Source organism: Haladaptatus marinus, from assembly GCF_051194195.1.
Map to the genome: position 1 here is coordinate 55,695 of NZ_JBLZNK010000001.1, position 57,146 is coordinate 112,840.

Annotated in this window: 54 protein-coding genes and 1 tRNA gene (2 of these 55 cut by a window edge); 30 read left to right on the forward strand and 25 right to left on the reverse strand. The window is 59.2% G+C overall.

The window, feature by feature from the left end; genetic code table 11:
• The 6 genes from rpoB to ACN2TU_RS00330 all read left to right on the forward strand — a co-directional run.
• Positions 1-437 carry the 3' end of a DNA-directed RNA polymerase subunit B gene (gene rpoB, locus ACN2TU_RS00305; RefSeq protein WP_435151554.1) on the forward strand. It extends 1,390 nt beyond the left edge of the window, so 437 of the gene's 1,827 nt are visible here — the last part of the coding sequence; its start codon lies off the left edge, out of view; it ends in the stop codon at positions 435-437.
• A gap of 1 nt (position 438) precedes the next feature.
• Positions 439-3,369, forward strand: a complete 2,931-nt coding sequence (locus ACN2TU_RS00310; RefSeq protein WP_435151557.1) for a DNA-directed RNA polymerase subunit A' — start codon at positions 439-441, stop codon at positions 3,367-3,369.
• Positions 3,362-4,543 carry a DNA-directed RNA polymerase subunit A'' gene (rpoA2, locus tag ACN2TU_RS00315; RefSeq protein ID WP_435151560.1) on the forward strand — a complete coding sequence of 394 codons (1,182 nt, stop codon included), beginning with the start codon at positions 3,362-3,364 and terminating at the stop codon, positions 4,541-4,543. The genes ACN2TU_RS00310 and rpoA2 overlap by 8 nt, the downstream gene beginning before the upstream one ends.
• The gene (locus ACN2TU_RS00320; RefSeq protein ID WP_435151563.1) at positions 4,543-4,980 is read left to right on the forward strand and encodes a NusA-like transcription termination signal-binding factor; all 438 of its coding nucleotides are present in this window, start codon (positions 4,543-4,545) and stop codon (positions 4,978-4,980) included. Before rpoA2 ends, ACN2TU_RS00320 begins: the two co-directional genes overlap by 1 nt.
• A 292-nt stretch (positions 4,981-5,272) precedes the next feature.
• Complete coding sequence (locus tag ACN2TU_RS00325) at positions 5,273-5,701, forward strand: 30S ribosomal protein S12 (RefSeq protein WP_049971655.1); 429 nt, start codon at positions 5,273-5,275, stop codon at positions 5,699-5,701.
• A 3-nt stretch (positions 5,702-5,704) separates the two neighbouring features.
• Positions 5,705-6,322, forward strand: coding sequence for a 30S ribosomal protein S7 (locus ACN2TU_RS00330; protein WP_435151567.1), 618 nt, complete (start codon positions 5,705-5,707; stop codon positions 6,320-6,322).
• A 77-nt stretch (positions 6,323-6,399) separates the two neighbouring features.
• Here ACN2TU_RS00330 and ACN2TU_RS00335 read toward each other — a convergent pair whose 3' ends face one another.
• Both ACN2TU_RS00335 and ACN2TU_RS00340 read right to left on the reverse strand, forming a co-directional pair.
• Entirely contained in the window at positions 6,400-6,819 is a 420-nt protein-coding gene (locus ACN2TU_RS00335; RefSeq protein ID WP_435151570.1) for a GNAT family N-acetyltransferase, read from the reverse strand.
• A gap of 332 nt (positions 6,820-7,151) precedes the next feature.
• Positions 7,152-7,907: a DUF5781 family protein gene (locus ACN2TU_RS00340; RefSeq protein ID WP_435151573.1), complete on the reverse strand. Its 756-nt coding sequence runs from the start codon at positions 7,905-7,907 to the stop codon at positions 7,152-7,154.
• 141 nt (positions 7,908-8,048) lie between these two features.
• Here ACN2TU_RS00340 and ACN2TU_RS00345 point away from each other — a divergent pair, with 141 nt between their 5' ends.
• The 10 genes from ACN2TU_RS00345 to ACN2TU_RS00390 all read left to right on the forward strand — a co-directional run bounded on the left by ACN2TU_RS00345 (position 8,049) and on the right by ACN2TU_RS00390 (position 16,729).
• A complete protein-coding gene (locus ACN2TU_RS00345) occupies positions 8,049-10,235 on the forward strand; it encodes an elongation factor EF-2 (protein WP_435151576.1) in 2,187 nt (728 codons plus the stop codon).
• A 529-nt stretch (positions 10,236-10,764) separates the two neighbouring features.
• On the forward strand, positions 10,765-11,301 hold the full coding sequence (locus tag ACN2TU_RS00350; RefSeq protein WP_435151579.1) for an amino acid-binding protein: 537 nt from the start codon (positions 10,765-10,767) through the stop codon (positions 11,299-11,301).
• A complete protein-coding gene (locus ACN2TU_RS00355; protein ID WP_435151582.1) occupies positions 11,298-12,248 on the forward strand; it encodes a homoserine dehydrogenase in 951 nt (316 codons plus the stop codon). Before ACN2TU_RS00350 ends, ACN2TU_RS00355 begins: the two co-directional genes overlap by 4 nt.
• A gap of 153 nt (positions 12,249-12,401) precedes the next feature.
• The gene (gene tuf / locus ACN2TU_RS00360) at positions 12,402-13,667 is read left to right on the forward strand and encodes a translation elongation factor EF-1 subunit alpha (protein ID WP_435151585.1); all 1,266 of its coding nucleotides are present in this window, start codon (positions 12,402-12,404) and stop codon (positions 13,665-13,667) included.
• 3 nt (positions 13,668-13,670) lie between these two features.
• A complete protein-coding gene (gene rpsJ, locus ACN2TU_RS00365) occupies positions 13,671-13,979 on the forward strand; it encodes a 30S ribosomal protein S10 (protein ID WP_007979652.1) in 309 nt (102 codons plus the stop codon).
• Positions 13,980-14,067: 88 nt separating this feature from the next.
• Positions 14,068-14,682, forward strand: coding sequence for a rhomboid family intramembrane serine protease (locus ACN2TU_RS00370; RefSeq protein WP_435151588.1), 615 nt, complete (start codon positions 14,068-14,070; stop codon positions 14,680-14,682).
• A gap of 5 nt (positions 14,683-14,687) precedes the next feature.
• Positions 14,688-14,759 (forward strand) — tRNA-Ala (locus ACN2TU_RS00375).
• 223 nt (positions 14,760-14,982) lie between these two features.
• Positions 14,983-15,423, forward strand: coding sequence for an ester cyclase (locus ACN2TU_RS00380; protein ID WP_435151590.1), 441 nt, complete (start codon positions 14,983-14,985; stop codon positions 15,421-15,423).
• 415 nt (positions 15,424-15,838) lie between these two features.
• The gene (locus ACN2TU_RS00385; RefSeq protein ID WP_435151593.1) at positions 15,839-16,315 is read left to right on the forward strand and encodes an Lrp/AsnC family transcriptional regulator; all 477 of its coding nucleotides are present in this window, start codon (positions 15,839-15,841) and stop codon (positions 16,313-16,315) included.
• Positions 16,316-16,426: 111 nt separating this feature from the next.
• Positions 16,427-16,729 carry a HalOD1 output domain-containing protein gene (locus tag ACN2TU_RS00390; RefSeq protein ID WP_435151595.1) on the forward strand — a complete coding sequence of 101 codons (303 nt, stop codon included), beginning with the start codon at positions 16,427-16,429 and terminating at the stop codon, positions 16,727-16,729.
• Here the strand turns inward: ACN2TU_RS00390 and ACN2TU_RS00395 are convergent, their stop codons facing one another.
• The 5 genes from ACN2TU_RS00395 to ACN2TU_RS00415 form a co-directional block, all read right to left on the reverse strand.
• Positions 16,730-17,407 carry a uracil-DNA glycosylase gene (locus ACN2TU_RS00395; RefSeq protein ID WP_435151597.1) on the reverse strand — a complete coding sequence of 226 codons (678 nt, stop codon included), beginning with the start codon at positions 17,405-17,407 and terminating at the stop codon, positions 16,730-16,732.
• Positions 17,352-18,635: a ribonuclease catalytic domain-containing protein gene (locus ACN2TU_RS00400; protein WP_435151600.1), complete on the reverse strand. Its 1,284-nt coding sequence runs from the start codon at positions 18,633-18,635 to the stop codon at positions 17,352-17,354. Before ACN2TU_RS00400 ends, ACN2TU_RS00395 begins: the two co-directional genes overlap by 56 nt.
• 42 nt (positions 18,636-18,677) lie before the next feature.
• Positions 18,678-18,980, reverse strand: a complete 303-nt coding sequence (locus ACN2TU_RS00405) for a DUF7562 family protein (RefSeq protein ID WP_435151603.1) — start codon at positions 18,978-18,980, stop codon at positions 18,678-18,680.
• Between the two features lie 44 nt (positions 18,981-19,024).
• On the reverse strand, positions 19,025-19,504 hold the full coding sequence (locus tag ACN2TU_RS00410; protein WP_435151605.1) for an RNA-binding protein: 480 nt from the start codon (positions 19,502-19,504) through the stop codon (positions 19,025-19,027).
• 81 nt (positions 19,505-19,585) lie between these two features.
• On the reverse strand, positions 19,586-20,113 hold the full coding sequence (locus ACN2TU_RS00415; protein ID WP_435151608.1) for a hypothetical protein: 528 nt from the start codon (positions 20,111-20,113) through the stop codon (positions 19,586-19,588).
• Between the two features lie 276 nt (positions 20,114-20,389).
• Here ACN2TU_RS00415 and ACN2TU_RS00420 point away from each other — a divergent pair, with 276 nt between their 5' ends.
• Complete coding sequence (locus ACN2TU_RS00420; RefSeq protein WP_435151611.1) at positions 20,390-20,749, forward strand: cell division protein SepF; 360 nt, start codon at positions 20,390-20,392, stop codon at positions 20,747-20,749.
• On the opposite strand, the gene ACN2TU_RS00425 is transcribed toward ACN2TU_RS00420, so the two are convergent.
• The 3 genes from ACN2TU_RS00425 to ACN2TU_RS00435 are packed head-to-tail and all read right to left on the reverse strand — an operon-like array spanning position 20,746 to position 22,748.
• Positions 20,746-21,138 carry a DUF5611 family protein gene (locus tag ACN2TU_RS00425; RefSeq protein WP_435151614.1) on the reverse strand — a complete coding sequence of 131 codons (393 nt, stop codon included), beginning with the start codon at positions 21,136-21,138 and terminating at the stop codon, positions 20,746-20,748. The two genes, ACN2TU_RS00420 and ACN2TU_RS00425, sit on opposite strands and share 4 nt — an antisense overlap.
• Before the next feature lie 50 nt (positions 21,139-21,188).
• Positions 21,189-22,058: a DUF7093 family protein gene (locus tag ACN2TU_RS00430; RefSeq protein WP_435151617.1), complete on the reverse strand. Its 870-nt coding sequence runs from the start codon at positions 22,056-22,058 to the stop codon at positions 21,189-21,191.
• Positions 22,059-22,109: 51 nt separating this feature from the next.
• Positions 22,110-22,748: an FAD-dependent oxidoreductase gene (locus ACN2TU_RS00435; RefSeq protein WP_435151620.1), complete on the reverse strand. Its 639-nt coding sequence runs from the start codon at positions 22,746-22,748 to the stop codon at positions 22,110-22,112.
• A gap of 91 nt (positions 22,749-22,839) precedes the next feature.
• On the opposite strand from ACN2TU_RS00435, the gene ACN2TU_RS00440 reads away from it, so the two are divergent.
• The 3 genes from ACN2TU_RS00440 (at position 22,840) to ACN2TU_RS00450 (ending at position 27,229) form a co-directional block, all read left to right on the forward strand.
• Positions 22,840-24,597: a 2-oxoacid:acceptor oxidoreductase subunit alpha gene (locus ACN2TU_RS00440; protein ID WP_435151622.1), complete on the forward strand. Its 1,758-nt coding sequence runs from the start codon at positions 22,840-22,842 to the stop codon at positions 24,595-24,597.
• The gene (locus ACN2TU_RS00445; RefSeq protein WP_435151625.1) at positions 24,594-25,457 is read left to right on the forward strand and encodes a 2-oxoacid:ferredoxin oxidoreductase subunit beta; all 864 of its coding nucleotides are present in this window, start codon (positions 24,594-24,596) and stop codon (positions 25,455-25,457) included. The genes ACN2TU_RS00440 and ACN2TU_RS00445 overlap by 4 nt, the downstream gene beginning before the upstream one ends.
• Positions 25,458-25,996: 539 nt before the next feature.
• On the forward strand, positions 25,997-27,229 hold the full coding sequence (locus ACN2TU_RS00450; RefSeq protein WP_435151628.1) for a digeranylgeranylglycerophospholipid reductase: 1,233 nt from the start codon (positions 25,997-25,999) through the stop codon (positions 27,227-27,229).
• A gap of 162 nt (positions 27,230-27,391) precedes the next feature.
• On the opposite strand, the gene ACN2TU_RS00455 is transcribed toward ACN2TU_RS00450, so the two are convergent.
• From ACN2TU_RS00455 to ACN2TU_RS00490, 8 genes are all read right to left on the reverse strand, one after another.
• Positions 27,392-28,141, reverse strand: a complete 750-nt coding sequence (locus ACN2TU_RS00455) for a 4-phosphopantoate--beta-alanine ligase (protein ID WP_435151630.1) — start codon at positions 28,139-28,141, stop codon at positions 27,392-27,394.
• A gap of 300 nt (positions 28,142-28,441) precedes the next feature.
• The gene (locus ACN2TU_RS00460) at positions 28,442-29,275 is read right to left on the reverse strand and encodes a pantoate kinase (protein WP_435151633.1); all 834 of its coding nucleotides are present in this window, start codon (positions 29,273-29,275) and stop codon (positions 28,442-28,444) included.
• A gap of 116 nt (positions 29,276-29,391) precedes the next feature.
• Positions 29,392-30,690 (reverse strand): aspartate--tRNA(Asn) ligase, encoded by a 1,299-nt coding sequence (aspS, locus tag ACN2TU_RS00465; protein ID WP_435151636.1) that lies wholly within the window; start codon positions 30,688-30,690, stop codon positions 29,392-29,394.
• 86 nt (positions 30,691-30,776) lie between these two features.
• The gene (locus ACN2TU_RS00470; RefSeq protein ID WP_435151638.1) at positions 30,777-31,388 is read right to left on the reverse strand and encodes a TetR/AcrR family transcriptional regulator; all 612 of its coding nucleotides are present in this window, start codon (positions 31,386-31,388) and stop codon (positions 30,777-30,779) included.
• A complete protein-coding gene (locus tag ACN2TU_RS00475; RefSeq protein ID WP_435151641.1) occupies positions 31,385-32,176 on the reverse strand; it encodes an ABC transporter permease subunit in 792 nt (263 codons plus the stop codon). Before ACN2TU_RS00475 ends, ACN2TU_RS00470 begins: the two co-directional genes overlap by 4 nt.
• A complete protein-coding gene (locus tag ACN2TU_RS00480) occupies positions 32,169-33,053 on the reverse strand; it encodes an ABC transporter ATP-binding protein (protein WP_435151643.1) in 885 nt (294 codons plus the stop codon). Before ACN2TU_RS00480 ends, ACN2TU_RS00475 begins: the two co-directional genes overlap by 8 nt.
• 179 nt (positions 33,054-33,232) lie before the next feature.
• On the reverse strand, positions 33,233-33,955 hold the full coding sequence (locus ACN2TU_RS00485) for a phosphoglycerol geranylgeranyltransferase (RefSeq protein WP_435151646.1): 723 nt from the start codon (positions 33,953-33,955) through the stop codon (positions 33,233-33,235).
• Between the two features lie 385 nt (positions 33,956-34,340).
• Entirely contained in the window at positions 34,341-36,848 is a 2,508-nt protein-coding gene (locus tag ACN2TU_RS00490) for a DNA topoisomerase I (protein ID WP_435151648.1), read from the reverse strand.
• Positions 36,849-37,062: 214 nt separating this feature from the next.
• Between ACN2TU_RS00490 and ACN2TU_RS00495 the strand changes: the two genes are divergently transcribed.
• From ACN2TU_RS00495 to ACN2TU_RS00505, 3 genes are all read left to right on the forward strand, one after another.
• The gene (locus ACN2TU_RS00495) at positions 37,063-37,386 is read left to right on the forward strand and encodes a sensor histidine kinase (RefSeq protein WP_435151650.1); all 324 of its coding nucleotides are present in this window, start codon (positions 37,063-37,065) and stop codon (positions 37,384-37,386) included.
• Positions 37,387-37,469: 83 nt separating this feature from the next.
• Positions 37,470-38,042, forward strand: a complete 573-nt coding sequence (locus tag ACN2TU_RS00500) for a response regulator (RefSeq protein ID WP_435151652.1) — start codon at positions 37,470-37,472, stop codon at positions 38,040-38,042.
• 140 nt (positions 38,043-38,182) lie between these two features.
• The gene (locus ACN2TU_RS00505) at positions 38,183-39,580 is read left to right on the forward strand and encodes an MATE family efflux transporter (RefSeq protein WP_435151655.1); all 1,398 of its coding nucleotides are present in this window, start codon (positions 38,183-38,185) and stop codon (positions 39,578-39,580) included.
• Between the two features lie 47 nt (positions 39,581-39,627).
• Here ACN2TU_RS00505 and ACN2TU_RS00510 read toward each other — a convergent pair whose 3' ends face one another.
• From ACN2TU_RS00510 to ACN2TU_RS00525, 4 genes are all read right to left on the reverse strand, one after another.
• Positions 39,628-40,338, reverse strand: a complete 711-nt coding sequence (locus ACN2TU_RS00510) for a lytic murein transglycosylase (RefSeq protein ID WP_435151657.1) — start codon at positions 40,336-40,338, stop codon at positions 39,628-39,630.
• Positions 40,339-40,579: 241 nt separating this feature from the next.
• Positions 40,580-42,097, reverse strand: a complete 1,518-nt coding sequence (gene gatB, locus ACN2TU_RS00515) for an Asp-tRNA(Asn)/Glu-tRNA(Gln) amidotransferase subunit GatB (protein ID WP_435151659.1) — start codon at positions 42,095-42,097, stop codon at positions 40,580-40,582.
• A gap of 273 nt (positions 42,098-42,370) precedes the next feature.
• Complete coding sequence (locus tag ACN2TU_RS00520; protein WP_435151662.1) at positions 42,371-42,715, reverse strand: hypothetical protein; 345 nt, start codon at positions 42,713-42,715, stop codon at positions 42,371-42,373.
• A 60-nt stretch (positions 42,716-42,775) separates the two neighbouring features.
• Positions 42,776-43,354 (reverse strand): histidine phosphatase family protein, encoded by a 579-nt coding sequence (locus ACN2TU_RS00525; protein WP_435151664.1) that lies wholly within the window; start codon positions 43,352-43,354, stop codon positions 42,776-42,778.
• A 120-nt stretch (positions 43,355-43,474) separates the two neighbouring features.
• Here ACN2TU_RS00525 and ACN2TU_RS00530 point away from each other — a divergent pair, with 120 nt between their 5' ends.
• From ACN2TU_RS00530 to ACN2TU_RS00540, 3 genes are read left to right on the forward strand one after another with little or no spacing between them, the layout of a single operon-like run.
• Entirely contained in the window at positions 43,475-43,708 is a 234-nt protein-coding gene (locus ACN2TU_RS00530) for a DUF7518 family protein (protein WP_435151667.1), read from the forward strand.
• A gap of 26 nt (positions 43,709-43,734) precedes the next feature.
• Complete coding sequence (gene smc, locus ACN2TU_RS00535; protein ID WP_435151670.1) at positions 43,735-47,313, forward strand: chromosome segregation protein SMC; 3,579 nt, start codon at positions 43,735-43,737, stop codon at positions 47,311-47,313.
• Positions 47,306-48,229 carry a segregation/condensation protein A gene (locus ACN2TU_RS00540; RefSeq protein ID WP_435151672.1) on the forward strand — a complete coding sequence of 308 codons (924 nt, stop codon included), beginning with the start codon at positions 47,306-47,308 and terminating at the stop codon, positions 48,227-48,229. Before smc ends, ACN2TU_RS00540 begins: the two co-directional genes overlap by 8 nt.
• Positions 48,230-48,241: 12 nt before the next feature.
• Here the strand turns inward: ACN2TU_RS00540 and ACN2TU_RS00545 are convergent, their stop codons facing one another.
• From ACN2TU_RS00545 to ACN2TU_RS00555, 3 genes are all read right to left on the reverse strand, one after another.
• Positions 48,242-49,312: a pyridoxal-phosphate-dependent aminotransferase family protein gene (locus ACN2TU_RS00545; protein ID WP_435151675.1), complete on the reverse strand. Its 1,071-nt coding sequence runs from the start codon at positions 49,310-49,312 to the stop codon at positions 48,242-48,244.
• 397 nt (positions 49,313-49,709) lie between these two features.
• Positions 49,710-50,561 carry an S-methyl-5'-thioadenosine phosphorylase gene (mtnP, locus tag ACN2TU_RS00550; RefSeq protein WP_435151678.1) on the reverse strand — a complete coding sequence of 284 codons (852 nt, stop codon included), beginning with the start codon at positions 50,559-50,561 and terminating at the stop codon, positions 49,710-49,712.
• Positions 50,562-50,642: 81 nt separating this feature from the next.
• The gene (locus ACN2TU_RS00555; protein WP_435151682.1) at positions 50,643-51,353 is read right to left on the reverse strand and encodes a phosphoribosyltransferase; all 711 of its coding nucleotides are present in this window, start codon (positions 51,351-51,353) and stop codon (positions 50,643-50,645) included.
• Between the two features lie 158 nt (positions 51,354-51,511).
• Here ACN2TU_RS00555 and ACN2TU_RS00560 point away from each other — a divergent pair, with 158 nt between their 5' ends.
• From ACN2TU_RS00560 to ACN2TU_RS00575, 4 genes are all read left to right on the forward strand, one after another.
• Positions 51,512-52,888 carry a chymotrypsin family serine protease gene (locus ACN2TU_RS00560; RefSeq protein ID WP_435151684.1) on the forward strand — a complete coding sequence of 459 codons (1,377 nt, stop codon included), beginning with the start codon at positions 51,512-51,514 and terminating at the stop codon, positions 52,886-52,888.
• 334 nt (positions 52,889-53,222) lie between these two features.
• Positions 53,223-54,125, forward strand: coding sequence for a PhzF family phenazine biosynthesis protein (locus tag ACN2TU_RS00565; RefSeq protein ID WP_435151687.1), 903 nt, complete (start codon positions 53,223-53,225; stop codon positions 54,123-54,125).
• A gap of 355 nt (positions 54,126-54,480) precedes the next feature.
• The gene (ppsA, locus tag ACN2TU_RS00570; protein WP_435151690.1) at positions 54,481-56,775 is read left to right on the forward strand and encodes a pyruvate, water dikinase; all 2,295 of its coding nucleotides are present in this window, start codon (positions 54,481-54,483) and stop codon (positions 56,773-56,775) included.
• A 135-nt stretch (positions 56,776-56,910) separates the two neighbouring features.
• Positions 56,911-57,146: the beginning of a twin-arginine translocation signal domain-containing protein gene (locus tag ACN2TU_RS00575; protein WP_435151692.1), read on the forward strand. 331 nt of this gene lie beyond the right edge of the window; the window shows 236 of its 567 coding nt (coding positions 1-236); its start codon is at positions 56,911-56,913; the stop codon falls past the right edge of the window.

The window sequence follows — 57,146 nt, forward strand, 5'->3', positions numbered from 1 at the left end:
CAGGCGAGAAGATCGAAGCGGAAATCTTCGTCGGCACCATTCTGTACCACAAACTGTACCACATGGTGTCGAACAAGCTCCACGCCCGGTCGCGCGGACCGGTGCAGGTGCTGACCCGACAACCGACCGAAGGTCGTGCCCGTGAGGGTGGTCTTCGTGTCGGAGAGATGGAGCGTGAGGTGCTCATCGGCCACGGTGCGGCACTGGCGCTCAAGGAACGGCTTCTCGACTCCTCCGACCGCGAATGGATCTACGTCTGCGGTCAGTGTGGAATGAGCGCAGTCGAGAACATCGACCAGAACCGCGTGTACTGTCCGAACTGTGAGGAGGAGACGGACATCCACGAAATCGAGATGAGCTACGCGTTCAAGCTCCTGCTCGACGAGATGAAGGCGCTCGGAATCGCCCCGCGACTCGAACTGGAGGACGCAGTCTAACATGGCAACAAATCAAACTCCCAAGGAAATCGGTTCCATCAGCTTCGGCCTGATGGACCCGGAGGAGTACCGCGAGATGTCGGCGACGAAAATCATTACCGCCGACACGTACGACGACGACGGGTTCCCCATCGACATGGGACTCATGGATCCACGACTGGGCGTCATCGACCCCGGTCTGGAATGTAAGACCTGTGGGCAACACTCCGGGTCGTGTAACGGCCACTTCGGTCACATCGAACTCGCCGCACCGGTCATCCACGTCGGCTTCACGAAACTCATCCGCCGACTGCTTCGTGGTACCTGCCGCGACTGTTCCCGACTCCTCCTGACCGAGGAAGAACAGGAAAAATATCACGGCATGCTCACGCGGACGAAGGAACTCGGGAACGATATCACCGACGTAACGAAGGCCGCGATTCGGGAGGCTCGCAAAAAAGACCGCTGTCCCCACTGTGGCGAAGTCCAATACGACATCAATCACGAGAAACCGACCACCTACTACGAGGTTCAACAGGTTCTCACGAGTGAGTACTCGGAGCGCATCGCCTCGGCGATGCAAGGTCGGAACGAGGAGGGCGAAGAGGACGAGGAGCGCGAACCGGTCGCGCCGCCGGAACTCGCCGAAGAGACGGGCATCGACCTCTCGCGTATCAACCAGATCATTTCGGGCGAGTTCCGCCCGCGAGAGGAAGATCGCAAGGCCATCGAGAAGGCCATCGATATTGACCTCACGACCGAGGACATGAACAAGCTGATGCCCTCGGACATTCGCGACTGGTTCGAGGATATTCCGGACAGCGACATCGAGGCGCTCGGTATCGACTCCGACCGCTCGCGTCCAGAGTGGATGATTCTCACCGTCCTGCCGGTACCGCCGGTCACTGCTCGGCCGTCGATTACGCTGGACAACGGCCAGCGTTCCGAAGACGACCTGACGCACAAACTGGTGGACATCATCCGCATCAACCAGCGGTTCATGGAGAACCGCGAGGCTGGTGCCCCACAGCTGATTATCGAGGACTTGTGGGAACTGCTCCAGTACCACGTCACGACGTTCATGGACAACGAGATTTCGGGCACCCCGCCTGCTCGTCACCGCTCCGGACGTCCGCTCAAAACGCTCAGCCAGCGGCTGAAGGGCAAGGAAGGTCGCTTCCGTGGTTCGCTGTCCGGGAAGCGTGTGAACTTCTCGGCGCGTACCGTCATCTCGCCCGACCCGACGCTCTCGCTGAACGAAGTCGGCGTGCCGCGACGCGTCGCCCGTGAGATGACGCAGACGATGAACGTCACGCCGCGCAACATCGAAGAAGCGCAGCGCTACGTTCGAAACGGACCGGAGGGTCACCCCGGCGCGAACTACGTCAAACGACCCGACGGACGGCGACTGAAGGTCACCGAAAAGAACTGCGAGGAACTGTCGGAGAAGGTGGAACCCGGATGGGAAGTCAACCGCCACCTCGTGGACGGTGACATCGTCATCTTCAACCGACAGCCATCCCTGCACCGGATGTCTATCATGGCTCACGAAGTGGTCGTGATGCCGTACAAGACGTTCCGACTGAACACAGTCGTCTGTCCGCCGTACAACGCGGACTTCGACGGGGACGAGATGAACATGCACGCCCTGCAGAACGAAGAAGCCCGCGCGGAAGCGCGCGTGCTCATGCGCGTGCAGGAACAGATCCTGTCCCCGCGCTTCGGTGAGAACATCATCGGCGCGATTCAAGACCACATTTCCGGAACGTACCTCCTCACGCACGAGAACCCGCACTTCAACGAGACGCAGGCGCTCGACCTGCTCCGTGCGACTCGAATCGACGAACTGCCGGAACCCGACGGCGACGAAGACGACGGCACGCCGTATTGGACCGGCCGGACGTTGTTCTCGGAACTCCTCCCCGACGGATTGGAACTGGAGTTCTCCAGTTCGGCTGGCGACACCGTCGTCATCGAAAACGGCCAACTCGTCAGCGGAACTATCGACGAGGACGCAGTGGGTGCGTTCGGCGGGGAAATCGTAGACACCATCTGTAAAGTGTACGGCGAAACCCGCGCCCGGCACTTCATCAACGAAGTTGCGACGCTGGCGATGCGTGCCATCATGCACTTTGGCTTCTCCATCGGTATCGACGACGAGACGATTCCGACGGCGGCCCAAGAGCAGATCGACGAAGCGATCGACAACGCCTACGAGCGCGTCCAAGACCTCATCACGACGTACGAGAACGGCGAACTCGAATCCCTGCCGGGTCGAACGGTAGACGAGACGCTGGAGATGAAGATTATGCAGACGCTCGGCAAAGCCCGTGACTCCGCCGGTGACATCGCGGAAGACCACTTCACCGACGAGAACCCGGCCGTTATCATGGCCGAATCCGGTGCACGTGGTTCGCTCCTGAACCTGACTCAGATGGCTGGCTGTGTCGGCCAGCAGGCAGTTCGGGGCGAACGCATCAACCGCGGGTACGAAGACCGCACGCTGAGCCACTTCCAGGCGGATGACCTGTCCGCGGACGCCCACGGCTTCGTGGAACACTCCTACACTGGCGGCCTGAGTCCGCTCGAGTTCTTCTTCCACGCGATGGGTGGCCGAGAGGGGCTCGTGGACACGGCAGTCCGTACCTCCAAATCCGGATACCTCCAGCGCCGTCTCATCAACGCGCTGTCCGAACTCGAAACGCAGTACGACGGTACGGTGCGTGACACCAGCGACACCATCGTTCAGTTCGAGTTCGGTGAGGACGGCACCTCGCCGGTTCGGGTGTCCTCGGACGAGGAGAACCCGATCGACGTCGAAAGTATCGCAGACCGAATCATAGACGAGGAGTTCGACAGCGAGAACCGCAAGCTCGAATTCCTCGGCGAGCGGCAACCGCCGACGAACCTCTCGGAACACGCCGACGCACGGCAGGTGGAATCAGATGACTGAAGTTACGGACGACATGGAGGCCATCGTGGAGGATACGGAACTCCCGCGACGCCTCAAAGACGAAGTGTATGAAACCATCGAATCGCGCGACGGTGTCACCGTCGAACAGACTGACGAAATCGCACGCGCGGTCGAAACTCGCTACTTCAACACGCGAGTTGACCCGCTCGACCCCGTCGGAACGGTGAGCGCCCAGTCCATCGGGGAACCGGGAACGCAGATGACGATGAACACGTTCCACTACGCGGGTGTGGCGGAAATCGACGTGACGCAGGGTCTCCCACGACTCATCGAGCTCGTGGACGCCCGAAAGACGCCGGACACGCCGATGATGACGGTGTTCCTGGAAGACGAATACGCCGACAACCGCGAACGCGCTCACGAAGTCGTCTGGCAGATTGAGGCGACCAAAATCTTGGCGCTCGGTGACATCTCGACCAACGTCGCCGACATGATCGTCTCCATCAACCTGAACGAGGACACGCTGGAAGAGCGGATGATAACGCCCGACGAAGTTGCGGGCATCATCGAGGACAGCCTCGGAGTCACGACGAACCAGCAGGGGACGGTCATCGAGTTCGGCCCCGACCAGCCGAGTTATCGCAAACTCCTTCAACTGGTCGAAGAACTCCGCGAAATCGTCTTCAAAGGTATCGAGGACATTACGCGCGTCGTCATCCGAAAGGAGCAGACCGACGACGGTGAAGAGTTCGTTCTCTACACCGAAGGATCGGCGTTCGGTGACGTTATCGAAATCGAGGGTGTCGACGCCTCGCGCACCACGTCGAACAATATCCACGAGATTTACCGCAACCTCGGTGTCGAGGCGGCCCGCGAGGCCATCATCGAGGAGACGATGGACACCCTCGAAGAGCAGGGTCTCGACGACGTGAACGTTCGGCACCTGATGCTCGTTTCGGACATCATGACCAACCGAGGAACCATCGAGTCCATCGGTCGGCACGGTATCTCCGGCAGCAAAGAATCCGTGCTCGCACGTGCGGCGTTCGAGGTGACGGTGAACCACCTGCTCGACGCCGCAATCCACGGCGAAATCGACGACCTGAACGGTGTCATCGAGAACGTCATCGTCGGCAAGCCGATCAAACTCGGCACGGGTGACGTTGACCTCCGAATGGGTTCGGTCAGTCGCGGCGCGGAACCCTCGGACTGATGACAGTCACCCTCTCCGATACGGCACGCCAGTACATCGCCCTCTTCGAGGACGAAACGGGCGCGACCGCCCACGACTGTGTCGTGCTGGGTGACGAAGACGACGACGAGAAACGAGTCATCTTCGTCGTCAAACCGGGCGAGATGGGTCAAGCAATCGGACCGGGCGGGAAGAACGTCCAAAGCGTCGAAGACCAACTCGGCGCGGACGTGGAACTGGTCGAGGACGCGAACACGGCGGCGACGTTCGTCGCGAACGCGCTCGCGCCGGCCGAAGTCCACCACGTCACCATCAGCGAAAACAACGACACAGTGGCCTACGCGGAAGTCGAGCAGGCGGACACCGGTGTCGCCATCGGTACAGGGGGTCGGAATATCGAGACGGCCAAACTGCTCGTCGAGCGTCATTTCGACGTGGACGACATCCAGTTGACCTGAATCGGGTCGATTTCTACGGTTTTTGCGGTCGGTGTGATTTAAGTAGTTCTCATCGTTGATGTGCGACGATGACCACGTATTCGGTGTTGGAAACGCAGTTATTTTGAACCGATGCAGGATACGAGAAGAAATAACCAGCCTCTGCTCACTCTCGAACAAACCCGTTGGCTCGGCTTAGAATCGATGAAACGCGCTCAAATCCCTTTACCGACCCCTTTCGAGCGACCTGCGGGCGTAACGCCGAACGCAAAAGACACGGTTTAAGTAGCTCCATCAAATAGTTCACCACATAATGGCGAACGGTAAGTACGCGGCTCGGAAGCTGAAGAAAGACCGCCAGAATCACCGGTGGTCTGACTCCGATTACGCCCGACGAGAGCGTGGTCTCGGTGAGAAATCCGACCCACTCGAAGGTGCGCCGCAAGGCCGAGGTATCGTGCTGGAGAAAGTGGGCATCGAAGCGAAACAGCCCAACTCTGCGATTCGAAAATGCGTCCGTGTCCAGCTTATCAAGAACGGTAAGCAGGTGACGGCGTTCTGCCCGGGCGACGGTGCGATCTCGTTCATCGACGAACACGACGAGGTCACCATCGCGGGTATCGGCGGTGCGAAAGGTCGTGCGATGGGTGACCTTTCCGGCGTCAACTACAAAGTAGAGAAAGTCAACGGCGTGAGCATGGAAGAACTGGTTCGCGGCAATGCGGAAAAACCGGTGCGATAACTCATGAGCGCAGACGAAGAACAACCAGAACCCGACGAACACGTTGGAACGGAAGGCGAAGGCGCGGCTGCGGAACTGTTCGGTAGGTGGGACGTGACGAACATCGAGTTCGCCGACCCGAGCACGGAACGCTACATCTCGGTCACGCCCGTCGCACACACGATGGGTCGTCACGCTGGAAAGCAGTTCCAGAAGAGCGAGGTCAGCATCGTCGAACGACTCATCAACCGTCTCATGCAGACGGAAGAGAACACGGGCAAGAAACAGCAGACGATGAAAATCGTCCGCGAAGCCTTCGAGATCATCCACGAGCGCACCGAGGAGAACCCGGTGCAGGTGCTCGTACAAGCGGTCGAGAACGCCGCCCCGCGTGAGGAGACTGTCCGCCTGAAGTACGGTGGCATCTCCGTCCCGAAAGCAGTCGACGTTGCGCCACAGCGTCGCGTTGACCAGTCGCTCAAGTTCATCGCGGAAGGCACCTATAGTGCCTCGTTCAAGACTGCGACGGACGCCGAAGAGGCGCTCGCACAGCAGCTCATCGGTGCTGCAGACTACGACGTCCAGACCTACGCTATCAACCAGAAAGAAGAGAAAGAGCGCGTCGCTGCGGCAGCACGGTAACGTTCGTTCATCTCCTTTTGGACTCGGTTTTCTGCTTTATTTTCGCTTTCGAGCGACGGCGTTTTTGAATCGAACCGCTAAAGTTCCTTTTCGAGAACGTATCCCCATTTTTCGTAGTTTTGGCCCTCATAGTATCGATGGACGCCGTCTTTTGTTACGGGCGACGCCAGCGCGACGTGCTCGCAGTCCCGCTCTTCGGCCCACCGCTCTACGAACTCGATAAGTGAGGCTCCGTATCCCTCACTCCTCCGCGGTTCGTCCACGACGAGGTCGTAGAGCCACGCGTTACGAGCATGGTGGAGAACGTGCTTGACGAGCACGCCAGCGACGCCGACCAACTCTTCGTCGGCAAAGCCACCGAACAGATGGTATTCATCGTCCGCCGTCCACTCCAACACGTCCTCGGGTGGGATATCGCTCCACAACTGGCGGAGAATCGGAACGGCGTCGAGGCGTTCGGATTCGGTTTTCAACTCCCGAATTTCCATGTCCTTCATTTCGAGTACGGGGTAAAGGGGTTGGTTGTCTCAGTTTGTTTCTCGCTTGACACTGCTGACTCCACTCAAACTGCGACTGAACTATGTCTCAACTCACATGTTTTGTGGATTTGTTGATGTCTTACTAGCTCCCATCGACGCCAATCAAACCGCCACCGCACCGCAACCGCATCAGCCATAGACTTTCCCAATCGACTCCCTGCACTCGCTTTGCTCGGGTCTTCCGGTGGCATAGCCAACGAGGGCTTTCGAGGACACTACATTACCAGAACCAACTCGCATGACGTCTTTCTAAAGTCCTACCTTTTCGCCGCCGAACTACGCTCTATCGGTTAATCTGCGGCTTGTCCCTCGTTCGCTCCACCAAGAACGTACTCACGCGAGGCGTCCACGAGCGCCTTCCGGTACTCGCTCTTTCCGGGGTCGTCGGCGAGCGAGAGGAACCGATATTTGAATCCCTGCACGTCCACGGTCGGTGCGTCGCGGGAGGCGGTACGGGCGAGGTCGTAGAGTCGGTGGTCACGCGGGACGAGGTCGTGGCGCTCGACCAAGGCGAGGGCGAACGCGGCGTTTACGGCGGTCATCTCGGGGTCGGTGGTCGCGGTCATTCGCCTCCCACGAGGGTGGGTTGGTCGGTCCGCAATCGCCGTGGCAAGTTCGGATTCGAGGTACGCGACGAGTTTGTCGCTCGGGCCGACGCGGAGCGTGATGTCGTCGGCGTAGATATCTTTCATGTGGTTCGCGATCTGGTAGCAGTGCGTGAGTTTCCGGCGCTCGACCGACCGTCCGGCGAACGCGAGAAAGAGCGCTTCTGCGGTCGATTGGGTGTGCGACGGATGCGACTGTTCGTTGCGGGCCATGTGCGAGTATTCGTGGAGTGCGAGTTCACGGGCCATCGCACTGGTCGCGGCCTGTCGCGAGATGTTGAGGACGTGGTACTCTCCGGGATGGGAAGTCCACGTTCGCTCGTCCGGGTCGTCACGAATCCGGACGTGAACCGGCCTGTCGAGGTCGTGCTCCGTTTCGAAGAGGTCGGAGGCGCTGAGAAATGGGGTCGGGGACGTAGAACCGTGTATTCGAATATCCATGCGTGTTGATGACACGCCCTGAGCGAGTATTATTCTTGTGCCGTATGGGACTGTTTGGCAGGGTAATTCGCCATTTCCGGACAGTTTCCGGGCGGGAAAACACTACGCTTTTCAACCTCGTACAGGTAGGGATACCCATATATGGGCAGACGAAAGAAGATCGTCGAACAGTGCGAGCGGCTCATGGACAAACCGGAGCAGATCCGGAACATCGCGATTGCCGCCCACGTCGACCACGGCAAAACGACGCTGACGGACAACCTTCTCGCTGGTGCGGGTATGATCGCCGACAAGGGTGAAGCTACCCAGTTGATGATGGACACGGAGGAGGACGAACAGGAGCGCGGTATCACCATCGACGCGGCCAACGTCTCGATGACCCACGAGTACGAGGGTAACGACCACCTCATTAACCTCATCGACACACCGGGCCACGTCGACTTCGGTGGCGACGTGACTCGTGCGATGCGTGCCGTCGACGGTGCGCTCGTCGTCGTGGACGCCGTCGAGGGCGCAATGCCACAGACGGAGACCGTCGTCCGACAGGCACTCCGTGAGGGCGTTAAGCCGACCCTGTTCATCAACAAGGTGGATCGACTCATCTCGGAACTCCAAGAGGGTCCCGAGGAGATGCAACGCCGCCTGCTCAACGTCATTGACGACGTGAACGAGCTGATTCGCGGCATGACCGACGACATGGACGACGTGGACGATTGGACCGTCTCCGTCGAAGACGGAACCGTCGGGTTCGGGTCGGCACTCTACAAGTGGGGCGTCTCCATGCCGTCGATGCAAGCGACGGGCATGGACTTCGGGGACATCATGGAACTCGAACGCAACGACAATCGCCAAGAGCTTCACGAGAAGACGCCGCTGTCGGACGTCATCCTCGACATGGTCTGTGAACACTTCCCGGACCCCATCGAGGCTCAACCCCGTCGTATCCCGCGTGTCTGGCGTGGTGACGACGACTCGGAACTCGCCGAACAGATGCGGCTCGTGGACCCCGACGGCGAAGTCGTCCTGATGGTCACCGACATCGGTATCGACCCGCACGCTGGCGAAATCTCCGCTGGTCGTGTCTTCTCCGGGACGCTGGAGAAAGGCCAAGACCTCTACATCTCGGGAACCGTCGGAACGAACCGCGTCCAGAGCGTCGGTATCTACATGGGCGGCGAACGCGAGGAAGTGGAGCGCGTCCCTGCCGGGAACATCGCGGCCGTCACCGGTCTGAAGGACGCTATCGCCGGTTCAACGGTTTCCTCCGTCGAGATGACGCCGTTCGAGTCCATCGAACACATCAGCGAACCCGTCATCACGAAGTCCGTCGAGGCAAAGAGCATGGACGACCTGCCGAAACTCATCGAGACGCTTCGACAGGTCTCCAAAGAAGATCCGACCATTCAAATCGACATCAACGAGGACACGGGGGAACACCTCATCAGCGGACAGGGTGAACTCCACCTCGAGGTCATCACCCAGCGTATCGAACGCAACCAGGGTATTCCGGTGACGACTGGTGAGCCTATCGTCGTCTTCCGCGAGAAGGTTCAGGGGGCAACCACCGAAGTCGAAGGTATCTCCCCGAACCGCCACAACCGGTTCTATCTCACGGTCGAACCGCTGTCGGACGAAATTGTAGGGAAGTTGAAATTAGGGGACATCTCGATGGACATGCCCGAGCAGGAGCGCCGTGAAGTGCTCCAAGAGGCGGGCATGGACAAGGATACCAGCCAGAACGTGGAACACATCCACGGGACGAACATCCTCATCGACAACACGAAAGGTATCCAACACCTGAACGAGACGATGGAACTCGTCATCGAGGGCCTCACAGAGGCGCTTGACGACGGTCCACTCGCTGGCGAACCCGTCGAAGGGACGCTCATCAAGCTCAACGACGCTCGCCTCCACGAGGACACCATCCACCGTGGTCCGGCACAGGTCATCCCTGCGGTTCGGCAGGCAGTGCACAACGCACTCATCCACGGTCACGTGAAGCTCCTCGAACCGATTCAGAACGTGCGCATCGACGTGCCGAACGAGCACATGGGTGCTGCGTCCGGCGAGATTCAGGGCCGCCGTGGCCGCGTGGACGACATGTACCAAGAGGGCGACCTCATGGTTGTCGAAGGTATCGCGCCCGTCGACGAGATGATCGGGTTTTCCTCGGACATCCGCAGTGCGACGGAAGGTCGTGCGTCGTGGAACACGGAGAACGCCGGATTCCGCGTCATGGCGGACAACCTCCAACCAGAGACCATCATGGAAATCCGAGAGCGCAAGGGTATGAAGCAGGAACTGCCCCAGGCTATCGATTACTTCTAATCGATAGTTTCTGTTTCGCTAGGCATCTTTATTATCGAATATTCGAGAGCACTTGCTCTACGAGACGCTTCGTCTCTGTCCGTCGTTCACCTTGCGGTCTTCCGGACGGGTATCGAAAATGGCCACACTACGCAGTCGCCGTCGCTCAGGTATCGTTTGAAACTTGGGTCGATGTGACTATCGACGATGGCGATATGTTACCGTTCCCCTCTGTGGACGATTTCCGCATCACACACGGGGCACGTTCGGTCGCGGCTGTCGAAGGCCGTCTGACAGAAGGCGCAGACGTGGTCTTTGGCTATACTGTCATTGCTTGCACCAACCGCATCTGTGAATCGCATCGTCTATCACCAATTCTTCGTACAGGTTCCAGGGGCATTACTACGAGCTCGTTAACACGTGTCATAGGAGGTGACTAATTCGGGTTGCAGTTCGTTTTGCATCCGTTTCATCCCGTTGCAGTCCCCGTATTGGAGAATTTTGTGACCGACTGAAGGTTTATTGTTGCCCACGCCCCAACCCTGCTATCATGGCTAACCACGATGAGCACGTGCAAGCATACACGGTTCGGCTGGAACTCGCCGACGAACCGGGCGAACTGCTCCACGCGCTCGAACCCATCGCGGAACATGGCGGTAATTTGCTCAGCGTCTTTCACGAACGCGGGTCGCTCACACCACGCGGTCACATTCCGGTCGAAGTGGATTTGGAGTGTCCGCCGGATCGATTCGAGACGATCGTCTCCGCACTGCGTACGGCGAGCGTGAACGTCATCCGTGCGGGTGCGGAGCGATACGACGAAGAGATCACCGTTGTCCTCACCGGACATATCATCGACACCGACGTTTCCGATACTCTCTCACGGGTCACGAGCGAGTCGAACACGTCCGTGGTCGATATTTCGCTCTCGGCTCCCGAAGGTACGAGTGATGTATCCAGCGCGCGACTCAGACTCGCCACTGACGCCGCCGAGACGGACAGTGTTCTCGACACGGTGGCGGCCATCGCAGACGAGAAGGAGCTACGCGTTATTGCCCCGTTAACCGATGGGGAGGTTGTCGCATGAAACTCGCAGTGCTTGGTGCGGGTGCTGTCGGTCGCTCCGTCGTGGAACTCGCGGAGGAGTACGGCCACACGGTGACGGCGCTGGCGGATTCCAGTACTGCTGTCGTCGATGAGGATGGAATCGATGTAGACGCCGTCTTGGCCCGGAAATCGGACGATGAAACGGTTGGAACGCTCGCCCCAGACGCCGTGTTCGATGGTGAGTACGACGTGTTGGTCGAAGCCACCCCAACCACGCTCGGCGATGCACAACCGGGGTTCAACCACGCGCAAACCGCGCTCGAATCCGACCGGCACGTCGTATTGGCGAACAAGGGGCCGGTTGCCGAACGATACGAGGAATTGCGGGCACTCGAAGCGGAGAGCGAGGGACGCGTGCTCTTTGAAGCGACGGTTGGCGGCGCGATACCGGTTCTCTCAACCATCGCCGACGTAGGGTCGAAAAACGTCACGGCGGTTCGCGGCGTGTTGAACGGAACCGCAAACTTCGTCCTCTCGCGGATGGCAGCGGAGGGATTGAGTTACGAACACGTGCTCGCGGAGGCACAAGACCTCGGTGTTGCGGAGGCTGACCCGTCGTTCGATGTGGACGGAACCGACGCCGCACTGAAATGCATCATCCTCGCGAACGTCCTCTTCGATGGGGGATACACGGTCGACGACGCGGAGGTAGCAGGAATTCGGGATTTACCTGGGAGTGCTCTCGAACTGGCCAGTGAAGACGGTTGGACGATTCGACTCGTCGGTGAAGTCGCGCGCAATGGTGTTCAGGTCGGCCCGCGTCTCGTTCCCGAGAACGGAACGCTCGCGGTGTCCGGGACGCGCAACATCGTTCAGTTCGAGACGAAACATGCAGGAAGACTCAATATCAGCGGACGTGGGGCAGGTGGTCACGAAACTGCTTCGGCGGTACTGTCGGACGTGACGACACTTGCACGCGAGGAATGAGCAGAATGGTCTGAATTCTTTCATAGTCTCGCTGTGCCAATTGTTCTCACTAAACGCCAGACGGCGGGCAGATGCCCCGCATGACGTATCGAAATGGTTTTAACCGCTTCTGCCAAATAATTCCGACAGAGCGCATCTGCGCGTGAGATACCAATGAGCGACAAACCACACCAGAACTTGGCCGTTATCGGCCACGTCGACCACGGTAAAAGTACGATGGTCGGGCGACTCCTCTTCGAGACAGGGAGCGTCCCGGAGCACGTAATCGAACAGCACCGCGAGGAAGCGGAAGAGAAGGGTAAAGGCGGCTTCGAGTTCGCCTACGTGATGGACAACCTCGCAGAAGAGCGAGAGCGTGGTGTCACGATCGACATCGCCCATCAAGAGTTCGACACCGACGAATACTACTTCACCATCGTCGACTGCCCGGGCCACCGTGACTTCGTGAAGAACATGATCACGGGCGCATCGCAGGCAGACAACGCGGTTCTCGTCGTCGCCGCTGACGACGGTGTCGCGCCACAGACCCAGGAGCACGTATTCCTCTCGAAGACGCTGGGTATCAACGAGCTCATCATCGCAGTCAACAAGATGGACGTCGTTGACTACGATGAGGGCAAATACAACGATGTCAAAGACCAGGTCTCGAAGCTCCTGAAGCAGGTCAACTTCAAGTCCGACGACGCGACGTTCGTCCCAACCTCGGCATTCGAGGGCGACAACGTCTCCGAGCAGTCGGACAACACGCCTTGGTACGACGGACCGACCCTGCTCGAGGCACTCAACGACCTCGACGCACCGGAACCGCCAACGGACGCAGACCTCCGTCTGCCAATCCAGGACGTCTACACGATTTCGGGTATCGGTACGGTGCCGGTCGGACGTATCGAGACGGGGACGCTCAACACGGGCGACAACGTTTCGTTCCAGCCGAGCGACGTCGGCGGCGAAGTCAAGACCGTCGAGATGCACCACGAAGAGGTGCCAAAAGCAGAACCCGGCGACAACGTCGGTTTCAACGTTCGTGGTATCGGTAAGGACGACATCCGTCGCGGTGACGTGTGTGGTCCGGCCGACAACCCACCAAAGGTCGCAGACACGTTCACGGCCCGTATCGTCGTGATGCAGCACCCGAGCGTCATCACGGCTGGCTACACGCCTGTCTTCCACGCCCACACGGCACAGGTCGCGTGTACCATCGAGTCCATCGACGCGAAGATCAACCCATCCACCGGTGAAGTCGCCGAGGAAGACCCAGACTTCATCAAATCCGGTGACGCAGCAAAGGTCACGGTTCGACCACAGAAGCCGCTCAGCATCGAGCCGGCAGGCGAAATTCCGGAACTCGGTTCCTTCGCAATCCGTGACATGGGCCAGACCGTCGCGGCCGGTCAAGTCCTCGAAGTCAACGAGAAATAAACGATGCAACAGGCACGAGTCCGACTAGCAGGAGCCAACCCCTCGGATCTCGACGACATCTGCGACGATGTTCGCGAGATCGCCGAGAAAACCGGCGTCTCCCTGAGCGGCCCGATTCCGCTCCCGACGAAGACGCTGGAAATCCCCACTCGCAAGTCCCCTGACGGAGAGGGAACTGCAACGTGGGAACACTGGGAAATGCGCGTCCACAAGCGCCTCATCGACCTCGACGCCGATGAACGCGCGCTTCGACAGTTGATGCGCATCCAGGTTCCGAACGACGTAAGCATCGAAATCGTCCTCGAGGACTAACCCTCGACCCAAACTTCTATATTTCTCACCCCGACCAGCGACGGCGATGGGGATTCGATTTTTGTAGTTCGAGTGATCACTGTATGGTATGGGACTCTCCCGCTCCCCCACGGTACAGACGCTCGCCATCTTCTGTGTCGTGTTTGCCCTCCAGTCGGCGATTCGGCTCGTCAGTCTGCCGTTGGCGGTGAGCCTGTTCACGCTAGCGCCGCCGGTGACGGTTCGGCCGTGGTCCCTTCCACTCAGCGTCTACGCGCACGCAAATCTCGCCCATCTGTTTTCCAACGCAATCGCCCTGTTGTTCGCTGGTCTGCTGATAGAGCGCGTGACGACGACGATGCGGTTTCACGCCTACTTCCTCACGGTCGGTATCCTCGCGGGCGTATCGCAGGTGTGGATCGACGGCCTCGTCGGGTCGGCCCGTCCCGTCCTCGGTGCCAGCGGCGCGGTGTTCGGTCTGTTCGGCTACCTGCTCGCCGGAAATCCCATGGCCGATGCGGTGCTCGGCAAACTCCGCCTTTCGCGTCGGGGGCAAATCGTGGTCGTTCTGGCTCTCGCCTTCCTCGCTACTCTGACGACCGCTGCCCCCGGTGTGGCCCTCATCGCTCACTTCACGGGATTCGCAGTCGGCCTCATCGCGGGACGACTTCACATCCTGCGGGTCGAAACACAAGCTACAAGTAACGACCGGGCGGTACAATAGTCCGAGGGCTCGTAGATCAGTGGCAGATCGCTTCCTTCGCAAGGAAGAGGCCCCGGGTTCAAATCCCGGCGAGTCCATGACAAACGCAGTGTGGAATGGACGAGCGGGATTTTAATTAGACAAGACGCACGCCCGCGGAGCGTCGTCTGCGTGGAAACAGTGGAATCATCGTGAATCAGCAGTCGTGAGTGGCATCTCGGGTTTCTGAATCAATCGTTATGCTTGTTGCTGTCCTACGTTCGCCTGGCGTTTACGCTGGTGCAACTGGGGGACACTGATTAGACGCCGGAGGAGTGGAACATGTCATCGAAAGCCGCTGAGAAAGAGATTTTAGACCGTCTCAGAACCGAAGTCTGGAACGAAGGACAGGTAGATGTCGTCGATGAACTCTTCGCCGACGACTTCGTCAGCCACAGATTCAGTCAGGGGGAGTTCGACGGCCCCGAGGACTACAAGCGATGGGTTCGTGAGTGTCGGGAGGCGTTTCCGGACATGCACGTGACCTTCGAACCGCTTGGGTCGGGCGAAGTCTCTTGTGGCGTCTACACCGTCACCGGAACACAGAAAGGGAAGTTACAGGGTAAATACCTCGACATCGAACCGACGGGGAAGCCGGTCGAGTATTCGGGGTTGTCAATCATGCGCGTCGAAGACGGAAAGTTCGCCGAGGAGTGGGACCTCGACGACGCGAGAGCGATACTGAGTCAACTCGGAAAACTTCACGACGAGTCCGGAGCATAACGGCCGAACCGACCACCCATTTCGGATGGAGCCAATTCTTTGGACGTATTCTATTTCAATCATTATCTCGTCTCACCGACCGTTTCACGTCGCGTTTCCTGCCACAATCTCGTTAGAACGCGATTCGAGCCAAACGAGGTGATTCAATTTTTCCAACCGTTTCACACCGTTCGGCCCGAGCCACCCCCGATTATTCGGGATATAATGAAGGGGGTAGCGGTCTACGTATGAAATACGCCCGGAGCCCGGGTGTGACAGACCCGGCAAGTGTTCGACGGTGCCGGAGGCTCTGGTGGCGAGCTGGCCTCTCGCCATGTTTCGGCCATGCCTCCCACGAAAGTTTGTCATCTCGAACGCATGCCGACTTTTTCGACGAACCACCAACACAGAATGACGATTTCAGTACCCAACAACCATGAGCGACGAACCACTCGATGACGTCGACCGCGGTATCCTGCATTTGTTACAGGAGGACGCGCGTAACACGACAACGACGGAGATCGGCGACGCAGTCGGTGTCTCGGCCAGCACGGTCGGCAATCGACTTCAACGACTCGAAGATGAGGGCATCATCAACGGATATCATCCGCAAATCGACTATCACAACGCGGATTTCCCGCTTCGTGTCCTCTTCATCTGCACCGCACCGATACCCGATCGCGAGGAACTCGCTGAACGGGCACTGGATGTAGAGGGTGTCGTCAACGTGAAAGAGATCATGGCTGGCGTCGAAAACGTTCATGTCGAGACGGTTGCACCAAGCCGCGACGACGTGACCGCCGTCGGAAAATCGCTCAACGACATCGGGTTGGACGTGGTGAACGAAGTACTCGTGAAAAGCGAATATGTTCAGCCGTTCGATCATTTCGGACGAGACGAAGTCAGCGAGTGAGTCACCGCCGCGACCTCTTCGAAATTGGGAAATTTCTAAGTTTAGAATTGGAATTAAACAGATTCATCCGTCATACTTATCTGTTGACGAATTCTTCCTGCTAGTACCGGAATGGAGCGAACTTCCTATCGATTGGAGGACGGTGAGCGTCCAAGCATCGCCGTCATCAACGCGATTGCAGACCACGAAAGCTCGTTACCGGATGAAATCCGGCCGCAACTGTACGATGCCGTAGATCCGGACGCACTGGACTCGCTCTTCGAACCGCGAGTCGATGGCGAGCTCAGACGCGGTGGTAGGGCTGTCTTCACGTATCGTGGATATCGAGTCACCTACGAAAGCGATGGGTGGATTCACGTGAACGACGACCAGGATGCCGTTTCGGGGACATCCGAAACGCCCGCTGACGAGTAATCAGACGAGTCCAGTGAGTTCGGCATCGATGGCAGTGACGTACTCCGATCGGTCGTATCCGAGCCGACTGAGCCAGACGTTGTCGTAGGATGGGTGTAACAGTGGTAACGCGGTTACACCAAGTCGTTTGCATTCGACCGGGGAGAGCACTCGTTCGAGAAACCCCTCCAACGCAATCGATTCGAAATCGAACAGCGTTTTCGTGGCGTGTTTCCCCGTCGGAACGACAACGCTGGGATTCACCTGCTCGATTTCCGCTTGTAGATGGCTGAAACAGTTGTCGAGTTCCTCGGGCCGTGGTGCTCGGTTCGAACCGTCATTCCTTTCGGGAAAACATTTCACCGCGTTCGTGAAGTAGGCGTCGTAGCCGAGTTCGGAAAACAGCGAGCGGATCTTTCGTCCCGAATGGCGCGTCGTGTACGCCATGCCAGTCCAGTTGCCGCCCTGCCACCGTTCTGCATCGGGATTTCCGTATCCGGGTGCTTCGCCGATAACCAGTACGTCCGCATCGAGCGGTCCAGTTCCCCACGAGATGCGATTTCGACACGAAACGAGTTCGGAACAGCGTGAGCAGTTCGGTTCGAGGACGTTGCGTGAGTCGGGGAACGCGGGCAGTCTGTTCTCAGTCGTCTTCCTCGACCACTTCGATGCCGCGGTTGTTGACCGCGTTCGGGTCAAGTCCGACTTCCTCCAGATACTGTTTGTATTCCCGCTCACAGGCCTCCGCATCGGCCTGTTTGTCGCTGGCCCGGTCACACAGCGCGACGAGGTCTTCGGGCACGTCGTTCGTGTAGACGATCCAGTGATTGATGAGGTCGGAGAGGCGGCGAATCGGACTGGTGAAGTGGCCGTAAATCTCGAAGTTCAGCGCGTGGTGGCCGCCAAACGGGTCGCTCATGTACCGCGCACGCGGCATCACTTTCATCACGGCCCACTGGATTTTGTCGAGTTGACGGCGTGGTGCTTCTTCGAGCGTGGCGTTGACCGCTTTCCGTGGGTCGTCCCACGTACTCCCCGGAATCGAGACGCCGTCCAAGTTTTGAATCTCTTGGAGTGCTTTGCTCCACTCGTCGGGCGTCGGCTGTGGGTGGACGCGATACATCGCTTCGACACCACGTCCCCACATCAGTTCGTGCGTGACTGCCTTGTTGGCTTTCAGCATCGACTCCTCGATGAGGGTGTGGGCGCGGTCACGTCGCGGGTTGAGAACGAGGCTACCGTCTTCCTTCCGCTGTTCGTGCATCTGGTCGGCGAGTTCGAACGACAGTTTACACTCCTCGTGAAGCGGCGCATCCTCGTCGTCGATTCGTTTTTCCGCCTGCGCGTAAGTGAGTCGCTCGTCGCTCCGGATGACAGATTTGTAGATGTCGATGGTTTCGTAGGAGAGGTTCTCCTTGTCGAGGTGCATCTCGACGGTGTGCGCGAGTCGGTCTTCGTTCGGCACCAGGGAGCAGACCGTTTCGGCCAGCATCGGCGGCAGCATGTGGATCGTGTAGGAGGGTAGATAGACCGTGTTCCCTCGTTTGACCGCCTCTTCCCACATGTTTGTTTCCGGGTTGACGTAGTGAGTCACGTCGGCGATATGAACCCAGAGGACGTACTCGTCCTCGCGCTCTTCGACGGAGATGGCGTCGTCGAAGTCCTGTGCATCGATAGGGTCGGTCGTCCACGTCGTCATATCGCGCAGGTCTTTGCGCTCTTCGACTTCGTCCTGAATCTCCTGCTGGATTCCCTCGGTTCGTTTTTCGGCCTCGGTCATCACGGTCTGCGGGAACTCGCCCCGAATCTCGAACTTCTCGAACAGTTCCTTTCGCCTCGTTTCGAGTCGCTCGGCGAGTTCCGGCGAAATTTCGACCGGCCCCTGTCCCTCGGCAGTTCCTGCCTCGGCCTGCGCGTCGCTCGTCATGGCCGCCTCTAGGAGAGTCGGGCAGTTAGTCGTATCGACTGGTCAGCCATCTCGTTCTTCTAGCGGTCCGTAACGATCTCGAATCGCGGCGTCGTATCGGGCGAAAAACTCCTCCCGTTCGACAGCGCCGGCGTCGATTTCGATGAGGAGGGCTTCCAGTTCGTCTCGCGGTTGGTGACAGAGTTCGCGGTGACACGCTTTGCAGAGATGTTCGAACGACTTCCCGCTCCGCTCCCAGCGGTTCCCCTCTTTGTCGTACTCGCGAGCTTTCGAGCGGAGGACGGCGTCGCCACACGCGATGCAGACGACTGACTTTTTCTCCCGGTTCCGCCGGGAACCCCACATAGTTACTCCTTCGTCGCCCTCCCACTTCGCCCTTTCGTCAGATTTTAGACTGCGAATTCGAAGAGGTCGTCGCCGACGTGATGAACCGACTCGACGACTTTCCCCGAGTCTCCAACCATGTCATCGCCCGTCGTCTTCGCGCGCCCGATGGCCAACACCTTGCCGTGTGTTTCTTCGACGATAGCGACGAGGTCTCCGGGTTCGATGTCGTCGTCCGCTTCGACGATTCCCGGTCGCATCACGTCCGCGCCGCTACTGACGAACGAGACGGCACCTGCATCCACGGTGACGAGTTGCTCAGTCGGTGGATATTCGTTCGCGCCCTGTACCGTTAGGAACGGTTCGTCGCCGACGTACACGACGGTGGGGTTGCCATCGACGAGGACGAGGTCGAACTCCGTCCCCTCTAACTCCACGAGTTCGTAGGTGTCCGCGTCCAGTTCGACGCCGGCCGTGTTTGCGAGTGCTTCTTCGATTTCTCTGACCTCGTCGCTTCGGAGGTGATGACGAGATTTAACCTGCATACCCGCACGTGCGTCGCTTTCGGCCATAAACCCACCCGTTTGCCTCGACGAAATCGAAATGGCGTGGTTCGCTCTTTGCTCCTACCCGGGAGGCGCGCTCTTTGATAGCGACGTTGTTCTGGAGGACGTTGAAATAACGCAGGACGTGTCCGCCCGGCAACAAGAAAACAGTTGTCGGTTCTTTTCAGAAACTGAACTGCCGTGCGGGTGCCTCCGTCTGTCCGTAGCTGTTGGTGACGACGGCACGATATTCGTACGTGACGCCCCTCTGTTCTCCCACCGGGTTCCGGTGAAGGTTTCGTAGGCATCGACTCGACGGAGTTCGGTGTCGTGCGGGAATCCGTCTCCTACTTCTCCCCACTCGAACCATGCGTCGCCACCATCTCCGTTCGTCCATCCGCTTAACTCCACTTCGCCATTGCCGACCGTGTAATGGCCGGTTTGAGGTGCAGCGGGAGGACTACCGGTGCCGCCACCACCATCGTTACAATCGCAAGGTACGTCTGCACTCGTCGTGCCCGCGAGCGAAAGGCTACTCAACGCCGCGAGGGTCGTTCCGGATAGTTTAAGCACGTCACGGCGTGACGAATGCTTGTTTTTCTCTATCATATGAACGATACAATACTCCAATATAATATGCAATCTTCTATAATTAATATATTCACTAATGTCTCGAAAGTCTACTATTTATTTAATTTAATTAGAAAACAACTAATGAACCCCTGGAAACGTCACTCCTCGACCGGGCTACGGTTTGGATTTTCACCAATCTCTCCCCAACTACATGACGGCGACTTCTGGTCGCTCCGAATCCGACCATCGTTGGAGACGCGTCTCGTGGCGTCTGACGTAAGAACTATACTCGTTCGCTTGCCCCATCATGCTATGGGATTCATGGATAAGATTCTCGGCGAAGGGCCGTCCGGAAACACCGGGGATTATGTTGAACTCGACTTAAACGATTTTGAAGCTGCACCCGACGAGACGAGTGTCAGCGTTCATATCGCGGAAATCGGCGACCAACAGGACGTTATCGCTATCAAAGATGCGGTGTACGACGGCGACATCGTTATCGCCGACATCACCCGTCTCCGAACCGAAGATACCACTGTCGAGCGAATCACTGACGAACTCCAGCAGGTTGCTCGTGAAGTCAACGGCGATATCGTTCAGAAGGGTGACGACCAACTTATCGTGACGCCAACGAGCGTCAATATTAGTCGGACAAAACTCGGGCGTAATTAGACGTTATCCGGCGTATCTGCTTTGTCTTCGACGGTGCGCTTCAGTGAGTCACGACGCGCCTTTGCGTCGCGACCGGTCGCTTCGAGGAGGAACTCGTTTTTCTTGCTGACGGCGTCGGCAGCGGCGTCCGCGTTCCCCTCCGCGATGACGTCCTCGGCCGGGCGTTCCTGGAAATCAACCGCGAGTTTGTCTTTCTTACCGCTGTACGATGCTGCACCTGCGATGACGCGCTTGAACACCGGGTTGTCGGGTTCTTCGACCACGTAGAGTTCGTGTCCGTCGAACTCGTCGGTTCCCGTAATCGGGCCAAAGTACTCTTCGATACTGGCTTTCAAGTCGGGCATTCGGTCTTCGAGATGCTCGCCGCGTCGCATTTTGTATTCTTTCATGGGTTGCTCCCTGATTGGGTGGGTGGATGTTTACTCTTTTCGCGTCGCGCTTACTCTTGTTCGCTTAAGTATCCTCGACGACATTCGGGGCAGATATCCCCTGCACGAAGCGACGATCCGGTCGCTGCGCCCCCGAGCTCGCCGCATTCGGGGCAGATGAGATCGGCGTCAGGATTCGAACTGGAGGCTTGATCGGGTTTCGGTGCCTCGCGTGCACGAGTGAACCCCGTTTCCGTCTGCGGTTCCGGTCGCGTCGTCCTGACGAACCCGGGGTCGTCTCGCGGTTCGGCTTCCACGACTTCGGCCCCTTCGTCCGTTTCGGGTGCGCTTTCCGGTGTCAGTCCGCCGCCGAAACTCACGTCGGCGCGGCCACCGTCGCCGACCTCGGCGCTGAAGCCTGCGTCTTCCATGCCCGTATCCGGCCATTCCGTCGCTCCGCTGCCCGCATCATCGGCGTTCGTGTCCTCCGGGTCGGGCCACTCGCCGTGTCCGCGCCCGCTGTTATCGTCGTCTTCTTCGTCATCGTCATCGAGGATGACACCGTCGTCTTCCTCCGCAGTCTGCGGTGGTTCGAAATCGTCGTCGTTGAAACTGACCGGTTCCGGTGTCGGTTCGAACCCGGAAGATGTTGCGACACCCGAGGGTTCCGATTCGGCCGCCGCTCCGGCGCCGGTTGCCGACGATTCGGCGGTTCGTTCCGATTCGGGTTGTTCTCGACTCGCTATCGGTTCCGGCGTCGGTTCCGGCTCCTCGATTGCCGTTACCTCCTTGTTCTCGCTGACGACCTGCTGGTCGCCACAGCTCTTGCATTCTTGGAACTCTCGAACCGTCACTATCACTTCGTTGCCTTGTTCTTCTCGCTCGCGCTCGATTTCGGACTCGCCGTAATCGTGCCCCAGCAGCGAACACCTGAGACCCATTGGGTGTGGGTTATTTTCACGCCGTAATAAAAGGATGGTGCTTTCCCCGGTTCAGCCGAAATTTTCACTTTTCGCGTCGTCCGGGTCGTGGCCGGTCGCCCGCAGCGCGTCGTTCGCGTCCGCCAGGAAGTCGGCGAATCCGTACACGAACATCTGTCCGTCCGCTGTCGAAAGGACGTCGTTTACATCGTCGTTGTCGCTCAGCGAGTCGTCAGTTACCAGCACCGTCGCACCTGCGGTTTCGAGTTCCAGCAGGCGGTCTTCGTGTGCCGGGTCGTCGTCCCGATAGATGACGACTATCTCGCCGCCGTCCGCAATCGCACGCTCCGCGATGCCGACCGCTGGCCCGACGCCCGGGCCGCCCGCGAGCACGACGACGCTTGATTCACCTTCGTAGTACGACCGCCCGAACGGCCCATCGACTTCGACCGTGTCGCCCGGCTCGCGTTCCGCGAGCCACGGACTCAAATCGCCGTCGGGGTCGATTCCGACTGTGATTTCGAACGTTTCGTCGGTGTCGGGTGACGAAAGCGTGTAGTGGCGCGTGATTTCCTCGCCGTTCACGTCACCACGAACCTGCACGAACTGCCCCGGTTGCGCATCGAACTCCGACGGCGATTCCAGTTCGAGCGCGATTGTGTTTTTTCCGACAGTTCGTACCGACCGCACCGCAATTTCGGTGCCCTCCATGTGCAAGCGTTTGACCCTTTCGGCCAAAGTGTTTCCCGTTCTGGCGGGTCTGCTTCAGAAGGTTTTTGATTTGCCACCGGGTAGCGTAGCATTGATGCAAGACCTGAACTGGGCCATCGGCGGCGAAGCCGGCGATGGAATCGATTCGACCGGGAAAATCTTTGCGCAGGCTCTCTCCCGCGCGGGGCGACACGTCTTTACGTCGAAGGACTTCGCCTCTCGTATCCGAGGGGGATACACCGCGTACAAAATCCGGTCGTCTACGGACCAAGTCGAGAGCGTCGTCGATAGACTGGATATTCTCGTGGCGCTCACCCAGCGGACGATAGACGAGAACCTCGATGAACTGCACGAGGACAGCGTTATCATCTACGACGGGGAGCGAACCGAAATGGAAGACGTGGACATCCCCGGCGAGATGATCGGGCTGTCCGTTCCGCTTCGCCGACTCGCCGAAGATGCTGGCGGTGCCATCATGCAGAACACTGTCGCGCTCGGTGCGGCCTGCGAAGTGGCGCAGTTCCCCATCGAGAACCTCGACAGCGCACTGGACAAGAAGTTCGGTGCCAAGGGTGAGGCAATCGTCGAGAACAACAAAGAGGCCGCCCGTCTCGGGCAGGAGTACGTACAGGAGGAGTACGACCACGACTTCGCGTACGACATCGAGACGACGGACAACGATTACGTTCTCCTCAACGGTGACGAGGCAATCGGTATGGGCGCAATCGCCGCAGGATGCCGATTCTACTCCGGCTACCCCATCACCCCTGCAACCAACGTGATGGAGTACCTCATGGGCCGCATCCAGCACTTCGGCGGTACCGTGGTGCAGGCCGAGGACGAACTGTCCGCCATCAACATGGCGCTCGGCGCGGCACGCGCAGGCGCACGTTCGATGACGGCCACATCCGGCCCGGGTATCGACCTGATGACCGAGACGTTCGGTCTCGTCGCACAGAGTGAGACGCCGCTCGTCATCGTTGACGTGATGCGCTCCGGTCCATCGACCGGGATGCCGACCAAGCAGGAACAGGGCGACCTCAACATGACGCTCTACGGTGGCCACGGCGAGATTCCACGGTTCGTCGTCGCGCCGACGACCGTCTCGGAATGTTTCCAGAAGACCGTCGAAGCGTTCAACTTCGCCGAGAAGTACCAGACGCCGGTCTTCCTGCTGGCCGACCTCTCGATGGCGGTCACGGAACAGACATTCTCCCCGGAGGAGTTCGACATGGATGCCGTCGAAATCGACCGCGGGAAAATCGTGGACGAGGACGACATCGACGCGTGGACAGACGAACAGGGCCGCTTCCAGCCGCACTTCCCGACCGCGGACGGTATCAGCCCACGCGCATTCCCCGGAACGACCGGCGGCGCGCACATGTCCACCGGCCTCGAACACAACTCGCTCGGTCGCCGTACCGAGGACACCGAGACCCGTGTCGAGCAGGTTGACAAACGAAACCGCAAGGTCGAGACGGCCGAGGAAGAAGAAGACCTGAGTCCCCGCGAATTCGGCGACTCGGACTCCGACACGCTCGTCATCTCGTGGGGGTCGAACGAAGGGCCGATGCGCGAAGCCCTCGACTTCCTCGAAGAGGACGACGTGAGCGTTCGATTCCTCTCGGTTCCGTACATCTTCCCCCGTCCCGACCTGACGGAGGACGTTGAGGCCGCGGACGAGGTCATCGTGATCGAGTGTAACGAGACGGGACAGTTCGCGAACGTCATCGAACACGACACCCTCACCCGCGTCGACCGAATCAACAAGTACAACGGAATCCGGTTCAAGGCGGACGAACTGGCTGACGAAATCAAGGCGAAACTCGGACAGGAGATAGAAGCATGAGCTCGGACGTTCGATTCACCGACTTCAAGTCGGACAAGCAACCCACGTGGTGCCCCGGTTGCGGGGACTTCGGGACGATGAACGGGATGATGAAGGCACTCGCCGAAACCGGCAACGACCCGGACAACACGTTCGTGGTCGCCGGTATCGGCTGTTCCGGTAAAATCGGGACGTTCATGCACTCCTACGCCATCCACGGCGTGCACGGACGTGCGCTCCCCGTCGGAACGGGCGTCAAACTCGCCAACCCAGACCTCGAAGTGATGGTCGCGGGTGGCGACGGTGACGGCTACTCCATCGGTGCTGGCCACTTCATCCACGCCGTCCGCCGGAACGTGGACATGTCCTACGTCGTCATGGACAACCGTATCTACGGACTGACGAAGGGACAGGCCTCGCCGACCAGCCGCGAGGACTTCGAGACGAGCACGACGCCGGAAGGACCGAAACAGCCGCCAGTCAACCCGCTTGCCCTTGCCCTCTCCGCAGGTGCGACGTTCATCGCGCAGTCGTTCTCGACCGACGCGCGCCGCCACGCGGAAATCGTGCAGGAGGCAATCGAGCATGACGGCTTCGGCTTCGTGAACGTCTTCTCGCCGTGTGTCACGTTCAACGACGTGGACACCTACGACTACTTCCGCGACGCAATCGTTGACCTCGCGGACGAAGACCACGACCCGAACGACTACGACGCGGCCAAGGAGAAAATCCTCGACGCGGACAAGGAGTATCAGGGCGTCATCTACCAAGACGAGGACAGCGTTCCGTACAGCGAACTCCACGGTATCGAGGGCAACATGTCCGATATTCCGGACGGCGCGCCGGAGAACGCGATGGATCTCGTGCGCGAGTTCTACTGAAGCGCGCGACCCAGTTTTCCCATTTTCGGCCACTACGACGCATCAGCATCGGGTCTACGGAGTTGCTGACACGCGGTGACTTCGCCTGTGACAGTGCCCACCTGCGACCCAATCCCCAGCGGCTTCAGCGCGATAATCTCATCCAGCACCGACGTTGCGACGACACTACTTGTGGGAGATGTCGGAAAACGGTTTCCGAGGCAACTGCGTTGTCGAGCAATCAGATCTCTACCTATTTTCCACCCTTTTCCACATTTCTGTCCCACGCTATCCGACTCATTCCATCGTTCTCGGGCCGTTTGCGTCTGTTTTTTATGATATGGACAGTAACACCGTGTCAAGATGACTGCGGAAACATGCGATAGTGCCGTCGGTGGGGCGGGGCATCGGGCAACCTCGGTGACCACTTTCACTGCATCCTCCGATAGCGGTCGAATTCGTGTCGCGACCGACAGTGATTCGGTCACTGTTGAGTTGCCGGTTCGAACGGCCAGAATAGAAAATCAAACGACATATCTCTCTGTCACTGAGGCGATTGTATGACCGACCATTTCGACGTAATCGTTGCCGGTGCTGGCCCCGCTGGCGCGCAGTGCGCACGGGATTTGGCTCAACGCGGGCACGACGTTGTCGTGCTCGAAGCGGAGGGTGAATCGGAGTTCCCGCGCCAGAGCAACAAGTCCACGGCGGGGACGTTCTCCTCGATGATGGCCGCGTTCGGCATTCCGGACGACGTGGTGATGAACTACACCGACAACGTCGTCCTCGAATCGCCGAACGAGCATTTCCTACAGTCCCAACCGGGTGCCGTCCTGGAATTCGCCGACTTCAAGCGGTTTTTGGTCGAAGACGGGCAGGAAGAGGGGGCCGAGTACTGGTTCGACGCCCGCGTCTCGAAGCCCATCATGGACGGCAACGAAATCGAAGGCGTTCGATACAGCGGCAGTCAGGAAGTGTACGGCGACATCATCATCGACGCGACCGGGCCGAGCGCGCCACTCGCGAAGAGTCTCGGCGTGACCAACCTCAAACGGGAGAATCAGGCCATCGGCATCGAGTACGAGATGGAGGGCATCGACATCGACCGCGAGGGGTACGCAGACCTCACCGACGCGATGATGCTCAGGTTGGACCACGACCTCGCGCCGGGCGGCTATTCGTGGATTTTCCACACCGGCGAGGACACCGCGAAAGTCGGTCTCTGTTACATTCAAAACGAGAGCCACCACGACTACGCGAAGGAGGGAATGGGTATCGACGACTACCTCCAGTACTGGTTGGACACTGACCCACGATTCGAGAACGCCGAGCGAATCGCCGGGAAACAACACCGCGGTTCCGCACACGTCCAGATGCCCGGCAGTCTGAGCACGGACAACTTCATGGCCATCGGCGACACGGTTCCGACCATCGACCCGCTCTGGGGAGAGGGAATCCACACGGGGATGAAATCCGGGCGCGCCGCGGCGATAACCGCCGACCGGTGTTTCATGACGAGCGAATCCGACACCTCCGCTGAGAAGATGTCCATCTACAACAAGCTCTGGCACGGCGACGTTGCCCCACAGATGCGGACGCGACTGTTGATGACACAACTGCTGTACCTTGCCGAGAACGAACGCTACGACACCCTGATTCGGGATTTGAAACGAATCGGCGGCGATATGCGAAACAGCGCGAACGCTGGGAAGCTTCGCGGCATCGCGAAACTTCTCCACTGGGAGGACATTCCACTGTTGAAGCGATTCGCCAAAGAACAACTTCCGCTGTAGGACGTTCTGTCCTTTTCACTAAACGAATATCTCTGACACGGTAACACTGGCTTTGCTATTACTCGGCGCGCGCCACGCCCGAACTCGGCGCAATCGACTTACAAACCTTCTACCGTTGTTCACGAAAGACGAATTGAACTCAAAATCTCGGTCTGCACCACGTCAGTCCTCAATATCCCGAATGGCGTTTTCAGCGTCCTCCAGCGCTTTTTCGCGGTCAAATTCGGTAACGATGGTCTTCAGTTCCTCACGCGACGCATCTGCGAGGTCACGTGCGTAGGCGGTCATGTTCGGAACGGCTCGGATGAGGTTGTCGATAATCGGAATCGCGGTGGTTCGCGGCGAGCGTGAAAGCGGGTTGAGGTCGATAACGAGTTCCGTCTTCCCCATCTCGGCGAGCGCCTCCGCGCGGTCGCCATCCTCCAGCGGAACGAGCACCACGTCCGCAGCATATATTCCGTCTTCGTCCACCTTCCCACGTTCGTGTTCCAGTCCGGGAATTCGGGCGTCCGCCGTGAGTCCCTTGACGGTTTCCGCACCGTGTTCGCGTAGATGGTCGGCGATGGCCTGCATGCGCTCGTCCGTGCGGTTGAACAGATTGACTTCGATGTCCGCGCCGGTCGCTTCGGCGAGTTCGACGATTTCGCCCGGCACGAGTGCCGCGACGTTCCCGTTGACGGAGAGGACGGCGTGCTCCGCAAGAAGCAACTGGGCCGCCGCCGCCCGTTCCGCTTCGTCCGCGCTCGGAATCGTTTCCTCGCCGAGCAAGTAGTCGAACGACTCGCCGCGGCCTTCCGCGATGAGGCCCTGCTTGCTCGTGATGCCTTTTTCGACTCCTTCCTCGATACGATGGCGCGTGAGGAGTGACTGGTAGCGGGGATGGTCTTCCGGAATCTCTCCCTCGTCGGTCATGTTCATCCCTCCGGCGTGAACGGTAAAAATGGACGTGGTTTTATCGCTGTTTCGTCCGCGAGAGCGTTTTGAAACCGTGTTTCTCGCTACTGAGTTTGTGCGGTATTTGGGGTCGGCAACTGCTCGCTACTTCTTGACTTTCTTTGGCCGGTAGCAGGTGCCGATTCCAATCAAGCCCCGCCTCCGCACCGCGTTCGCGGTTTCACCGCTCAGTAGCGAGGTCGCTCCGCGACTTCGATCGCCACACGAAATAGCCAAGTATCAACTCAACTGACGAAATTCAATATCCGGAAAAACAGTTCAGTCCAGCAGTGTCGCCCCGGCGTGGTACGTTTCGCACGCCGTGGCGTCGTAGCCTACGTCGGAGAGTCCGGTGCCGAGGGCGAACACGGTTTCGCCCAGCATGGCCATCGAGGCTTGTCCACCGGCGTCGTGCACGTCCTCGATTACGTCGCACACCTCGCCGGTGAGAAGACCGGTCTCCTCGGCGAACTCCCGTGATTCTCGCATGAACGTTTCGAGCGTCGGTTCGTTCACCAGCGCGACCAGCGCATCGACGCCCGCCCGTGACAGTCGTTCGGTACTCCCCGACAGCACTTCGGCAGTCGAGAGTTCCCCCAGCGAGGAGTATTCGATGCGCGTTCGCGTCGGAATCCCGTCGAGACGGTTGTGCTCCGGCGCGCCGGGTTCGAGTCGGATAGGAACTCCACCACGTGCCTGTGCCACTACGTCCCCGAGTCCGGTTCCAGCTTTGACTTCCGCACTGTGAGCGATGGTTACAAGTTCGTTTTCCGACCGTCTGCGGTCGAACGCGTTGTTCGCAGCGAGTGCCGTTCCGAGCGCAACCGCCCCCGAAACACCGAATCCCGCGCCGAGTGGGAGATCGGTTTGTGCCGAAACCCGCGCCGTAACGTCCAGTGCGTCGAGGACGCGCCGTCCCGCTTCGACCGCCGCGAACTCCCCGTTCAACTCGATACTCGCCTCCTCTGCGGGTTCTACGGTCACAGTCACGCCCTCCGAAAGCGTCAGTCCTGCCCCACGCGACCCGGCCTGTTTCGGGTCGTCCGCCTCGTGGATGCTGAAAAACCCCGTGACGTGTCCGGGTACGAACGCACGACCGACCTCGTCGCTCATACTCTCGGTTTCGGGCGACGGGGTATAACAGTTAAAATTCGCACTCGTCACTCGACAGTGGTGTGGTCGCTTGGTCGAATGCAGAAAAGTCGTTATCGCGCAGAACGCAAATGTATCTATGGCGAGAGCCGTTGACGATCTCGCGGGAACAACACAGCCTCACGGATGTTGTCCAGTCCGAGCATCGTCATGATGAGACGCTCGCCACCGAGACCCCATCCGGCGTGTGGCGGCATGCCGTATTTGAACATCTTCGTGTAGTAGTCGAACGCTTCGGGGTCGAGACCCTGCTGTTCGAAGCCTTCCACGAGTCGCTCGTAGCGGTGTTCACGCTGCCCACCCGAGACGAGTTCCATGCGCGGGTGCATCATGTCGAACCCGGTCGAGAGTTCCTCGTCGTCGTCGTGGTCTTTGATGTAGAACGGCTTGATTTCGCTCGGCCAGTCCGTGATGAAGTAGTGGGTGCCAACGTCTTCGCCGAGTGCTTTCTCGCCCTCGGTCGGCAGGTCATCGCCCCAGACGAGCATCTCGTCCAGTTCGCCCGTCGCGTTGATTCGCTCGATTGCTTCCTCGTAGGTAAGACGCGGGAAGTCGCCCTCCGGCACGTCGAAATCGACGTCGAGCGCGTCGAGTTCGTCCTGGCAGTTCTCGGCGACTGCCTCGTAGGCCGCTTTGACGACCGATTCGCAGGCGTCCATCGCCTCTTCGTGGTTGTAGAACGCGCTCTCGAAATCGATGCTGGTTGCCTCGTTCAGGTGGCGCGGCGTGTTGTGTTCTTCGGCACGGAAAATCGGGCCTATTTCGAACACGCGCTCCAGTCCACTGCCGACCATCAGCTGTTTGAACAGCTGTGGCGACTGGTTCATGAACGCTTCTTCACCGAAGTACGTAATCGGGAACAGCTCCGTTCCACCCTCCGTTCCCGTCGCCACGATTTTCGGCGTGTTGATTTCGCTGCAGCCGAGTTCGCGGAACTGCTCGCGCACGGCGCGAAGCACTTCGCCGCGAATCTTGAAGACGGCTTCAACGTCGCCTTTGCGTGCGTCGAGCGTTCGGTTGTCGAGTCGCGTCGAGAGGTCAGCATCGACCTTCCCGCTGGGGTCGAGCGGCAGTTCCGGTTCCGCCGACGCGATGACTTCGACTTCCGTCGGGACGATTTCCACGTCCGTTGGGGCACGTGGCTCCTCTTTCACGTCGCCCGTAATCTCGACGACGCTCTCGCGGTTGACGCCGAGACCGGTCTCGACGAGGTCGTCGTCCATCTCGTCCTTCTCGAATTTGACTTGAATCTTGCCCGTCGTGTCGCGAACGATGATGAATGCGATACCACCGAGGTCGCGGATTTCGTGTACCCAGCCGGCCACCGTGACGGTGTCGCCGGGTTCGGCATCCGCAGTGTAGGTTCGGTTCTGCATACGCCGCTTTTCTTTCGGGGCGGCCTTAAACACGTTCGTTTCGCTCCGCCAACGGCGTCAATCCCTGCCGCACCTATCCCGTTTCGTCAGTCTTGTCTCGTCAATCCCGCCGCGATGGTCTCGATGAGCATGTCGCGGATGGCGGGGTAATTTTCTTCACCTAACTGCTTGCGGAAGGTCGGGAGGAATTTGACCGCACCCATCGTGCCGACGATGGCGACGGGGTCACCATCGCGTAACTTCCCCTCTTTTTGCCATTGTTCGACGTACGGGAGGACGTGAGCGAACGAATCCGCACGTCGCGCCGCCATCTCGTCCTCGGGGATGTCGTCCACCGTTCGCATCATTTTCTCCCATTCGTCGCCCGCCAACAACTGTCGAAACAGTTGATTTTCCTCGATCGTCTCGACCAATCCGCTGAGGAACCGCTGAATCGCTCGTTCCGGGTCGTCCTCCGCTCCGAGTGAGTTGGCGATCAGTTCCTCTGCAACCTCGTGACCCTCCCGTTGCATGACTTCGAAGTACAGCATCTCCTTCGAATCGAAAAACTGGTAAAAGGTTCCGTTGGCGATACCGACCGTGTCGGTGAGGTCGGTTATCGTCGTCTTCTGGAGGCCGTATTGGGCGAACAGGTTCCGGCCAGCCTCGATCAGTTCGTTGCGGATTCGCTCCCGTTGGCGTTCGTCGAATCCCCTCATCGGACGTCTCTCCGCTTGAACGCGACTGCACTCACGAATACAAGCACCACGGTTGCGGCGAGGAGAACTATCGCTCCCATCCAATCGTACTCCCCGCTCACGAGAATCGCCGTCGGATTGTAGTAGTGCGTCGGACTGAGTCCGCCGATCCACTCCATCCCCGCCGCCTCGGTAATCGAATCGAGCAGGAACAGCCCGAACACTGCACCCAGTCCGCCACGCTGTGCGAGGTCCGCCTTTCCGGCGACGACCGACAGGAGCAGTCCGATTGCGCCACAGGCGAGCAGATACGGAATCGACAGCAGGTGAACCATGGTCAGATTCATCAGGTCGATGGATTCGCCGACCAACACGACGCCGATGAAGACGGCAAGTGGGACGAGAATGTTCACCACTACGATCGGCATGATGAGCGAGCAAAACTTCTCGACGACGACGTTCACCCGAGTGATGGGCGTGGCGAGAAGGATGTCCATCCTGTCACGCTCTTCGTCTCCCGCGATGAGCGCCCCCGCCACGTAGGCGACATAGACGCCGAGGAGTAGGAGCCAGAAGAACTGGTAGATCTCGATGGCCAGAAATCCCTCTATCGTCGTCAGCGAGGCTTCGCCGAACGCCGCCTGAAGCGCAGGCGGCATGCTTTCGAGGTAGGCGTCCAAGTCCACGCCGGAACTCGTCACCGAGGGGAAAAACCCGATGAACAGGAGCGACATCACGGCGAGCAGCCCACCCAGCACGACCGACCCTCGAACCCGTTTTCTCCCCTCGTATCGGGCGATTTCAAGCATGAGCCTCACCCCCGTAGAACCGCATAAACACTTCGTCTAACGGTGCTTCCTCCACGTCCAAATCGACCAGATGATACTGGTCGAGTTGGTCGATGAGGGTGTCGTAGTCCCCGGTAAACGTGAATCGAACTTCGCCGTCCACGCTGAGGTTGTGAACGCCTGCGAAGTCGAAGTCGCGTGGCTCGACAGGTTTCGCGGTGCGCACCCTGACGCGCTTGCCACTTCTGTCGAGCAGCGTCTCCACGTCTTCCGTCGTCACCAGTTTTCCATCGCGGATGATGCCGACTCTATCACACACCTTTCGTACCTCACTCAGGATATGACTGGAGAAGAAAATCGTCTTTCCTTTCTCCTGCTCTGTCTGGACGAAATCGTAGAACCGGTCTTGCATCAACGGGTCGAGTCCCGATGTCGGTTCGTCCATGATTACGAGGTCGGGGTCGTGCATGAACGCGGAGACGATTGCGAGTTTCTGTTTGTTCCCGCGGGAGTACTCCTCGATTTTCCGCTCGACGGGCGCGTCGAACAGTTCGAGAAGTTCGTCGCGTCGTTCGCCACCCTTCAGTGACGCTTGATAATCGAGAAACTGGTCGCCGGTCGTATCCTCGTCGAACCCGGGGTCACTCGGGAGGTAACCGATATGACGCTTCGCTTCGATGAGGTCTGTTTCGTCGGCGATATCGTGACCGAGAACTGTTGCGCCTCCGCTGGTGGGCGTGATGAATCCGAGCAGTGTCCGAATCGTCGTCGTCTTTCCGGCTCCGTTCGGGCCGAGGAACCCGAACACTTCGCCCGCTTCGACCGCGAGGTCGAGGTCTTCGATACCTCGCGTCTCGCCATAGTACTTCGTGAGACTGTTCGTTTCGAGTATCGACATGTGAATCTTCGTATGAATATCGTTTCCGTGAACTCATGAATATTTCGTTCATTTATTTTCGATCCGCGAGACGCGCCTTTCAGACGCTCTCTGTGGTGCGTGACGTATTCTCGGTCAAATGATGTCGCTACCGCTCGAATGGTTGTACCTCGGGAAGCGACTCGCAGAAACGTGTCCGGTTACGCCGATTCAGCGTGCGCCTTCTTCGCGTCACGTGCCCCTTCGACCGTCTCGCGGACGGCTTCGACTCCCTCGTCGTGGACAAGGTCGCCGACGACGATGGTGTCTGCGTGTTGGGCCATCGTGCGGGCCGATTCGTAGTCGTGGATGCCACCGCCATAGAACAACGTCGCCTCGTCCAATTTCTCCTGTGCCGCCTCCACGACATCCGGGTCGCCGAACATGCCGGAGTACTCGATGTAGACGATTTCCTGACCGTACATCTGCTCGGCTATTTCGGCGTACGCCGCTACGTCCGCCGCCGATTGGTCGCAGTCAGCATCAGTGAGTTCCGCGACGCTCGCGTCCGGATTCATGACGATGTATGCTTCCGTGGTCGTCGTCTCCCAATCGACATCGCTCATCTTCACCCACTCCTTGTGGAAGCCGGTCATCCACGCAATGTCGCCCGCATTGAGCACGATTGGGACGAGATAGCCGTCGAGCGCGTTGTGGTCCACGACGACCGCCGGATTGCTCGGCTCCTGATACAGCGCCACGTCGTATTTCGCACAGGCGTCGATGACCGCTTGCATCTTTTCCTGCGTCATGTCGAGCGTACCGCCGATTTCGATGGCGTCCGTGCCGGTTTCACAGACATCCTCGAAGGTATCGTCACCCGCGAGGGTCTTGTCCGGGTCGAGTTTGATGATGTGATTCCAGTCGTCCCAAGGCGCAGTCATTAGCCTTCCTTTCAGAACTCCCGGCTAAAACTGCTTCGGAACGACCTTTTTCTGCGGTCGGGAGTCGAACGCTAGCGCGATGTGCGCGCTGACGTTCGACCTACCGCCCTGGAAAAAAGCTCGGCCAAAAGCCTCCTCACTCCCCACCGGGGGGGGTTCGTCGGCCCGCTCGCTCCATCGTCGCTCGCGGTGAGTTGCTAGCTCCTCCCAGTTGTGTCGATGGCTGATTCTTGGCCGTCGTATCGTTAGCCGACTTCTGGCGGTTGTGTCTCCGGCCATCGCTCTCTCGAAAACGCTTCGCGTTTCGTCGGTCGCTGTCGAAGGCTCTCGGTAGGTATTTGGTGTGGAATCCGCAGACAGAAAACCCAAAAATCGAGGTCGTTCCTCAGTCCGCTTTCGCCTGCCAGCCACGCAGTCGGTCTTCGCTCACACCGTTGACCTGTTCCGCCACGGATTCGACTTCGGCGTTTTTCAGGTCATCGATGTTCTCGATACCGGCTTCGGCGAGTTTCTCGGCGGTTTTCGCGCCGATGCCATCGATGACTTCGAGGCCGCTTTTCTCTTCGCGCTGTTTGAACTCCTCGTAGTTACAGATAGGGCAGCCGAGTTCCCACGGCTCGTCGTCGGAGTCGTCCGAATTTCCCCCGTCGCTGTGAACGACGAGTTCCGGTAGGTTGTGTTCCTCACATTTCTCGTCCGTCACTTCAATGTCCCCGCGTCGTGGTAGCGGGAGCGAGTAGTCACACTCCGGATAGCGCGTACAGCCGACGAGGCGGGAACCGGTTTGGAGCTGTTTGATTGCCAGTTCGCCACCGTGCTCCTCGCCACAGTCCGGACAGTCACCGATAACGCGGTCTTCGGCCTCCTCGGCGGCTTCCGCCTTGCACAGCGGACAGCCGTGGACGAAGGTTCCCCGTCCGGCGAGTATCTTCACTTCCCGCAGGTCGTGGTTGTCACACGTCTCGTCCAGAATGAGCGGCTTGCCCTTGTTCGGGAGCGGAAGCGTGTACGTACAGTCGGGATAGCCGTCACAGCCGACGAAGTGCGAACCTCTTCGACTTTGGCGCACGAGGAGGTCTTCACCGCAGTCGGGACACGGTCCTAAGGTTTTGTCCGCCTTCAGCGACTGCTTGAGCTGTTTGCCGATTTCCTCGCGCGATTCTTCGAGGTCGTCGAACACCCGGGAGAGGATTTCGCGCGACGAATCCGCCACGTCGTCTAACTCCGCCTCGCCGTCGGCGATGGCGGTCATGTCCTGTTCTAGTTCGCGGGTCATGCTCTCGCTCACGACGAGGTCGGCGTAATCCTCCGCGGCGGACACGACCGACTGCGCGAGGCGCGTCGGTCGCGGCGGGTCGTTTTCGAGGTAGCCGCGGTCGTAGAGTTTCTGAATGGTGTTGTGACGGGTCGATTTTGTCCCGATACCCATCTTTTCCATCTTTTCGATGAGGCGCGACTGGCCGTACCGGCGTGGCGGTTGGGTCTGCTTGTCTTCGATTCGCGTGTCCGTCACGTCGAGTCGTTCGCCCTCCTCGACGTTCGGCACGTAGTTCTCGGTGGTTTTGAAGTACGGATAGACCGCGTGGTAGCCCTCTTCGAGCAGGCGCTTTCCGTTGGCCTTGAGCGACAGTTCGGACACCGTGGCAACCACCTTGAGATGTTCCCACTTCGCGCTTTCCGCGACCGTCGCAAAGAAGCGCCGAACGACGAGTTCGTAGATTTCCCACTCGTCGTCGCTCAACTCGCCTTTCGTCGGAATGTCCTCGGTCGGATGAATCGGCGGGTGGTCGGTGGTTTCCTCGTCACCTTCGGTCGGTTCGATGTCGTCCCGCTCCAGCAGACTGTCCGCGTCGTCGCCGAAGTGATAGTTTCCGACAAACTCATCGAGCAGTTCCTCGGGGTCTAAATCGTCCGGGTAGACCGTGTTGTCGGTACGCGGATAGGTGATGTACCCCGCGGTGTAGAGGTCTTCGGCGATGCTCATCGCGCGCTGGGCCGAGTGGCCGAGACTGCCCGCTGCACGGATGAACTGCGTCGTGTTGAACGGCGCTGGTGGGTCGTCGGTTCGCGTCCGCCGTGAAACACGTTCGACGGTCGCTTGCGTCGCTTCCCGAAGCGTCTCGAAGGCTTTTTTCGCCGTTTTTTCGTCCCACACTCGTTCGGCTTCGTTGCCGTCCTCGTCGCGGTAGAAGTACTGAGCTTCGAACTCCTCTTTCTCTTTCTGGAGGTCGGCGAACAACTCCCAGTAATCTTCCGGGTCGAACGCCTGAATCTCGCGCTCGCGGTCGACGATGAGTTTCAGCGTCGGACTCTGCACCCGTCCCACGCTGATGAAATCGTTCCCGAGCTGCCGCGATGAGAGCGAGAGGAAGCGAGTCAGCGCGGCACCCCAGATGAGGTCGATTATCTGGCGCGCTTCGCCCGCCGCCGCGAGGTCGAAGTCGAGTTCGTCGGGGTTCTCGAAGGCCGAAGTGACCTCGTTTTGCGTAATCGAGGAGAATCGAACCCGGTTGACGGGCACTTCCTCGTTCACTTCGCGGACGAGTTCCCACGCTTCCTTCCCGATGAGTTCGCCCTCGCGGTCGTAGTCCGTCGCAATCGTCACCCGGTCTGCGTCGCGTGCGAGCAATCGCAGGGTGCGAACGATGTTCTCTTTGGTCGGTTGTTTCTCGATGTCGGCGTCGATGAGTTCGACTGGTTCTACGTCACGCCAGTCGTTGTACTCCGGTGGGAAGTCGACTCCGACGACGTGGCCCGAGAGGCCGATACATCGCTTCCCGCCCCACTTGTAGACGTTGACGCCGTTTTGTCGGTCGGCGCTCGCGCTCTCCCCCGAAAGAATGTCGGCGATTCGGCGCGCGGCGTTATCCTTCTCGGTGATGATGAGTTCCACTCACACACCACCCCGGTTCGCGTCGGTCATCGCCCTCGGCTACGGGTATCGCGCTGGTAAACGTTTCGCCAGACGAAACTCTTCCACGAACGACCGCGTTGCGCCCAGTCTCCTAATTATCTGGGTTGATAATGGAAGAAATGGCTATGTGACGGGAACTCGCACAAAACTTCATTCTGATATGTTTGTTTCAAGTAACGAACTCCTCGGAAAAATGCTAGAAAACGTCCTGTTGAACGCTATCGAGCACAACGACCGGCCCGTCCCGTCGCTCACCGTCAGGGCGTGGCGGTCGGACGAACTCGTTCGTGTCGAAATCGAGGACGACGGCCCGGGAATCCCCGATGGGATGAAATCGGAGGTGTTCGACCGCAACGTCACGTCGGAGTCGTCCGGATCTATCGGATTCGGTCTCTACTTTGTCCACGTGATGATGGATCAGTACGGCGGAACAGTCTGGTTCAAGGACGCAGACCCTCGCGGAACCGTTGCAGTTCTTACGTTCCCTATCGCAAGCGGGAGAGTCACATTCTCATAATTCAATCATAACGTTCCAAATTTGAATTTTTAATAAAATATATATTTATCGATAAATTATCTTCATCAGGACAAATATAATGCATGACTGATGACGGGGACACCGGGGTACTCATCGTGGACGACGAAACCGAAGTGACCGACTTATACGAGAAGTGGCTCTCGAACTATCGGACGTACACCGTTCACGACGGAGCGGAGGCGATTGCGGCGCTCGACCGGAACACCGAACACATCGATGTCGTGCTTCTCGACAGAAAGATACCGGGACTCTCCGGTGAGGCCGTCCTCGAAGCGGTTCGCAGCCACGGTCACGATTGCCCCATCGCCATGATAACCGCCGTCGCACCCGACTACGGCATCATCGGGATGGCGTTCGACGACTACGTGACGAAACCGGTCAACGGCGAGACGCTTCGATCGACGGTCGAGTCACTTCACTCCCGGGCGCAGTACGCCGACGACCTGACGCGGTACTACTCTCTCGTCGCGACACACACGAGCCTCCTTGCCGAACACCCACGCGACGAACTCCGAGAAAACGAGGAGTTCGTCTCGCTGGAAGCCGAAATGGAAGCGGTTCAGGACTCGCTTGACGACACCGTTGACTTCGGCGACCACGACGAATTTCAGCATCTGCTCCGCGAAATCCAGTGATATCTTTCAAGTTGATGGCGACTGCTCTCCCACCAATCGATCGAAGATCCGGCAACGGTGAACTGAACACACGTTTTTAAGGCTCGTTCGGACTATGTAACGTAGCACACGTGTCCCGACGAACGGAGAGCCGCGTCGATATGACCACCGGTTCCATTTCGCCAAAACTGGCGAGTCTGGCGTGGCCGTTGGTCGTCGGAAACCTTCTCCAAACGTTCTACAATCTCGCAGACATGTTCTGGGTCGGGCGGGTAAGCACCGCTGCTGTCGCCGCCGTTTCGCTCATGTTCCCGACTTCGTGGTTGTTCATTTCGCTAGCGATGGGGCTGACCGCCGGTTCCGTGGCGCTCGTCTCACAGCACGTCGGTGCTGGGGAGGATCGGGCCGCGGACAACGTCGTCGCGCAGACGACGCTCCTGACGGTCTTCCTCGGGGTGCTTCTTGCAACGTTTGGATTCGTTTTCCGGCATCCGCTGCTCACGTTCGTCGGGGCGGACGGAGCAGTTTACACTGAAGCCCTCCAGTACATCGAAGTCCTGTTTTTCTCGATTCCGTTCACGTTCCTGTTTTTCGTCTTCCGTGCCGTGCTTCGCGGTGCTGGCGACACACGAACCGCGATGTGGCTGATGGTGCTCTCGGCGGGACTGAACGTCGTTCTCGACCCGATACTTATCCTCGGATGGGGACCGATTGCTGGGATGGGAACGCGAGGTGCGGCGGTCGCAACGCTCATCGCTCGCGTGTTCGCGGCCGTCGTCGGCGTCTACGTCCTTCTTCGAGGCAACTGGGGCATTCGACTTCGGCTCGAAGACCTCGCTCCCGATTGGCCGGTGTTGCGAAAACTGGTCACCATCGGTTATCCCGCAACCATCGACGGGGCGGCGCGCAGTTTCGCCGCCGTTGCGATGGCCGCGCTGGTCGCCCGATTCGGCCCAGTTCCAACTGCTGCCTACGGTATCGGCGTTCGACTGATGTCCGTCTCGTGGACGATTTCGGGTGCGGTCGGACAGGCCACCGCCACCGGCGTGGGGCAGAATCTCGGCGCGAAAACACCTGACAGAGCCGCCGAAGTGACATGGAAAGCGACCGTTGGAACGCTCGCCGTTCTCTTCGCGGCGGGCGGGTTGCTGATTGCTTTCCCCGGTGTCGCCATGCGAGTGTTCACGAACGACTCGGCAGTGGTCGAGGAGGGGGTTCGATTCCTCCACGTAATCGGGCCGTTTCTGTCATTCTTCGGTGGCTTGATGGTCATTCAGGGGGGGTTCCGCGGCGCAGGTGACACCCGGGTTGCGATGGCTCTCTCGTTCCTCTCGCGCTGGGTGCTTCGGATTCCCATCGCGCTCCTGTTCGCCTACGGCTGGACGCTTCGACTTGGGCCGCTCGTCCTTTCGGGTCTGGCCTGGGGCGTCGGCGGCCTCTGGTGGTCGTGGTCGATTTCGGCGTTCGTGTCGTTCGTCATGGGCGTGCTCTGGTTTAGCCTCGGCCACTGGCGACAGGGTGTGTTGGATGAGGAGAGCAAACCGACAACTGCGGACTGACGGGTGATATGTCTTCTTGGCTCGCGGAAAAACAGTGAATCTGGCGTTTATGCGTCGGTAAGGTACCGTTCGACCGACCAGCCCCACACGTTCCGGTCGAGCCAGTGGATGCCCCACCACGTGTAACCGCCCTTGTCCGTCGGGCCGTTCATGATTTCGCCGACCTCGCCGGGTGAGATGGTCGCGACGATGGGTTGGCCGGTTCCGGGCTGTTCGCGCGTGTTCAGATTGGCCGTCGGGGTGACTTGGTCGCCGTCAACGAAGCCGCCGCCTCCACCACCGCCTCCGTACTGGCTACGATAGTCCGCGGCGGAAGCTTTCACGTCACTGACGTATGACCAACTGTGGTTGTAGGCGTACAGCGCGCCATCCCAGTCCTCGGGTGCGCCAGAGGCCGTGAGGTAGTTCGCGGCGGCCGGAATTGCATCCTGATAATCGCAGATGTTCGCGTAGCCGTCGCCGTCGCCGTCAACACCATAGGCGTCCCACGTAGAGGGCATGAACTGCATCGGGCCGCGGGCGCCCGCCGAAGATTCGTCACACCCCGATTCGTACTGGCCGTGTTGGGTTTCTATCCAACCGACGCCCGCGAGATACGTCCAATCGATGCCGTAGTTGGCACCCGTCGCCTGATACTGGTCGAGGTAATGTGACGGGATGGCACCGGCGGCAGCCGCGGAGCCGGACAGGCCCGAGACGGCAATCGCTGTCGTTCCTGTTGCACCGAGCTTCTTGAGCATGTCTCGTCTTGATGGCATGACGCGTCTATTTCACTGTTTTAGTATTTAATATATTTTTCTAGAAATGTATTAATATCTCGGTCACGACCACTGACGGGTCAATGATTGTTAAAAAATTGAATGTACTCTTTATGAATTGAAAATATCATTTCCTCGTCTATCGGTCGGGACAGCAGTCAGATGCAAGCGTGAAACAGAAACATCACGATTTCTCGATCGGCTCGTAGTGCCAGGTACCGACCTACTCAGGCAACGCTGATTACTCGTCCAGTCGTTCGCGGAGCATGCCGTTCACGGAGCCGGGGTCGGCACTGCCGCCGGTTTTCTGCATGACTTGGCCGACGAGGAAGTTGATGGCACCGCCCTCTCCGGCATGGTAGTCCTCGACCGTGTCCGGGTTCTCCTCGATGGCTTCCTCGACTGCCTGTTCGACTTCGCCCGAGTCGGCCTTGCCGAGTCCCTCGCGGTCGATGACGGTCTCCGGGTCGTCGCCCTCGTCCAACATTTCGCGGAGAACGGTCTCTTCCGCGTTTTTCGCCGTAATCTCGTCTTCGGCGACGAGGCGAATGAGCGTCTTGAACTCGCCCAGTCGGTCTTCCACGTCCGTGATTTCCATGTCGCGGTAGTTGAGTTCGCCGAGGAGGCTGTCGGCGACCCACGCCGCGGCGAGGTCGGGGTCGAACTCCTCGGCCACGTCCTCGTAGAAGTCAGCGACCTGCTTACTGGAGGTGAGTTTGCTTGCGGCTTCCTTGCTCAGGTCGTACTCATCGCGGAAGCGCTCCCGACGGGCGTCGGGCAGCTCCGGGATTTCGAGTTTCTGCTTCCAGTCGCTCACTTGGAGCGGTGGAAGGTCTGCTTCGGCGAAGTAACGGTAATCCTTCTCCTCTTCTTTCGACCGCATCGAGACGGTCGAACCGTGGGTTTCGTTGAAATGGCGCGTTTCCTGCTCGACTCCTTTCCCACGCCGGATGAGGTTCCGTTGGCGACTCTCCTCGTAGGCGAGCGCGCTCTCCGCGCCCTTGTGACTGGAGATGTTTTTCACTTCGGTTCGGTTCGCGTCCGCCAACACGTCGTCCGAAATCGAACTGTCTTCGTTCACGTCCTCGGCGGGGACGAGCGAGAGGTTCGCGTCGACGCGCAGACTGCCGTCGCGGGTCGAATCGAAGATGCCGAGATATTCGAGCACCTCTTCCAGCTTTTCGAGGAAGGCGACTGCCTCGCCGGGTTTCCGGAAATCCGGGTCGGTGACGATTTCCATCAGGGGCGTCCCGGCGCGGTTGTAGTTGACCAGCGTGTAATCCGCGCGGTCGATGCCGGTCGTTCGGGTGTCGATGTTTCCACTACCGTCGCGGACGTGACGGAGACTGCCGGGGTCTTCTTCGAGATGGGCGCGGTGGATGCCGACGGTTCGGGTGTCGCCCTTGTGCTGGAACTCCAGTTCCCCGTTCTGGCAGATTGGTGCATCGTACTGGGTGATTTGGAACCCTTTCGGTAGGTCGGGGTAGAAGTAGTTTTTCCGGTGGAACCGCGTCTCTTCCGGGATGTCGGCGTCGATGGCTTTGCCGACTTTCACGGCGAACTCGACGGCGGATTCGTTCAACACCGGGAGCGCGCCCGGCAGTCCGAGACAGACCGGACAGGTGTAGGTGTTGGGTTCGGGATCGTCTTGATCCGTCGAGCAGCCGCAGAAAATCTTCGTGTCCGTCTCCAGTTGGACGTGGATTTCGAGGCCGATGACGGCCACGTGTTCGCCCTCCTGGACAGCCTGAGCAGTCATTGCTCACTGGTTGGTTCGGTACGTGTTAAAATCCTACGGGATGGGTCGAAGCGCGGCGGTTCAGTGGCCGCTCGTTCCCCACCGGATGTTGTTCGTGGACATGATAACCGCCGAAATGGCGTGCACGTCGTGACTGCTTTTGATGGTGACCGTCTTCGTCGCCGTCGCTCCGTCCTTCACCGACACGCTGATTTCGTACGTAACGGAACCCCGTTTCGGAACGACCAGCGCGTCGTCGAACGTAACGGTGCCGTTTACGGGGACGGTGACCGTTTAGTCAAGTAGGGTCGATTCTCCCTTCGTTACCGTCACCGTCGCCTTCTGCTTGCTCTTCGCGTAACTGCTGATTGCGAGCAGTACCGGATGTGTCTCCGACGAATTCGTTGAACCTCCGTCCGTCGTCTCGGCTCCTCCTGCCGCCGTTTGAGCGCCGTTCGTTCCCTGTTTCGCAGTCGTCGCCGTTGTGTCTGTTGACTCGGTTTCAGGTGCGTTCTGTGGGTCGCCGTTCCCTCCAACGCAGCCGCCAAGTCCGGCAATTCCGAAACTGCAGAATCGGAGAACCGTGCGACGTGTCCAGTGGTTTCTCCCATCTCTCGTTCGATTCCAATCGTCAGTCATAATATGTTTTGTGCACCTGTTCTAGATATCAGATAGTTCGTCTGACAATCGCAGTAGGATTCAATTTGGGATCGGGTACAGACACTCGGTTTCGACCATTTCCCCTCCTTCGAACTGTGCTTCGTAGACATCCGGCATCGTCAGTTCCTCGTTCCAGAAATCGAAACCGAATCGGTCGTCGTAGTGGTTCAGCACGAGCGTCAGGAGGTTGCCGTGGGTGCCGACGACGACGGACTCGTCCTCGTGGTCTTCCAGCGTTCGTTCGAGGGCCGAGACGCCGCGCTCCTGTGCCGTGAGATTCGATTCGCCGTCCGGCCACGAAAACGACCAGTCATTCCACACGCCCTCGATGGCGCTCTCGAACGTCTCACCGAAGGATTCGACCGAACTGTCGGTTAGCCGCCGTTCGTGGAACTCCTCCTCGATGGCGATTTCCAGGTCGTGATAGTCGGCGGTTGGACGGACTGTCTGAATTGCACGAGCGTAGGGACTGGAAACGACGGCGTCGATGTCGCGGTCGGCCAGCAGGTCGGCGACGTGCTCTGCGTCCACCCGACCGCGTTCCGAAAGGGGACGTTCGGCTTCGCGGTTTGGCACCCACGGGGCGTGTGCGTGGCGGATGAAGTAGATTGTAGTCATGTTTTCCGTCTTCTTCATCGACAATTAACGATTCTGGTTTGGCACGTTTTCCTCCTATTGCCCCCGTGTCTGCCGCCTGTCTGACGCACCTTTATGAGGAAACCGTGACGCATACGTGATATGACTAGCCAGCGCGACCGAATCGCAAATCTGGAGTCGCGGGTCGAAGAACTCGATGCGACGATTCGTGGACTGACGGAGGAACTCGTGGACGCCAATCAGCGAATCCGCGAGTTGGAAGCCGAACAGGAATCGAACGAGGTCGAAGAGGCTAAATCCGAGGAGTCTAAGGACGAAACAGACGATACCGACGAGGAAACCTCCGGACTGGGCGACGACATCATCGTGGCGTAGGGGGTTCCCTCTCTCACGAGCAACCCATGCACATCAAAAAGCTCGTCCTTGACAAATTCAAGAGCTTCGGCCGGAAGACCGAAATCCCGTTTTACGAGGACTTCACGGTGGTCACGGGGCCGAACGGGTCCGGAAAGAGCAACATCATCGACAGCGTCCTTTTCGCGCTCGGACTGGCCAGAACGAGAGGTATCCGCGCCGAAAAGCTCACCGACCTGATTTACAACCCCGGCTACGACGAGGGTGAGGGTACGAAAAACGGCCCGCTCGAAGCATCCGTCGAGGTCGTTCTGGATAACTCGGACGGAACGCTCGACCGAACGCAGGTCGTCAACGCCGCCGGAACGGACAACGTCGGCGACGTGGACGAAATCATCATCAAACGGAGGGTGAAACAGACCGAGGATAACTACTACTCGTACTACTACCTGAACGAGCGGTCGGTCAACCTCTCCGATATTCAGGACTTGCTCGCACAGGCGGGCGTGACGCCGGAAGGGTACAACGTCGTCATGCAGGGTGACGTGACCGGCATCATCAACATGACGCCGTTCGAGCGCCGTGAAATCATCGACGAAATCGCCGGTGTGTCGGAGTTCGACGCGAAAAAAGATGCCGCACTCGAAGAACTCGAAGTAGTCAAAGACCGCGTCGAGGAGGCAGAACTCCGCATCGAGGAGAAAGAAGACCGACTCGACCAGCTGCGCGACGAGCGGGAAACCGCGCTCGAATACAAAGGCCTCCGCGAGGAAAAAGAGGAGTACGAAGGCTACCTGAAAGCGGCGGAACTCGAAGAAAAACGGATCGACCTCGAAGCGACCCGGGACGACATCGAGAGCCGCAAGGAAGAACTCGTCTCCCTCCAGCGCGAACTGGACGAACGACAGGGCAAAGTCGTCCGTCTGGAAGACCAGTTGGAGGAGCTCAACACGGAAATCGAGCGCAAGGGTGAGGACGAACAACTCGCCATCAAGAGCGAAATCGAGGAGGTCAAAGGCGAGATTTCGCGGCTCGAAGACAAGATCGAATCCGCCGAGGAGAAGATTCAGGACGCCGAAAGCCGCAGACGACAGGCGTTCGTCGAAATTGACCGCAAGCAGGAGACGGTGGACGATTTGGACGGCGACATCCGCGACATCAAAATCGAGAAGGCCTCGGTCAAAGGCGAAATCGGCACCAAGGAAGCCAAACTCGCCGAAATCGAGGAGGAAATCGAGAACGTTGACACCGAGTACGACGAGGTGAAAGCCGACCTTGCCGAGAAAAAGGACGCTCTCGAGGACGAAAAAAGCGAGAAAAACGAGCTTCAACGCGAGAAAGACCGTTTGCTGGACGAGGCCCGGCGGCGCTCCGACGCGGTGAACCAGAAACAGAACGAACTCGATTCGGCCCGCGATCGAATCCCGGACATTGAAACCGAACTGGACGATCTCGCTGACGAACTGCTGAAAGCCGAACGGAACGCCGAACAAATCGGCGACGTCGTAGACGACTTGAAAGCCGAAAAGCGCGAACTCCAGTCCGACCTCGATTCAGTCGAAAATCGGTTGCAGTCGAAACAGCAGAAGTATGCCGAACTCGACGCGCGTGCTGAAGAGAGCGGCGATTCGTCGTACGGACGCGCCGTCTCGACCATCTTGAACGGCGGTCTCGACGGCGTTCATGGCACCATTGCGCAACTCGGGAGCGTGAGCCAGCAGTACGCCACCGCCTGCGAAACCGCGGCCGGTGGCCGGATGTCGCAGGTCGTCGTGGACGACGACAGCGTCGGCCAGCGCTGTATCGAGTATCTCAAACGCAGAAACGCGGGTCGTGCGACGTTCCTGCCGATTACCAAGATGAACGACCGGCGACTGCCGTCCACGCCGAACATGCCCGGCGTGGTCGATTTCGCGTACAACCTCATTGACTTCGATTCCGAGTATTCGGGCATCTTCTCCTACGTCGTCGGCGACACGCTGGTCGTGGAAGACATGGAAACCGCTCGCGAACTGATGGGCGATTTCCGCCTCGTCACGCTGTCGGGTGAACTGGTCGAGAAGAGCGGCGCGATGACCGGCGGTTCCACCAGCGGGTCACGCTACTCCTTCTCCGCGTCCGGCAAAGGACAACTGGAGCGTGTCGCCCGAGAAATCAACGAGTTGGAGGAAGAACGCCAGTCGATTCGGGAGTCCATTCGCGGCGTCGAAGACCGGTTGGACGACGCCCGTGACCGCCAAACCGACGCGACAGACCAAGTTCGAGCCATCGAAACCGACATCGAGCGAAAGGAGCAAGAGATCGAATCCGTCGAGGAGACGATCGAGTCACTTCAGGACGAAATCGAGGACGTCCAGGACGAACGCGAGTCGGTCAACGACCGGATGCAGGAACTCGAAACCGAGATTTCGGCACACGAGAGGACGATTGCGGACATTGAGAGCGACATCGCGGAATTGGAATCCGAACTCGCCGACTCGAAGATCCCCGAACTGTCGAGCAAGGCCGACGAAGTCGAAGCCGAAATCGACGAATTAGAAGACCGGATGGATACCCTCGATGGCCGACTGAACGAACTGCAACTCGAAAAGCAGTACGCCGAAGACGCTATCGACGACCTGCACGACGATATCGAATCCGCGCAGAATCGCAAAGCTGAGCAGGAAGAACGTATCGCGGAATTCGAGACGAACATCGAAGACCGCGAGGATACCCTCGAATCGAAGCGCGAAGCGGTCGAGGAGTTGGAAGACGAACTCGCCGAACTCAAGGACGAACGTTCCGACCTGAAGGAGGAACTCGGCGAGGCGAAGCAGAAGCGCGACGAACAACAGTCGCAGGTCGAAACGGTCGAGAACCGCCTCGGCAGTCTCAAACGAAGTGCGAGTCGGTTGGAAGAAGACGTAGCCGAACTCCGCGAGGAAGTCGGCGAGTACGACCCCGAGGACGTTCCCGACCACGACGAAGTTCGGAACAACATCGACCGACTTGAACGCCAGATGGAAGCCCTCGAACCCGTCAACATGCTCGCAATCGACGAGTACGACGACGTGGAGAGCGATTTGGACGACCTCAAAGAGCGTAAAGCGACCTTGGTCGAGGAACGAGATGGCATCCGGGAGCGAATCGACTCCTACGAATCACAGAAAAAGGAGACGTTCATGGAGGCGTTCGACGCCATCGACTCCCAGTTCCGGGACATCTTTACCCGCCTCTCGGCCGGGTCGGGCGAACTGTTCCTCGAAGACGAAGACGACCCGTTCGACGGCGGTCTGACGATGAAAGCCCAACCTGGCGACAAGCCGGTTCAGCGACTCGACGCGATGAGTGGCGGGGAAAAATCGCTCACCGCCCTCGCGTTCATTTTCGCCATCCAGCGGTACAACCCCGCACCGTTCTACGCGCTGGACGAGGTTGACGCCTTCCTCGACGCTGTCAACGCGGAGCGTGTCGGCGAGATGGTGGACGAACTCGCTGGCGACGCCCAGTTCATGGTCGTCTCGCATCGCTCCGCGATGCTCGAACGCTCCGAGCGCGCAATCGGCGTGACGATGCAGGGGAACAACGTGAGCAGTGTCACTGGCATTCGTCTCGACGGGGAAGAGGAGGTGCCCGCGGATGACTGAACGGGGCGGTGATATTCCCCTCGACATCACCGATCACGATGACCGAAAGAGGGAGCGAGAGGGCGGGAATCGAGGCGACATGAATGCACTCGTCCCCGACGAACACACGTCCGATGATGACGAAGTCGAACCCGTCGAACTGCTCGTCCAACTCGCCGAGGACGGCGAAATCGAACCGTGGGACATCGACATCGTGGACGTGACGGACAAGTTCCTCGCGCGACTGGACGAGGCGGACCTCCGAACCTCGGGTCGGGCACTGTTCTACGCCAGCGTTCTCCTCCGGATGAAAAGCGATGCGCTCCTCGCGGACGACGACCCCGAGGAGGAGGAGGAACTCGAACCGTGGGAAGCGCCGATGGCGATGGATGATGGCGGATTCGACCCCGTCGCCTCGCTCGAAGACGAGATGGAACGCCGACTCGACCGCAAACACGCCCGCGGCAATCCGGAAACGCTGGACGAACTCGTCCGCGACTTGCGCGAACGAGAGCGTGGGTCGTGGTGGAAGGAATCCAGAACCTACGACACCAGCGACTCGCCGCAGGGGTTCCGCCGAGGGACGCAGACCTTGGACTACCACTCGGGCGACGACATGCGGTTCGACGACGAACCGACCGAGTCCGAGGTGACCGGCACGACCCACGACGAGGATATCGAATCGGTCATCGACGACGTGCAATCGGCGCTCATCACGCAGTACGAAGCAGGAAGGACGGAAGTGCTGTACGCCGAAATCGACGGTGTTGGCCCGAGCAGGGTCGAAACCTATCTCGCACTGCTGTTTCTTGCTCACCGTAGTTTTCTCACGCTCGACCAGGACGACCTGTTCGGCGACCTCTGGGTGCAAGACGCTCGCGATGCGGTCGAAGACGGAGATGAAAGGGAAGAAGCGACGGAACTGCTCGCGGACTGAACCCCTCGCGGTTCAATCCAGCACCGATTCGAGTGCGTCCATCGTTTTTTCGACCCGCGATTCCTGTGCGTTGTAGCCCATATGCCCGATTCGCAGAATGTCGTCCGCCATCTCGCCGAGTCCGGTCGCGACGAGAATCCCGTGGTCGTCGTGGAGTCGCTGCTGGATTTCCGTCGCCGCTCCGTCGATTTCGAACGCCGTGACCGTCGGCGAACAGAGCGATTCGGTTCCGGGGAACGGTTTTAGTCCCAGTTCGCGTCCTCGTGCTCGACAGAGTTCCGCGGTTTCCTCGTGGCGAGCGAAAACGGAGTCGAGGCCCTCGTCCAGAATCCGGTCGAGTGATACTTCCAGGGCATACAGATTCGAGACGAGATGCGTGTACGGAAGGAACGAAAAATCCGGCTCGTGCCACGGTTCCAAACTGGTGTAAAACGAATCTTGTTCGGTTGCCTCGACTTTTTCCCACGCCGAATCGCTGACGGAGATGGTCGTGAGGCCGGGTGGTGAACTGAAGCATTTCTGTGACCCACCGAGACACACGTCGATGCCTTCGACCGGAACCGGAGTGCCGCCGAGCGACGACACCGCGTCAACGATGGTCAGGACGCCTGCATCTTGCAGCGTCGCCAGAACCTCGTTGAAGTCGTTCAGCAGTCCGGTCGGCGTCTCGCAGTGAACCATCGTCGCGGCGGCGAACTCGTTTTTCTCGACCAGTGAGGCGACTTCGTTTGGGTCGAACCCTTCGGTGTACTCGATGCTGTGTGAAACTGGGTTCCCACCCGCCATCTCCACGAAGTCCGAAAACCCGTCGCCGTACAGTCCGTTGCCGAGACAGAGCACGTCGTCGCCGGGTGCGACGAGCGAGACGACGGCGGCTTCCAGGCCGAGGATTCCTTCCCCGCCGAGAACGACCATCTCGTCGTCCGTCTGGTAAACTCGTGCCAATTCATCGAGCAGGGTTTCGTAGAACGATGCGAATTCGGGGTCAGCGTCGGGGTTCATGGCCGGTTTGGCCATTGCGTTTCGGACATCTTCGGGGATGGCTGTCGGTCCCGGCGTCATCGTCAGCAGTTCTTCTTTCATGCTGAATTCTTCGCTTGAGCCGGGTTAAAATCCACCGTGGTCTCGGTCACGGCTCGAAAGTTGGTGTACGCTGTCGTGTCGCGCGACGAACTGATTTTTTGGAGTTTGGCAGGTAGCAACTGCTAGGCGCACGCCACGCCCGAACTCGGACTGTCGCTCGTGGCAAAGCCAGTCACTCCGTTCCTCGTTCGCCCGTTCCCGGTCGAAACAGCAGGGTAGGCAGGCCGAGGCCTGCTTACCCAAGCCAAACCCAGTCTGGCGTTTTCTTGGGGAAATCCGTTCTGCCGTTTTTTGGAAACCCGACGTTCGATTCGGGTCGTAAAATCAGTCGGTCGCTGTCGGGACAAGCGCGACAGTCGGCGTGCTTGTCCGTCTCGTTCTCGTTTCGCTTGGGAGTTCAGTCGAGATACTGCCCGGCGAGCAGTTCGACTTCCTCGCGCTTCTCTTCCGGAATCGCTTCCGTCGGGGTGTTGATGGTGCCTTCCAACGCGTGGCCACAGTCACAGTCACGCTCGTCGGGCATCTCCCGAATCGCGTGCTCGACGACTTCCTTGATCGCGTCTTCGTTTTCCGCGGCGTTTTCGAGCACTTCTTCGAGGGTGACTTCGCTGTCTTCCTTCCACACGTCGTAGTCAGTGATGCCCGCCACCGTCGCGTAGCACATCTCGGCCTCGCGCGCGAGCTTCGCTTCCGGAATCGCCGTCATGCCGATGATTTCGAACCCTTGATCGCGGTAGAACTCGCTTTCTGCTCGCGTCGAGTACTGCGGCCCTTCGATGCAGACGTAGGTGCCGCCCGAGTGGTGGTCTGCCTCGGTCGCTTCCTCGCTGGCCTCCGAAAGATGCTCCACCATGTGCGGGCAGTACGGGTCTGCGAAGGGCATGTGGACGACCATCCCGCTCCCGAAGAACGTCGGCGTTCGGTGTTTCGTCCGGTCGAACGTCTGGTCAGGAATCACGAGAATCTGGGGTGGAAGTTCCTCGCGGAGGCTTCCTACCGCGTTGCTGGCCAGAATACGTTCCACGCCGAGCTTTTTCAGGGCGTATATGTTCGCTCGGTAGGGCGCTTCCGTGGGCGTTCGCTGGTGTTTCGGACCGTGTCGGGGGAGGAATGCGACCTCTTTCCCGGCGATTTCGCCGATAGTGACGGGTGCACTCGGGTCGCCGAACGGAGTCGTCACTTCCTCTTCTCGGGTATTTTCGAGTGGCAGTGCCTCGTAGATGCCGCTTCCGCCGATGAAACCGATCATGCAAGGGACTCGATTCGGCAGTCACCTAAACGATACGGGTTCGTCGCGGAACTCCCTCCAAAACGTCGTTCGAAACGCGGGTTACTGTCCGCCAGTCGCCGTCTCGACCAGTCGCCACTGTCCGTCTTTGCGCGATAGCACGCCGCGCCGAACCATCTCGGTGAGCACCTCGTCCAAACGGTCGGGTTGGGCGATTTCCATTTGGATTCGATCCACATCGTGATATTCACTCAGATAGTGACGAACGTCGTCTTTCGAGAACTCGTCTTCGTCCGCCCGATCCAGCGCCCCGCTGGTGATGTCTATCATGTCCTCGATGAAGTTCCACGGGTAGACGATCCACGCCCACTCTTCGAGTTGCTCGCCGACGTAGTCGGGTTCGAACTCGCTGGTCTGGAGTAGTTGGAGGGTCGCCGTCCGTATCTCTCCGGCGTCGCGGTCGGTAACGTACTCCTCGGCGTGTTTGAGAGAGCCACCCGTATCGGCGATGTCGTCGATGATGAGTACGTCTTTGCCCTCGACGCTCCCTTCCGGCATCGGATAGCGCACTTCGGGTTCGCCCGACTTCTGGGCCGTCCCCACGTAATGTTCCATCTTGAGACTTGTCAGGTCGTCCAGGCCGAGGAAGTCACAGATGCATCGCCCGGCGAACCAACCGCCGCGTGCGAGCGCGACGATGACGTCCGGTTCGAAGTCGGAGACTTTCACCTGCTCGCTCACGTCGCGGCAGAGACCGTAGATGTAGTCCCAGTTGGTAATCGTGCATTTGAAATCGTCCGGCAGGTCGCTCATTCTATCCGAAAGTCGCAGCGCGTGCCACTTAACGGTTTACAGGTGCGTTTCGAGGCAGTCGAAGCCGTCGGGCCATCGACACTAGCCACTAATCCTATTACTTCCCGCAACTTATTATTGACAGTTCGGTTCGTGAAAATACGTTCCATTTGACAGCCATGACTCATACCGAAGATTTCGAAGACCTCCTCGATTGTAAGAACGTCCTCGGCGTCGAATACGACGACGAGACGAACACGCTCACGGTTTTCGTCTCCCAGAAGCTTCCGGACAGCGAACTCGCCGACGAGGACAACGTGAAAAAACGCGTATCCGACGTGAACCTTGAAGTCGAGGACGCGGGGTTCGACGAGGAACGCGATGGATTCGACGCGCTCTCATTCGTCGAGTCGATGCCCGAGGCACAGGCAGACCGACACGAGCGCCATCGCCCGGTCGTCGGCGGTGTCAGCGAAATCAACGCGAAGGAGACTGCGGCCACCGCTGGACCGTATCCCGCCCGTGTGACCGACACCGCGACCGCAAACTGGAGCGATGCCGTCTCCGAGGGCGACCTCGTCAGACTGAGCAACAATCACGTCTACGCTCGCATCAACGAGGCCGAGTTCGGCGAACCCATCATTCAACCCTCGCCCCGCGACGGTGGGAACCTCCCGGACGACAAAACCGGCGAACTCCTCGGCTACGTCACCGTCGAGGACGGTGCGGTGGTGGACGTGTCGGCGCGGTCGGTCGATTCGGAGCAGGAATCGGCGGAGTACCACGAACTGGACGATTCGTGGCCCACGACCGTTCGGCGCGAAGACTATCGCTCGCTGAAAGGCAAGACGGTCACGAAAACTGGCCGAACCACTGGCGTCACCCGGAGCCAGGTCAAAGCGACCAGCGCGAGCGTCCGGGTTCGGTTCGGTGATGCCGGAACGCTCACCCTCCGCGACCAATGCATTGCAGGTGCAATGTCGAAAGGCGGCGACAGCGGGTCGCCGGTCTTCCTCGATTCGTCCGGCGAACTCGTTGGCTTGCTGTTCGCCGGGTCGTCGCGCCAGACGATTTTCAACAAAATCGGCAACGTCGAATCGGCATTGGGAGTCGAACTGCTGACCGAGGAACCCGGTGACGGCGGCAGCGGTGGCGGTGGCAACGGCGGCGGAGGCCGGGACGGAAATGATGGTGGCGATGGCGGCAGCGACGATGGTCGAAACGGCGGCGACGACCCATCCACCTACCGGGAAACGCTGGACGAAACCGTCTCCGTCGCGGTGGGAACGCCACAACTCTCGCTGGTGTCGTTTTCGGTGGCAGGGTCGCCCACGTCGGGCCAACAAGCGTCCGCGACTGCGCTGGTGTCCGGCAGTGCCAAAGGAATCGCGTGGCTTGCCGTTGGCGGCGAACGAACGACGTTCGAATTGAACGAGGCGCACGTGCGTGACGATCGATATCTGAAGAACGTCTCGCTGACGTTTACGGTTCCCGAATCCGTCGGCGATTCGTTCGACGTGCACGTCGAAGGTGGATACGTGCTCGATAACGAATAGGCGGGATTCGGTCGTCCTGTGGACTCACACGGTTCTTGATTGTTTCTGAACAAGTTGTTTGTGACTAGCTTTTCGAGAGGGAATTAGTTCCGAATCGCTAGCTGTTGCCGTCTTTAAATATCGCCACCGCCTCCGCGCTCACGGTGAAGCCGCGAGCAGGCGATTGCGGTGCGGTCATGTACTGTTGGGAATTGCCGGTAACGTTCACAAACACACAAGCGTGGACTGCTCTCTCCCTATCGCGTTCGTGTGCTCTCGGCAGTATCTAGCCACATTCCCAATCCACGAAGTAGTAAACCGAGATTTAAACCCGACAGAGGACAACGAATCTGGTATGCAAACAGTCAGAATCCTCCTCGTGGACGCTTTCACCGACGAACCGCTGGCCGGAAACGCGGCGGGCGTCGTCCCGGACGCCGACGAACTGACCGACGACCAGATGCAGGCGGTCGCCCGCGAACTCTCGGTCAGCGAGACGGCCTTCCTTGCCGAAAGCAAAGACGCGGACCGCAAGGTTCGGTACTTTACCCCGACGACGGAAGTAGACCTCTGTGGCCATGCGACGATTGCGTCGCACGTCCACCTGCTCGAAGACGGCGTCATCTCGCCGGGAGCGCACACCCTCGAAACGAACGTCGGCGTGCTCGACATCGACGTAGAAGACGATAGAACGGTTTGGATGACCCAAGACAAACCGGACATCGAGACCGTCGAACTGGATTACGACCGGGTGGGTGATGCACTCGGCATCGATTCGGCGGCGCTCCGCGACGTGGGTGCGGACATTCCGATGGCAGTCGCTTCGACCGGTCTGCCGTTTCTCGTCGTTCCGGTCAACTTCCTCGAACACGTCAGTGGCGCGGAACCGGATATGGCCGCAATCGAAGAACTGAGCAAGGAAGTCGGTTCGGTCGGCATCTACGCATGCACCTTCGACGCTATCGACGCCGAATCGACACTCCACGGGCGGATGTTCGCGCCGCTCGCGGGCGTGCCGGAAGACCCCGTCACTGGAACCGCGAGTGGCGCGGTCGGTGCCTACCTGCGCGAGACAGCTGCATTCGACGAGTTTCCCGAGGAAATGCGATTCGAGCAAGGTCACTTCGTTGACCGACCCGGGTACGTTCGCGTCCGCGCCGACGAGCACGGCGTCCGGGTTGGTGGGCGCGCGACGACCGCACTGGACGGCCAGTTGGTCGTTCCCGAACCGGAAGACGATGGCATCATCGAGGTTTAGGAACTTCGATTCGGCGGAAATCTCCCGTGAAAATTGTGATATATATCTTGGGAAATTTAGTTAGCGCGATACGATGGTGAACAATATGTTCGCCCGAGACGAGCGGGCCGCTCGACTGTTCTGGTGTGTCAGTGCAGCGTCGTCGATTACGACGTAAGTGAGGGCATCGTTCGCTATCGTGGGTCTGCCGAACTCGACTTCATCATTCGACAATTCACCACGCTCTGGTGATTGCTCGCCTCGTTTCGTCGCCGTTCGGTTAACGATCACGATACATATTCAATTTTGAGTTAATCTTCTTCGGCGGATTGGTCGGAACATTCTTTATGTACCTGCTTGTCTCCACCCATACGCAATGGTTGTACTCTGGCTGGACGAAATCAGTGCAAACGACCTCGAACTGGTCGGTGGCAAAGGTGCGTCGCTCGGTGAACTCACCGGGGCGGACCTGCCTGTCCCGCCGGGATTCGTCGTGACTGCCGGCACCTACCGGAAGTTCATCGAGGAAACCGGCATCGCGGACGAGTTGTTCGAGGCAGTCGACGTCGACACTGAGGATTCTGCGGCACTGGCAGACGCCGAGTCGCGCGCGGAAGAACTCATTCTCGGAACGGAGATTCCCGCGGAGATGCGACAAGGAATCCTCGACGCATACGATAATTTGGACGACGGAAAAGCGTTCGTCGCGGTTCGGTCTTCCGCGACGGCCGAAGACCTTCCCGACGCCTCGTTTGCGGGCCAACAGGAAACGTTCCTCAACATCACCCGCGACGACCTCGTCGAACGTGTGAAACAGTGCTGGGCGTCGTTGTTCACACAGCGGGCGATTTACTACCGCCAGGAGAAGGGTTTCGACCACGAAATCGTGGATATCGCGGTCGTCATCCAGCGAATGGTGGATGCCGAAAAGAGCGGCGTCATGTTCACGAGTCACCCTTCGACCGGCGACAAGAAAATCATCATCGAGGCCGCGTGGGGTCTCGGCGAAGCGGTCGTGTCTGGGTCGGTCTCCCCGGACAACTACGTCGTCGACCGCGCCTCCGGTGCGACGGAAGATATCACTATCGCCGACAAGAAAATAATGCACACAAAGGATTCGGAGACCGGCGAAACGGTCGAGCGTGACGTCCCCGAGGACAAGCGGAACGCGCGTGTGCTCTCCGAGGATGACATCAGTCGTCTCGTGGAACTCGGCGAGGAAGTCGAAGCTCACTACGGAACCCCACAGGACGTGGAATGGGCAATCGTCGGAGACGATGTCTTCATGCTTCAGTCGCGGCCAATCACGACGATCAGTGACAACGGCTCAATCGAGGCGGACACGAACGAGGGCGTTGCCGACGGAAGCGGTGCGGTGCAGACCGAGATGGGTAGCAATCACGAAATCCTCGTGAGTGGACTGGGCGCAAGCCCCGGCATCGCGAGCGGTCAGGCCCGAACCGTCACCAAGCTCGACCAACTCGATAAGGTCAGCGAGGGCGACATCATTGTCACGGAAATGACGACGCCCGATATGGTGCCCGCGATGAAACGCGCCGCAGGCATCATCACGAACGAAGGTGGCATGACCAGTCACGCCGCCATCGTCTCGCGCGAACTCGGCGTCCCTGCGGTCGTCGGTTCCAGCAATGCGACGGAGGTTCTATCGGACGGCCAGGTCGTTACGCTGGACGGCGATAAGGGAACCGTCCGCGAGGGCAAACCGGAGAAGGAACAGGAGCGCGAACCCATCGAGGACGCCCGTCCGAAGACGCCCGTCAAGCCGATGACGGCGACGGAGGTCAAGGTGAACGTCTCCATCCCGGAGGCCGCGGAACGCGCCGCCGCCACGGGAGCCGACGGTGTCGGCCTGCTCCGCATGGAGCACATGATCCTCTCGACCAACAAGACGCCGGCCAAGTACATCGAAGACCACGGCGTCGACGCCTACGTGGACGAAATCGTGGAGGGAATCCGCGGCGTCGCCGAGGAGTTCTACCCGCGCCCCGTCCGCGTTCGAACCCTCGATGCGCCGACCGACGAGTTCCGGCAACTGCAAGGTGGCGAGAACGAGCCAAAAGAGCACAACCCGATGCTCGGCTGGCGTGGCATCCGCCGTAGCCTCGACAAGCCGGACGTGTTCCAGCACGAACTGGACGCCTTCTGTGAACTGTACGAGATGGGCTACGACAACGTCGAACTCATGCTCCCCCTCGTCAATGACGCCGAAGACGTGCTTCGCGCTCGGCGACTGATGGCCGAGTCGGGAATCGACCCCGACAAGCGCACGTGGGGTGTGATGATAGAGACGCCCGCCAGCGCGCTCCAAATCGAGGAAATGGCCGAGTCGGGAATCGACTTCGCCAGTTTCGGCACGAACGACCTCACGCAGTACACGCTCGCTGTCGACCGAAACAACGAAAACGTCGCGGGCCGGTTCGACGAACTCCACCCCGCCGTCCTCCAACTCATCGGTCAGACCATCGACTGCTGTCGTGAAAACGACATCAACACCAGCATCTGCGGACAGGCAGGGTCGAAACCGGAGATGGTTCGCTTCCTCGTCAACCGCGGCGTCTCGTCCATCTCGGCGAACATCGACGCGGTGCGCGACGTGCAACACGAAGTGAAGCGCGTCGAGCAGAAACTCGTCCTCGATTCAGTCAGATAGTTTATATATATATATGTCGTAACTGTCTCTTCGCCGTGTCATCACGATTTGGAATTACTCCCTTAGGAACGCCGTCTACACCGACGGCAGACGACTATAACTGCGTCCGAAACTCTAGTTTACGTGGTGAATGGGATGTGGGGAAACGACACGAAGAGGTCTGTCTCTCGTCGCACCTTTTTGCAGACGGCGGGTGCCGTGGGGGCGACGGCGATTACGAACCCAACGGTTCGCGGCCAACAAGCCGTAACGACGGTACAGTGGGGTGCCGATGCGGACTTGGCGTCGGTACGGGAACCGCTCATCGAACTGCTGTGGGACGTCGGTCTTCCCCGAACTATCGATATCGAAATGATCGCCGGAACCGAGGA

Coding starts and splice junctions, on each gene's coding strand:
- ACN2TU_RS00310 (WP_435151557.1), top strand. CDS start 439: ATGGCAACAAATCAAACTCCCAAGGAAATCGGTTCCATCAGCTTCGGC.
- rpoA2 (WP_435151560.1), top strand. CDS start 3,362: ATGACTGAAGTTACGGACGACATGGAGGCCATCGTGGAGGATACGGAA.
- ACN2TU_RS00320 (WP_435151563.1), top strand. CDS start 4,543: ATGACAGTCACCCTCTCCGATACGGCACGCCAGTACATCGCCCTCTTC.
- ACN2TU_RS00325 (WP_049971655.1), top strand. CDS start 5,273: ATGGCGAACGGTAAGTACGCGGCTCGGAAGCTGAAGAAAGACCGCCAG.
- ACN2TU_RS00330 (WP_435151567.1), top strand. CDS start 5,705: ATGAGCGCAGACGAAGAACAACCAGAACCCGACGAACACGTTGGAACG.
- ACN2TU_RS00335 (WP_435151570.1), bottom strand. CDS start 6,819: ATGAAGGACATGGAAATTCGGGAGTTGAAAACCGAATCCGAACGCCTC.
- ACN2TU_RS00340 (WP_435151573.1), bottom strand. CDS start 7,907: ATGGATATTCGAATACACGGTTCTACGTCCCCGACCCCATTTCTCAGC.
- ACN2TU_RS00345 (WP_435151576.1), top strand. CDS start 8,049: ATGGGCAGACGAAAGAAGATCGTCGAACAGTGCGAGCGGCTCATGGAC.
- ACN2TU_RS00350 (WP_435151579.1), top strand. CDS start 10,765: ATGGCTAACCACGATGAGCACGTGCAAGCATACACGGTTCGGCTGGAA.
- ACN2TU_RS00355 (WP_435151582.1), top strand. CDS start 11,298: ATGAAACTCGCAGTGCTTGGTGCGGGTGCTGTCGGTCGCTCCGTCGTG.
- tuf (WP_435151585.1), top strand. CDS start 12,402: ATGAGCGACAAACCACACCAGAACTTGGCCGTTATCGGCCACGTCGAC.
- rpsJ (WP_007979652.1), top strand. CDS start 13,671: ATGCAACAGGCACGAGTCCGACTAGCAGGAGCCAACCCCTCGGATCTC.
- ACN2TU_RS00370 (WP_435151588.1), top strand. CDS start 14,068: ATGGGACTCTCCCGCTCCCCCACGGTACAGACGCTCGCCATCTTCTGT.
- ACN2TU_RS00380 (WP_435151590.1), top strand. CDS start 14,983: ATGTCATCGAAAGCCGCTGAGAAAGAGATTTTAGACCGTCTCAGAACC.
- ACN2TU_RS00385 (WP_435151593.1), top strand. CDS start 15,839: ATGAGCGACGAACCACTCGATGACGTCGACCGCGGTATCCTGCATTTG.
- ACN2TU_RS00390 (WP_435151595.1), top strand. CDS start 16,427: ATGGAGCGAACTTCCTATCGATTGGAGGACGGTGAGCGTCCAAGCATC.
- ACN2TU_RS00400 (WP_435151600.1), bottom strand. CDS start 18,635: ATGACGAGCGACGCGCAGGCCGAGGCAGGAACTGCCGAGGGACAGGGG.
- ACN2TU_RS00405 (WP_435151603.1), bottom strand. CDS start 18,980: ATGTGGGGTTCCCGGCGGAACCGGGAGAAAAAGTCAGTCGTCTGCATC.
- ACN2TU_RS00410 (WP_435151605.1), bottom strand. CDS start 19,504: ATGCAGGTTAAATCTCGTCATCACCTCCGAAGCGACGAGGTCAGAGAA.
- ACN2TU_RS00415 (WP_435151608.1), bottom strand. CDS start 20,113: ATGATAGAGAAAAACAAGCATTCGTCACGCCGTGACGTGCTTAAACTA.
- ACN2TU_RS00420 (WP_435151611.1), top strand. CDS start 20,390: ATGGGATTCATGGATAAGATTCTCGGCGAAGGGCCGTCCGGAAACACC.
- ACN2TU_RS00425 (WP_435151614.1), bottom strand. CDS start 21,138: ATGAAAGAATACAAAATGCGACGCGGCGAGCATCTCGAAGACCGAATG.
- ACN2TU_RS00430 (WP_435151617.1), bottom strand. CDS start 22,058: ATGGGTCTCAGGTGTTCGCTGCTGGGGCACGATTACGGCGAGTCCGAA.
- ACN2TU_RS00435 (WP_435151620.1), bottom strand. CDS start 22,748: ATGGAGGGCACCGAAATTGCGGTGCGGTCGGTACGAACTGTCGGAAAA.
- ACN2TU_RS00445 (WP_435151625.1), top strand. CDS start 24,594: ATGAGCTCGGACGTTCGATTCACCGACTTCAAGTCGGACAAGCAACCC.
- ACN2TU_RS00450 (WP_435151628.1), top strand. CDS start 25,997: ATGACCGACCATTTCGACGTAATCGTTGCCGGTGCTGGCCCCGCTGGC.
- ACN2TU_RS00455 (WP_435151630.1), bottom strand. CDS start 28,141: ATGACCGACGAGGGAGAGATTCCGGAAGACCATCCCCGCTACCAGTCA.
- ACN2TU_RS00460 (WP_435151633.1), bottom strand. CDS start 29,275: ATGAGCGACGAGGTCGGTCGTGCGTTCGTACCCGGACACGTCACGGGG.
- aspS (WP_435151636.1), bottom strand. CDS start 30,690: ATGCAGAACCGAACCTACACTGCGGATGCCGAACCCGGCGACACCGTC.
- ACN2TU_RS00470 (WP_435151638.1), bottom strand. CDS start 31,388: ATGAGGGGATTCGACGAACGCCAACGGGAGCGAATCCGCAACGAACTG.
- ACN2TU_RS00475 (WP_435151641.1), bottom strand. CDS start 32,176: ATGCTTGAAATCGCCCGATACGAGGGGAGAAAACGGGTTCGAGGGTCG.
- ACN2TU_RS00480 (WP_435151643.1), bottom strand. CDS start 33,053: ATGTCGATACTCGAAACGAACAGTCTCACGAAGTACTATGGCGAGACG.
- ACN2TU_RS00485 (WP_435151646.1), bottom strand. CDS start 33,955: ATGACTGCGCCTTGGGACGACTGGAATCACATCATCAAACTCGACCCG.
- ACN2TU_RS00495 (WP_435151650.1), top strand. CDS start 37,063: ATGCTAGAAAACGTCCTGTTGAACGCTATCGAGCACAACGACCGGCCC.
- ACN2TU_RS00500 (WP_435151652.1), top strand. CDS start 37,470: ATGACTGATGACGGGGACACCGGGGTACTCATCGTGGACGACGAAACC.
- ACN2TU_RS00505 (WP_435151655.1), top strand. CDS start 38,183: ATGACCACCGGTTCCATTTCGCCAAAACTGGCGAGTCTGGCGTGGCCG.
- ACN2TU_RS00510 (WP_435151657.1), bottom strand. CDS start 40,338: ATGCCATCAAGACGAGACATGCTCAAGAAGCTCGGTGCAACAGGAACG.
- gatB (WP_435151659.1), bottom strand. CDS start 42,097: ATGACTGCTCAGGCTGTCCAGGAGGGCGAACACGTGGCCGTCATCGGC.
- ACN2TU_RS00520 (WP_435151662.1), bottom strand. CDS start 42,715: ATGACTGACGATTGGAATCGAACGAGAGATGGGAGAAACCACTGGACA.
- ACN2TU_RS00525 (WP_435151664.1), bottom strand. CDS start 43,354: ATGACTACAATCTACTTCATCCGCCACGCACACGCCCCGTGGGTGCCA.
- ACN2TU_RS00530 (WP_435151667.1), top strand. CDS start 43,475: ATGACTAGCCAGCGCGACCGAATCGCAAATCTGGAGTCGCGGGTCGAA.
- smc (WP_435151670.1), top strand. CDS start 43,735: ATGCACATCAAAAAGCTCGTCCTTGACAAATTCAAGAGCTTCGGCCGG.
- ACN2TU_RS00540 (WP_435151672.1), top strand. CDS start 47,306: ATGACTGAACGGGGCGGTGATATTCCCCTCGACATCACCGATCACGAT.
- ACN2TU_RS00545 (WP_435151675.1), bottom strand. CDS start 49,312: ATGAAAGAAGAACTGCTGACGATGACGCCGGGACCGACAGCCATCCCC.
- mtnP (WP_435151678.1), bottom strand. CDS start 50,561: ATGATCGGTTTCATCGGCGGAAGCGGCATCTACGAGGCACTGCCACTC.
- ACN2TU_RS00555 (WP_435151682.1), bottom strand. CDS start 51,353: ATGAGCGACCTGCCGGACGATTTCAAATGCACGATTACCAACTGGGAC.
- ACN2TU_RS00560 (WP_435151684.1), top strand. CDS start 51,512: ATGACTCATACCGAAGATTTCGAAGACCTCCTCGATTGTAAGAACGTC.
- ACN2TU_RS00565 (WP_435151687.1), top strand. CDS start 53,223: ATGCAAACAGTCAGAATCCTCCTCGTGGACGCTTTCACCGACGAACCG.
- ppsA (WP_435151690.1), top strand. CDS start 54,481: ATGGTTGTACTCTGGCTGGACGAAATCAGTGCAAACGACCTCGAACTG.